The sequence below is a fragment of the Sphingomonas sp. AP28 genome, assembly GCF_056680455.1.
This window is the reverse complement of sequence record NZ_CM155283.1, coordinates 345,401-403,071: the sequence shown is the minus strand read 5'-3', so window position 1 is coordinate 403,071 and position 57,671 is coordinate 345,401. Positions and strand designations below refer to the sequence as shown.

At 65.5% G+C, this 57,671-nt stretch carries 42 protein-coding genes (2 of these 42 running past the window's edge); 30 read left to right on the top strand and 12 right to left on the bottom strand.

Going from position 1 to position 57,671, the window contains the following annotated elements; translation table 11 throughout:
- The 6 genes from AC1MH0_RS01700 to AC1MH0_RS01675 all read left to right on the top strand — a co-directional run.
- Window positions 1–2,520, top strand: the 3' portion of a protein-coding gene (locus tag AC1MH0_RS01700; RefSeq protein WP_480964427.1) for an autotransporter family protein. It extends 798 nt beyond the left edge of the window; 2,520 of the gene's 3,318 nt are visible here — the last part of the coding sequence; the start codon falls outside the window, past its left edge; the stop codon is at window positions 2,518–2,520.
- 723 nt (window positions 2,521–3,243) lie between these two features.
- Window positions 3,244–6,036, top strand: coding sequence for a TonB-dependent receptor (locus tag AC1MH0_RS01695; RefSeq protein WP_480964426.1), 2,793 nt, complete (start codon window positions 3,244–3,246; stop codon window positions 6,034–6,036).
- A gap of 1,035 nt (window positions 6,037–7,071) precedes the next feature.
- On the top strand, window positions 7,072–10,260 hold the full coding sequence (locus AC1MH0_RS01690; RefSeq protein WP_480964425.1) for a TonB-dependent receptor: 3,189 nt from the start codon (window positions 7,072–7,074) through the stop codon (window positions 10,258–10,260).
- Between the two features lie 131 nt (window positions 10,261–10,391).
- Window positions 10,392–11,111, top strand: a complete 720-nt coding sequence (locus tag AC1MH0_RS01685) for a SapC family protein (RefSeq protein WP_480964424.1) — start codon at window positions 10,392–10,394, stop codon at window positions 11,109–11,111.
- Window positions 11,112–11,116: 5 nt separating this feature from the next.
- Complete coding sequence (locus AC1MH0_RS01680; protein WP_480964423.1) at window positions 11,117–12,148, top strand: cupin-like domain-containing protein; 1,032 nt, start codon at window positions 11,117–11,119, stop codon at window positions 12,146–12,148.
- Between the two features lie 9 nt (window positions 12,149–12,157).
- Window positions 12,158–13,663 (top strand): tryptophan halogenase family protein, encoded by a 1,506-nt coding sequence (locus tag AC1MH0_RS01675; RefSeq protein ID WP_480964422.1) that lies wholly within the window; start codon window positions 12,158–12,160, stop codon window positions 13,661–13,663.
- A 174-nt stretch (window positions 13,664–13,837) separates the two neighbouring features.
- Here AC1MH0_RS01675 and AC1MH0_RS01670 read toward each other — a convergent pair whose 3' ends face one another.
- On the bottom strand, window positions 13,838–16,732 hold the full coding sequence (locus AC1MH0_RS01670) for a TonB-dependent receptor plug domain-containing protein (protein ID WP_480964421.1): 2,895 nt from the start codon (window positions 16,730–16,732) through the stop codon (window positions 13,838–13,840).
- Window positions 16,733–16,877: 145 nt separating this feature from the next.
- Here AC1MH0_RS01670 and AC1MH0_RS01665 point away from each other — a divergent pair, with 145 nt between their 5' ends.
- The 3 genes from AC1MH0_RS01665 to AC1MH0_RS01655 are packed head-to-tail and all read left to right on the top strand — an operon-like array spanning window position 16,878 to window position 19,890.
- The gene (locus AC1MH0_RS01665; RefSeq protein ID WP_480964420.1) at window positions 16,878–18,173 is read left to right on the top strand and encodes an extracellular solute-binding protein; all 1,296 of its coding nucleotides are present in this window, start codon (window positions 16,878–16,880) and stop codon (window positions 18,171–18,173) included.
- The gene (locus AC1MH0_RS01660; protein ID WP_480964419.1) at window positions 18,170–19,051 is read left to right on the top strand and encodes a carbohydrate ABC transporter permease; all 882 of its coding nucleotides are present in this window, start codon (window positions 18,170–18,172) and stop codon (window positions 19,049–19,051) included. Before AC1MH0_RS01665 ends, AC1MH0_RS01660 begins: the two co-directional genes overlap by 4 nt.
- The gene (locus tag AC1MH0_RS01655; RefSeq protein ID WP_480964418.1) at window positions 19,042–19,890 is read left to right on the top strand and encodes a carbohydrate ABC transporter permease; all 849 of its coding nucleotides are present in this window, start codon (window positions 19,042–19,044) and stop codon (window positions 19,888–19,890) included. Before AC1MH0_RS01660 ends, AC1MH0_RS01655 begins: the two co-directional genes overlap by 10 nt.
- On the opposite strand, the gene AC1MH0_RS01650 is transcribed toward AC1MH0_RS01655, so the two are convergent.
- Window positions 19,851–20,960, bottom strand: a complete 1,110-nt coding sequence (locus tag AC1MH0_RS01650) for an ABC transporter ATP-binding protein (RefSeq protein ID WP_480964417.1) — start codon at window positions 20,958–20,960, stop codon at window positions 19,851–19,853. The two genes, AC1MH0_RS01655 and AC1MH0_RS01650, sit on opposite strands and share 40 nt — an antisense overlap.
- Window positions 20,961–21,124: 164 nt before the next feature.
- Here AC1MH0_RS01650 and AC1MH0_RS01645 point away from each other — a divergent pair, with 164 nt between their 5' ends.
- The 4 genes from AC1MH0_RS01645 to AC1MH0_RS01630 all read left to right on the top strand — a co-directional run bounded on the left by AC1MH0_RS01645 (window position 21,125) and on the right by AC1MH0_RS01630 (window position 28,044).
- Window positions 21,125–22,108 (top strand): LacI family DNA-binding transcriptional regulator, encoded by a 984-nt coding sequence (locus AC1MH0_RS01645; protein ID WP_480964416.1) that lies wholly within the window; start codon window positions 21,125–21,127, stop codon window positions 22,106–22,108.
- A gap of 98 nt (window positions 22,109–22,206) precedes the next feature.
- Complete coding sequence (locus AC1MH0_RS01640) at window positions 22,207–24,717, top strand: TonB-dependent receptor domain-containing protein (RefSeq protein ID WP_480964415.1); 2,511 nt, start codon at window positions 22,207–22,209, stop codon at window positions 24,715–24,717.
- Between the two features lie 14 nt (window positions 24,718–24,731).
- Window positions 24,732–26,534 carry an alpha-amylase family glycosyl hydrolase gene (locus AC1MH0_RS01635; protein ID WP_480964414.1) on the top strand — a complete coding sequence of 601 codons (1,803 nt, stop codon included), beginning with the start codon at window positions 24,732–24,734 and terminating at the stop codon, window positions 26,532–26,534.
- 178 nt (window positions 26,535–26,712) lie between these two features.
- Window positions 26,713–28,044: an MFS transporter gene (locus tag AC1MH0_RS01630; RefSeq protein WP_480964413.1), complete on the top strand. Its 1,332-nt coding sequence runs from the start codon at window positions 26,713–26,715 to the stop codon at window positions 28,042–28,044.
- Window positions 28,045–28,155: 111 nt separating this feature from the next.
- On the opposite strand, the gene AC1MH0_RS01625 is transcribed toward AC1MH0_RS01630, so the two are convergent.
- From AC1MH0_RS01625 to AC1MH0_RS01580, 10 genes are all read right to left on the bottom strand, one after another.
- Window positions 28,156–29,094 carry a serine hydrolase gene (locus tag AC1MH0_RS01625; protein WP_480964412.1) on the bottom strand — a complete coding sequence of 313 codons (939 nt, stop codon included), beginning with the start codon at window positions 29,092–29,094 and terminating at the stop codon, window positions 28,156–28,158.
- Between the two features lie 107 nt (window positions 29,095–29,201).
- On the bottom strand, window positions 29,202–29,912 hold the full coding sequence (locus tag AC1MH0_RS01620; RefSeq protein WP_480964411.1) for a FadR/GntR family transcriptional regulator: 711 nt from the start codon (window positions 29,910–29,912) through the stop codon (window positions 29,202–29,204).
- Window positions 29,909–30,661, bottom strand: coding sequence for a helix-turn-helix transcriptional regulator (locus tag AC1MH0_RS01615; protein WP_480964410.1), 753 nt, complete (start codon window positions 30,659–30,661; stop codon window positions 29,909–29,911). The genes AC1MH0_RS01620 and AC1MH0_RS01615 overlap by 4 nt, the downstream gene beginning before the upstream one ends.
- A 96-nt stretch (window positions 30,662–30,757) precedes the next feature.
- On the bottom strand, window positions 30,758–32,062 hold the full coding sequence (locus AC1MH0_RS01610) for an MFS transporter (protein WP_480964409.1): 1,305 nt from the start codon (window positions 32,060–32,062) through the stop codon (window positions 30,758–30,760).
- Window positions 32,063–32,071: 9 nt separating this feature from the next.
- Window positions 32,072–33,007 (bottom strand): alpha/beta hydrolase, encoded by a 936-nt coding sequence (locus tag AC1MH0_RS01605; RefSeq protein WP_480964408.1) that lies wholly within the window; start codon window positions 33,005–33,007, stop codon window positions 32,072–32,074.
- 125 nt (window positions 33,008–33,132) lie between these two features.
- Complete coding sequence (locus tag AC1MH0_RS01600) at window positions 33,133–34,536, bottom strand: FAD-binding oxidoreductase (protein ID WP_480964407.1); 1,404 nt, start codon at window positions 34,534–34,536, stop codon at window positions 33,133–33,135.
- A 1-nt stretch (window position 34,537) separates the two neighbouring features.
- A complete protein-coding gene (locus AC1MH0_RS01595) occupies window positions 34,538–36,697 on the bottom strand; it encodes a TonB-dependent receptor (protein WP_480964406.1) in 2,160 nt (719 codons plus the stop codon).
- Between the two features lie 129 nt (window positions 36,698–36,826).
- On the bottom strand, window positions 36,827–37,588 hold the full coding sequence (locus tag AC1MH0_RS01590; protein ID WP_480964405.1) for an SDR family NAD(P)-dependent oxidoreductase: 762 nt from the start codon (window positions 37,586–37,588) through the stop codon (window positions 36,827–36,829).
- 9 nt (window positions 37,589–37,597) lie between these two features.
- A complete protein-coding gene (locus AC1MH0_RS01585) occupies window positions 37,598–39,082 on the bottom strand; it encodes a carboxylesterase/lipase family protein (RefSeq protein WP_480964404.1) in 1,485 nt (494 codons plus the stop codon).
- Window positions 39,083–39,214: 132 nt separating this feature from the next.
- Window positions 39,215–39,682, bottom strand: coding sequence for an NUDIX domain-containing protein (locus AC1MH0_RS01580; RefSeq protein ID WP_480964403.1), 468 nt, complete (start codon window positions 39,680–39,682; stop codon window positions 39,215–39,217).
- A gap of 400 nt (window positions 39,683–40,082) precedes the next feature.
- Between AC1MH0_RS01580 and AC1MH0_RS01575 the strand changes: the two genes are divergently transcribed.
- The 17 genes from AC1MH0_RS01575 to AC1MH0_RS01495 all read left to right on the top strand — a co-directional run.
- Window positions 40,083–41,372 carry a M10 family metallopeptidase C-terminal domain-containing protein gene (locus AC1MH0_RS01575; RefSeq protein ID WP_480964402.1) on the top strand — a complete coding sequence of 430 codons (1,290 nt, stop codon included), beginning with the start codon at window positions 40,083–40,085 and terminating at the stop codon, window positions 41,370–41,372.
- A 30-nt stretch (window positions 41,373–41,402) separates the two neighbouring features.
- Window positions 41,403–42,560, top strand: a complete 1,158-nt coding sequence (locus tag AC1MH0_RS01570; protein ID WP_480964401.1) for an alpha-hydroxy acid oxidase — start codon at window positions 41,403–41,405, stop codon at window positions 42,558–42,560.
- A gap of 180 nt (window positions 42,561–42,740) precedes the next feature.
- Window positions 42,741–43,469: an NUDIX hydrolase gene (locus tag AC1MH0_RS01565; RefSeq protein ID WP_480964400.1), complete on the top strand. Its 729-nt coding sequence runs from the start codon at window positions 42,741–42,743 to the stop codon at window positions 43,467–43,469.
- Between the two features lie 5 nt (window positions 43,470–43,474).
- Entirely contained in the window at window positions 43,475–44,464 is a 990-nt protein-coding gene (locus AC1MH0_RS01560) for an SPFH domain-containing protein (protein WP_480964399.1), read from the top strand.
- Complete coding sequence (locus tag AC1MH0_RS01555; protein ID WP_480964398.1) at window positions 44,464–45,357, top strand: NAD(+)/NADH kinase; 894 nt, start codon at window positions 44,464–44,466, stop codon at window positions 45,355–45,357. The genes AC1MH0_RS01560 and AC1MH0_RS01555 overlap by 1 nt, the downstream gene beginning before the upstream one ends.
- Window positions 45,358–45,799: 442 nt before the next feature.
- Window positions 45,800–46,978, top strand: a complete 1,179-nt coding sequence (locus tag AC1MH0_RS01550) for an inositol-3-phosphate synthase (RefSeq protein ID WP_480964397.1) — start codon at window positions 45,800–45,802, stop codon at window positions 46,976–46,978.
- The gene (locus AC1MH0_RS01545; RefSeq protein WP_480964396.1) at window positions 46,975–47,868 is read left to right on the top strand and encodes an HD domain-containing protein; all 894 of its coding nucleotides are present in this window, start codon (window positions 46,975–46,977) and stop codon (window positions 47,866–47,868) included. The genes AC1MH0_RS01550 and AC1MH0_RS01545 overlap by 4 nt, the downstream gene beginning before the upstream one ends.
- A complete protein-coding gene (locus tag AC1MH0_RS01540; RefSeq protein ID WP_480964395.1) occupies window positions 47,865–48,956 on the top strand; it encodes a class I SAM-dependent methyltransferase in 1,092 nt (363 codons plus the stop codon). Before AC1MH0_RS01545 ends, AC1MH0_RS01540 begins: the two co-directional genes overlap by 4 nt.
- 2 nt (window positions 48,957–48,958) lie before the next feature.
- On the top strand, window positions 48,959–49,951 hold the full coding sequence (locus AC1MH0_RS01535) for a Gfo/Idh/MocA family protein (protein WP_480965803.1): 993 nt from the start codon (window positions 48,959–48,961) through the stop codon (window positions 49,949–49,951).
- On the top strand, window positions 49,942–50,757 hold the full coding sequence (locus tag AC1MH0_RS01530) for an MBL fold metallo-hydrolase (protein ID WP_480964394.1): 816 nt from the start codon (window positions 49,942–49,944) through the stop codon (window positions 50,755–50,757). Before AC1MH0_RS01535 ends, AC1MH0_RS01530 begins: the two co-directional genes overlap by 10 nt.
- A complete protein-coding gene (locus AC1MH0_RS01525; RefSeq protein ID WP_480964393.1) occupies window positions 50,754–52,274 on the top strand; it encodes a YcaO-like family protein in 1,521 nt (506 codons plus the stop codon). The genes AC1MH0_RS01530 and AC1MH0_RS01525 overlap by 4 nt, the downstream gene beginning before the upstream one ends.
- A complete protein-coding gene (locus AC1MH0_RS01520; RefSeq protein ID WP_480964392.1) occupies window positions 52,271–53,101 on the top strand; it encodes a sugar phosphate isomerase/epimerase family protein in 831 nt (276 codons plus the stop codon). Before AC1MH0_RS01525 ends, AC1MH0_RS01520 begins: the two co-directional genes overlap by 4 nt.
- On the top strand, window positions 53,101–54,309 hold the full coding sequence (locus AC1MH0_RS01515) for a glycosyltransferase family 4 protein (RefSeq protein WP_480964391.1): 1,209 nt from the start codon (window positions 53,101–53,103) through the stop codon (window positions 54,307–54,309). The genes AC1MH0_RS01520 and AC1MH0_RS01515 overlap by 1 nt, the downstream gene beginning before the upstream one ends.
- Window positions 54,310–54,316: 7 nt before the next feature.
- Window positions 54,317–55,012 (top strand): PIG-L deacetylase family protein, encoded by a 696-nt coding sequence (locus tag AC1MH0_RS01510; protein ID WP_480964390.1) that lies wholly within the window; start codon window positions 54,317–54,319, stop codon window positions 55,010–55,012.
- A gap of 56 nt (window positions 55,013–55,068) precedes the next feature.
- A complete protein-coding gene (locus tag AC1MH0_RS01505) occupies window positions 55,069–55,998 on the top strand; it encodes a galactosyltransferase-related protein (protein ID WP_480964389.1) in 930 nt (309 codons plus the stop codon).
- Complete coding sequence (locus AC1MH0_RS01500; protein ID WP_480964388.1) at window positions 55,995–57,068, top strand: glycosyltransferase; 1,074 nt, start codon at window positions 55,995–55,997, stop codon at window positions 57,066–57,068. The genes AC1MH0_RS01505 and AC1MH0_RS01500 overlap by 4 nt, the downstream gene beginning before the upstream one ends.
- Window positions 57,065–57,671, top strand: partial view of a polysaccharide pyruvyl transferase family protein gene (locus tag AC1MH0_RS01495; protein WP_480964387.1) — the 5' portion only. Its footprint extends 326 nt past the window's final position; only the first 607 of its 933 coding nucleotides appear in the window; its start codon is at window positions 57,065–57,067; its stop codon lies beyond the right edge, outside the window. Before AC1MH0_RS01500 ends, AC1MH0_RS01495 begins: the two co-directional genes overlap by 4 nt.

The following is a 57,671-nucleotide window of genomic DNA, read 5'->3' as shown; positions in this document are numbered from 1 at the left end:
GATTCCGCGGGCAAGTTCACCGCGGCGACGTTCAAGGTCGGCGAATATGTCCCCGGCATCGGTGCCTCGCCGCGACCGTACCGCGTGACGACCGACGTCAACGTACCGACGCCGATGCTGCAGATCATCAACTCGTCCAACCCCTATGCCGACGGCGCCTATCCGAGCGGGCATACCAATTCGGGCATGCTGCAAGCGCTGGGCACGGCGTTCCTGATCCCGCAGCAAGGCCAGGAATTGCTCGCGCGCGCGGCGGACCTCGGCACCAACCGCATCCTCGCCGGGATGCATTCGCCGCTCGACATCATGGGTGCCCGGATCGAGGCGACGGCGCTGTCGGCGACCAACATCTATGCGGCCTTGTATGACGCGAAGGGCAATCGCCTCGACTGGACCAACCCCGCCAACGCCAGCGCGTATGCGGTCTACCAGGCCTATACCCAGACCCAGTCCTATCTGGCGTCCGCCTGCGGCACCGCGACCGTCACGGCATGCATCGCCGCCGCCAACGCGTCTGGCGCAACCGCAGCCGATCCGTATGCCAACGTCGCGCAGAACAAGGCGACGTACCTTGCCGAGATGACCTACGGCTTCGCGCCGGTCGGTCCGGTCAAGGCGATGACCGCCGCGGACGTGCCGGTGCAGGCGCAAGTGCTGCTGCTGACGCGGTTCGGGTATCTGACCGATGCGCAGCGGACCGAGATCCTCGCGACCACCGCCCTCCCCTCGGGCTATCCCGTGCTCACCGGCAACACGCTGGACGGATGGGGCCAGCTGAACCTCTATGCCGCGAACGATGGCTATGGCGCGTTCAAGGGCCAGGTCGCAGTGACGATGGACGCCGCGCAAGGGGGCTATGCAGCCGCCGACAGCTGGGGCAACGATATCGGCGGAACCGGCGGGCTGACCAAGAACGGCACCGGCAGCCTGACCCTGACCGGAAAGAACGGCTATGCCGGCCCGACGATCGTCAATGGCGGCACGCTAGCCGTTACCGGCTCGATCGTCTCGGCGACGACCGTCAACACCGGCGCAGTCTTTGGTGGCACGGGCAGCACCGGCGCCGTCACGGTCAATAGCGGCGGCACGCTGGCGCCGGGCACGGGAACCACGCCGGGCACGCTGACGATCAACGGTCCGCTCACACTCGCCAGCGGCGCGACGCTGGTGCAGACGGTATCGCCTACGCTTGCCAGCCGCACGGTCGTATCCGGCGCGGCGAAGCTCGACGGCACGGTGCGCGTCCAGGGCTCGGTCGGCACGCTACCGGTTACCCGCATCACCTTGGTCACGGCAGCCGGTGGGATCTCGGGCAGCTTCGCCAACGTCACAGGTGTTCCCACCACCCTGCGCGCTGTGCTCGACTATTCGACGACGGCGGCAAGCCTGAACCTCAACCGGACCGATATCGACTATCGCGCACTCGGGGTCACCGCGAACCAGCAACGCGTCGCGGCGGCGCTGACGAGCGCGGTGCCGTTGGCGAGCGGTGCCGGTGCGGCCACGTTGCTCAACACGATCTACGCCACGGGCCAGGGCTCGGCGGCGGCGGGTACTGCAGCGCTTGACACCCTCTCGGGTGAAGGCCTTGCCGACGCGAACAGCGCAGCGTTGTTTGCCGGGCGGGTATTCGGCGATGCCGTGACCGATCAGCAGCGTGCGGTCCTGACCGACAGCCAGATGCATCTCTGGGGCGGGCCGTTGGGTGGTCGTGAATGGACTGATGGCCGGGACGCCGATGGTACGGTCGATCGCCGCAGCAATAGCTGGGGCGGCGTGATCGGGCTCGACGGCGAGGTCTCGACCGGGTGGCGTGCCGGTTTCGTCGCGGGCGGGCTCGACACCCGCTTCAACACCGCGGCACGCGCGACCAAGGGCAAGGCGTCGAGCTATCACGTCTCGGCCTACACCTCGTACGCGCTGCCGACGGGCACGTATGTACGCGGGTCGCTGGGCTATGGCCATTACGCGATCCGTACGACGCGGACTGCGGGCGGGATCGGCAGCGTCGCCAGCGAAACCGAGATCGCAAGGTACGACGCCGCGGAGTTGCGCCTGCGCGGAGAAATTGGTCAGCGCATCGCAGTCCAGTCGTTCGACCTGACGCCGTTCGTCGCGGTGGAATATGCGCGTCTCTACACCGATGCGTTCGCGGAGCGCGGCAGCGTGCTGGCGTTGCAAGCGGGCAAGCAGACCACGACGTCGCTACCGGTGAATGTCGGGTTGCGGATGGATGGCAGCGTGCCGTTCGGGAACGGCCTCGCGCTGCGCCCGATGATCGAAGCGAGCTACCTGCACGAGTTCCGCCGCGACCGCGATATCGGAGTCGATTTTGTCGCGCTGGCCGATCCCTCGTTCACGATCGCAGGCGCTCGACCGTCGCAAAGCGCGTTCGTCGGCAAGGCCGGACTCCAACTGCCGCTGGCCACCGCGCTGGTCCTCTACGCCACCGGAACCGGCGTGTTGTCCTCGCAACAGCGATCCTATGCCGGCAATGTCGGCGTGAGTATCAACTTCTAAGGCGTTAGAACGAACGATCGGTGGCCGGTCGAATACGCGTGGATGATCGCCAACTGACGAGGTGTTTCGATGGAATACCTCGCCAGTTTGCTGCTGGCCCTCCACATGATCGGCGAGCCTGCGAATGAGTTGGAGACGATGGGCGGGTGCCATCGTTCGGCATAGATTGCTCATCAGCGGCGCTGTATCTCGCCCGCCTTCCAACCCGAACTCGGATTTTCGGCATCAGATCGCGCGCGATCCGCAGCGCATCGTCATACGCAGATCACGGATGGTCGCATTTCGGACCAATCGATCTGGCCGAACAGGCGCAATTCCATAAGCTGCCTATACGTGCCGGATGACTAGCCCGGCGGTTTTCGAGTTCGACGGTCGGTCGTGACTATGCGGACGATGGGTGACGCTTGCACTATGCTATAGATTGGTAGCATTCTAGATCACTGGGATCTTGAGATCGTAGCGTCGTCTCGGCCAGCTTCGCATTTTGTCGACGGACCGCCTCCAAAACGATCATGAGATTTTTGCGGGCTTTGCAAACGCATCGGCCGACACGAAACTGTAATTTTCCGATAGCGTCAGGAATTAGATTGGTTATGTATTACCAATACCACGCTGCGATGACAGTACCCTTTAGAGGTCCGGCCAGTGAGGTGTGTCGAACGATACGGGCAGGACCGTGTCGAAGGGTGACGCCGCGGCGTCGATGGGAAGGGGCTTTTGACGATGGTTTTTCGTAAGCAGGTTTTGCTCGCATCCGGTGCGGCGATACTCGGTCTGGTATCAGTTTTCGCGCAACCCGTTCTCGCGCAGTCGGCGCCCGCGCCATCGTCCGCCCCCGTCGCCCCCGCGCCCCAGGGTGATCCCGCCCCGGACGGCGCTGATACGGACATCGTCGTCACCGGTATCCGCGGCAGCCTGCGCAGCGCGATCGCAGTGAAGCGCAACGCCAACGCGATCGTCGACGTCATCAGCGCCGAGGCGATCGGCAAGTTCCCCGACCGCAACGTCGCCGAATCCCTCTCGCACGTTCCCGGTGTCAGCATCGATCGTCGCTTCGGCGAAGGCGAGAAGGTCGCGATCCACGGCACCGACCCCGCGCTCAACCGCATGCTGCTCGACGGCCACGCGGTCGCTTCGGCGGACTGGGGCGGCAACGACAATGACCCGACCAGCCGTACCTTCAACTATTCGCTGCTCGCGCCCGAACTCGTCGAGCGCCTCGAAGTCTACAAGTCGCCCGAGCCTCGCATCGAGGAAGGCAGCATCGGCGGCACGGTCATCGTCCGCACGCGCCGTCCGCTCGACACCCCAGCGAATTCGATCTTCGCATCGGGCGGCTATTCATACAACGACCGTGCCGACAAGGGTAACGTCCGCGCGTCGGGCCTGTACAGCTGGCACAACGAAGGCGGCACGTTCGGCGTGCTCGGCGCCGTCACCTACGACAAGCAGAGCCTGACGCGCTCGGGTGTCGAATTCTTCGGGTTCGAGAACGCCGGCGACCGCTTCTTCCAGAAGGATGCGAACAACGCGCTGATCCGCGACGCAAGCGGCCAGCCGGTGCTGAAGAACCCCGGCGCGACCGTGACCGGTGGCACGCGCCAGGATCTCGCCAACGCGGTATCGCCGTTTGGCATCAACTACGCGTATTTCACGCAGGAGCGTAAACGCATCAGCTATGTCGGCACGGTCCAAGCCAAGCCGACCGATGACATCACGCTCACGCTCAACGGCCTGCACATCGACGGCAACTACAACAACAGCAGCCAGTCGATGTACGTGATCCCCGGCGCGTGGAGCGGCGACGTTCTCCAGTCGGCAACGGTCGCCAACGGCGTCGTCACCAATGCGAGCTTCGGTGCGGCCTCGGCGAACAGCCAGAGCGCGCAGCTCGACCTGCTGATCCGCAAGACCAAGCTGACCACCGACAGCCTCAACTTCGTTGCCGAATGGGAAGGTCCCGACGGCGCAACCGTTTCGGCGACCGGCGGCTGGAGCAAGGCGATCGGCGGGCGCAATCCCGAATATCTGCTCGATGTGCGGACCGACCTGCCGTACAGCTACGGCTTCACCTCGGACAGCGCGAACGTCGATTACGTCGGCGACCTGACCAACCCGGCCAATTATCGCCGCAGCAACAGCCCGCAACTTCAGACGATCGACGGCGCGCCCGTCATCGTCAACGGCACGCAACTGAATGCGGCGCGCGCGGGCGGCATCGATTTCTCCAAGACGATCGATCGCGATTACTACGCGGGCTATGACGCGGTCATTCCGTTCGAGGCGGGGCCGTTCAAGGAAATCCGCATCGGCGGCAAGTTCACCGATCACCGCAACCGCCTGAACGCGAGCGGCTTCAACAACTACTCGACGTCGAACTACACGCTGGCGAGCCTGGGCGTCGATACGATGACGACGCCGAACGGCACGTTCGACGGCACCGGCGGCACCGGCAACGCGACTAAGTACATCAACCTGTCGCAGCAAACAGTGATCGACATCCTCGCGAACTCGATCAACATCCCCGTCGCCAAGCCGACCGCGTCGTATATCGTCGACGAGACGGTCGCGGCGAACTACGTCCAGCTGAACTTCGACCAGAGCGGCTTCCGCGGCAACATCGGTGGTCGTCTGGTCTATACCAAGAACGTGTCGAACTATGCCGATCAGGTCTCCGGCACCGACGGCAGCCTGCCGACGATCGTGCCGCAGCGGGTCGAGAACGACTATCTGAAGTTCCTGCCAAGCCTGAACGTCGCGTACGAAGCGGGCACGCACCTGATCTTCCGCGGCAGCGTTGCCAAGGTGATCGCCCGGCCGCGCTACGAGCAGCTTGGTGGATCGGTCGGTCGCAACGACATCACGCTCGATGCGAGCGGCGGCAACCCGAACCTGAAGCCGTACCAGTCGACCAACTACGAACTGTCGGCGGAATATTATCCGCGCGAGGGGACGCTGTTGTCGCTCGAGCTGTTCCGCCGCGAAGTGAAGGACTACATCCTCAACGGCCTCAGCCGCCAGACGTTCTTCAACGAGCTGACGCAGAGGAATGCGTCCTATCTCGTGTCGCAGCCGCTCAACGGCGGCAAGGCGAACGTCAACGGTGCGCTGGTATCGGCGCAGGGCGAGATCTGGCACGGCTTCGGCCTGCAGGCGAACTACTCCTATGCCGAGAGTTCTACCGACGAGGGGCTGAACCTGCCCTATCTGTCGAAGCACACCGTCAATGTCATCCCGTATTACGAGAACGGACCGTTCCAGGCGCGCCTGAGCTATAACTACCGCTCGTCGTATTTCCGCGCGATCGGCCGCCTGAACTCGATCGACATGGTCGCACCGTACAGCCAGCTCGACTTCTCGGCCGGGTTCAACCTGACCAAGGCGGTCACGCTGACGGTCAACGCGCAGAACCTGCTCGACTCGACCTATACGCAGTATAGTGGCTCGCGCGATCGGCCGACGGCGTTCTACAAGAACGGCCGCACGTACGTCGCATCGGTATCGTTCCGGATGTGAACCACGAGAGGGCGCGTCGGGACGGCGCGCCCCTCTTCGGACCGAGCGGTAATCGCGACCCACAACGCCGAACTCTAGCCAGACCGTGGTAGCTACTGAACTTAACCTCTGGGATTTACGAGTACCGGGCGTTATCCCACCGGATTGCCATCCTCAGCATCGCGAGCGATTTGGTTGGCCGCCGCCGTTGGCATCCCGTCAAGAAACTAGCGTATCCGCTCGACCCGTAGTCGCTGATGACACCCCCCGCTCCTGTCCCGGCAGTGCTGAGAGCCATCCTGCAAAACTGCCCACGGTTGGCGATCTTAACGTGATCGAGATCGCGGTCGACGGCGGCCGACATTAAAGCCTTCGAGGCAAGCGCCGGCTGCCGCCTCAACGAGAAGCGTTGAACGCCGCCCGCCCGCACGAGCTGATGTGTGACGATCCTGCCAGTCGGCCTGATAAGCAAGCTAGCCATCCCCTTACCCTTCCGGATTTGGTCTAACCGCACGCTGGCGGTCTCTCTGCATCGCAGTTGACGCCTGATGTGGATCAACACGAGTCTAGACCTTCAGGTTGTCATGCGGTTCCGCTACTGCAATTCCAGGGGGCCGGACGGAGATCGACGTCTCGGCAATGCCTCAGCGAGAGAAGTGCCTAATTCGAAAAAAAATGTGCGGTAGCAACTACTGTCTCAATTATCTTGGGAATCCGGGACGGTCGGATCGCATAGAGCAGCTCGACGAACAGCAAGTGGTCCCTATCCGTATAGTGCTCAATTTACCACACTCACGACAGATTGTTACAGGTTCAAAACCGACGAAGTTTGTAAATCGTACACCACTTTTGTCGCCGTTCCGCGTAAATGCTTCTAACTAATAACATTCTCTCAGAATCAGCTAGCGTCCTAGACGATCTAGCGCTTACGAACATCCCGCCTCTACTTTCCCGCGGTTGACACAGGATCTCCGGATGGTAGCCCTATCATACACGGCAACGACCGTGTGCACTCCGGCCTGATCAGGGCGGCCGGGAATCGGGGGAGGATTGATGATGAAATTTTCGCGCACGCTCGCGCATTCGGTATCGACTATTGCGGTCGTAACCGGGCTTGCAGCTTCCGGTACTGCGATCGCGCAGACGAATACCGCAGCGACGGGCCCAGGCACTCAGACCACGACCGTCCAGCAGACGGTGCCCGACGCAGTTCCTGCGGCCAGCACGCTTGACGAAGGCGCTGCAGGGGCGACCGATGAGATCGTCGTCACCGGCATCCGCGCCAGCCTCAATCGCGCGATCGATATCAAGCGCAATTCGGCGGGCGTCGTCGACGCCATCTCGGCCGAAGATATCGGCAAGTTTCCGGACACCAACCTCGCAGAATCGCTTCAGCGGATTACCGGCGTGTCGATCACCCGCGCCAACGGCGAAGGCTCTCAGGTCGCGGTCCGCGGCTTCAGCGGCGGCTTTAACCTCGTAACGCTGAACGGCCGTCAGTTGGCGTCGACCAGCATCGATACCAGCACCGGTAACGCCTTCGCAGTGGGCACTGGCCGTTCGTTCGACTTCCAAAATCTCGCGTCGGAAGGCGTCGCGACACTCGAGGTCTACAAGACTGGCCGTGCGAACATTCCTTCGGGCGGCATCGGCGCGGCGATCAACGTCGTTACCCGCCGTCCGCTGGACGCCCGCGAGGATGGCTTCTCCGGTTCGATCGGCGCCAAGGCGCTGTATGACAGCTCGGTCGAGAAGGCAGAGGCGAATCTTAAAAAGGTCACGCCCGAGTTGTCCGGTCTAATCAACTGGAAGAATCCCGACGAAACCTTCGGCGTCAACCTTTTCGGCAGCTATCAGCTGCGCGAATCGGCGTCGGTTCAGTCCAACCCGAACTATTGGAACATCGTTCCGCTCAATAGCTTCCTGAATACGTCGACTTACATCAGCCCGACGACCAACATCACGAACCGACCAACGACGCCGTACGTCCAGATTCCGAACGACAGTCGCTATCAGTTCTCGGAAAATCGTCGCGAGCGCCTCAACGGCCAGGCGAACATTCAGTTCAAGCCGACGGACCGGTTGGAGATCACCGTCGACGGCCTGTACGCCCGCAACAAGCTCAGCGACGAGCGCAGCGAGCAGACCAACTGGTTCCAGCGGCCGTTCAGCGACATTACGTTCGACGACAACAAGCAGATGCAGTCCGCCATCATCCTGGCGGAGGCGAAACAGGCGGACAAGGGCTACGAGCAGCAGCGGTTCGCAACGAAAACCGAACTCTATTCGGTCGGTGGCAACCTGAAGTGGAACTTCACCGACGTGCTCTCGCTGAAGCTCGACGCCAACCACTCCAAATCGACCACAGATCCAGACAATGCGAACGGTACGTCGGCGACGACGATCTCGATCGGCGCACCCGTGCGCGCAACCCATAGGGTCGACTTCTCGAACGGTTTCCCGCAGCAGTCGGAAACGCTCAATGATTGCAACGCGACCAACGGTGGCCGGGGCGGTAATTGCAACAACCTCCTCGATAGCGGCGATCTCGGCACGCAGATCGCGCGGGAGATCTTCTCGAAGCAGGAGTCGAGGATCAATCAGTTCAACGGCGAATTGGGCTGGGATCTGGGCAACCAAAGCCGTTTCGTGCTCGGCGGCAACTATGTCGATGCTAAGATCCACTCGACGAGTTCCAACACGCAACAACTTCTTGGCGACTGGGGCATCACGGACACCGGTATCGTCGACAGGCTCGCGGGCGACCTGGTCAGCACCTATTGCCTGACGTGCAAGTTCGACAAATACAATCCAAACTCGACCGGGTCGGCACTCGTCGCCTTCAGAGGCGATGCGGTCGATCTGCTCAACGTCTTTTCGCCTTATTACCAGAACGTCCCAGGGCGTGAACGGGTGCAGATTGGTTCCTCGGACAACACGGTTGGGGAGAAGACCTGGGCAGTCTATGGTCAGATGGCCTGGCATGGCGAAATCGGCGGACGCACCGCCAATGCGCTGATCGGCGCTCGTTACGAGCAAACCCGGGTTAATTCGCTTGCGCTCCAGACGATCCCGTCAGCGCTGGAATGGCAGTCGGATAATGACTTTGCCGTCCTGGGCGGCGCCGCCGGTGGCGCAGTCAACGTCAAATCCAAATATGATAACCTACTGCCGTCGCTCGACTTCAACATCGAGGTGGTCGACAACGTCGTCGCACGTACGTCGTTCAGCCGGACGCTGGCACGCGCCGATTACGGCAGCCTCTTCGCGTCCGTGACGGCCAACGCACCGACCCGTCCAACTGCGCTGGGCTCTGGATCGGCGCCGGCGAACAGACAAAACCCGGCGCTGCTGCCACTGGTTTCCGACAATTTCGACGTGTCGGTCGAGTGGTACTATAAGCCCACCAGTTTCGTCTCGGTCGGGTTCTTCAACAAGAACGTACGCAACTTCGTCGGTAATACGGTGAGCAACGGGAACCTGTTCGGGTTGCGCGATCCGGGCTCGGGTGCGCCGGGTTCGCGGTCCGGCACGGCGCTGGATTATCTGCGGTCGAACAACATCGCCACGACCGACGAGAACCTTTTCGCCTACACCGCGCTGTTGCAGCAGAGCGGCGGCAACCGGGCGGCGGCGACGGCCGCCTTCCAGAACGGCTTTGACGCCGCTACGGGTAAATTCCGCGGTACGTTCTACACCGACCTTGCCCTCGCGGTTAATCTCGTCGGCGATGCCGCGGATCCGCTCGTCAACTTCGCGATCAGCGAGCCGATCAATAATAAAGAGGCCAATATCCACGGGTTCGAAGTCGCCTGGACAAACTTCTTCGGTCAATCCGGTTTCGGTTTCGCCGTCTCGTACACCAAGGTCAGCGGTGACGTGAATGTGGACCCTTACGGTGATCCGAACGTCAACATCTTCGCGCTCACCGGGCTAGGCGACAGCGCCAACTTGACAGCGATTTACGACAAGGGCGGCATATCGGCCCGCGTCTCGTACAATTGGCGCGACAAGTATCTTGCGGCAACGAACCAGGGCGACAATCGCAACCCGCTGTTTACGGCTGCGTTCGGTACGCTCGATGGCAGCATAAGCTACGACGTCTCGAAGACGTTCTCAGTGTCGCTCGAGGCCGTCAATCTGACTAGCGAACCGTTCCGCCAATATGCCCGCACGGAGACGAACCTGGTGTATGTGCAGGAACTCAAGCCACGCTTCTATCTCGGCGCGCGCTATCGTTTCTGATGAAGGCGGGAGTGGATCGCGATCGGCTCCCGGTTACAGTAAAGAGGCCGCCGCCATACCGTGCGGCGGCCTTTTCCTTTGTCGGTCGCCATCGCGCTGATAAACGTGAGGCAACAGCAGGACCGGAGCGGATGAACCCCGTACAGATCAACAATATCGACCACGCCGATTTGCGCGTCAGCCCGCGGGCCGGTGCCACATTCGGCGACGCTGCCAATCAGACGCCGATATTCCCCGCCGAGTTCGAGGAGGTGCAGCGCGAATTCGCCATCATATTCCGCCGCCGCGACGAGGGATTGCAGGCCTATGCCCTATTGGGGCTAGACCGCGACGAGAACCTGTTCCTGTCCGGGGACTATTGGACAAGTCGCTACGTGCCCGCCAACCACCAGCGCGGCCCCTTCTCGATCGGGATCATCCGCGCCGCCGGGGATAACGTCGGCCAGCCCATGCTTCATGTCGATCTCGACGATGCGCGAGTAGGCGACACTGCTGGCCTGCCGCTGTTCCTCGAACATGGCGGCAGCACTCCGTATCTCGACCATATCACCGGCGTACTGCGCCTCCTGTACGAGGGGATTGAAACCGCCCCTGCTGCCTACGCCGCGCTCGACGAGGCTGGCCTTCTCACGCCTGTGACGCTCACCGTCGATGTCACTGAAGAGCGCCGCTATACTATCCCCGACGTACTGGTCATTGACCTCGAGCATCTAGCCGCCCTGACAGGGGAACCGCTCGAGCGGCTACATCGATCGGGCGTGCTGCGTCTTGCCATCCTCGCCGCAGTGTCGCTCGGCAACGTCCAGCAATTGATCGCACGGAAGCAACCTCTGCTGAGCCAGATCACTTGAGCGCGGTGGCTGGTGTCACGCGCCGCACGCGCGTCATCGAAGGTGCGAGCGCGATCAGCGTGTCCGTTGCCGACCTGATTGCCGACGGCCTTCCGGTGATCCTGCGCGGGATCGCCAGCCAACTGCCGCTGGTTACCGTCGGGCTGGAAGGTCCGGAGCCGGCCACGACTTGGCTCAAGCAGTTCGACGGTGCCCGTCCCGTCACGGCGTATATCGGCGATCCGGCGATCGGCGGCCGCTTCGGCTATTCGGACGATTGCTCGACGCTCAATTTCAAACGAGAGAGTGGATCGCTTTCCGGCTATCTCGACCGGATTCTTGAGGGGCTCGGCGATCCGAACGCGCCCGCCATCTACATCGGCTCGACCGATATCGATCTGTACTTGCCTGGTCTGCGTGCGCAGGCGGCGCTGCCGTTCGGCGATCCGCAGCTCGTCGAGAACCCACCCCTGGTCAGCATCTGGATCGGCAATCGTACCGTCGCTTCGACCCACTACGACATGTCCAACAATCTGGCATGCTGCGTCGTCGGTCGACGCCGCTTCACGCTGTTCCCGCCGGAACAGGTCGCCAATCTCTATCCCGGACCGTTGGAGCCAACGCCGGCCGGACAGGTGGTCAGCATGGTCGACCTCCGCGCACCCGATCTCGACCGGTACCCACGATTTGTCGACGCTCTGGCGCACGCCGAGGTCGCTGAACTCGAGCCGGGCGATGTGCTGCTCTACCCGGCCTTGTGGTGGCACAATGTCGAGGCGCTGGACCCGTTCAACGTGATGATCAACTATTGGTGGAACGCTGTGCCGCGGTTCGTGGATACGCCGATGAACACCCTGCTCCACGGCCTGTTGTCGCTACGCGACCGGCCCGATCACGAAAAGCAGGCGTGGCGCGCGATGTTCGACCATTATATCTTCGGTCCGTCGGATACGGCCAGGGCGCACTTGCCCGAACACGCGCGCGGCGAGCTCGCGCCCCTGGACGCTATGTCGGCACGGCGGCTGCGCGCCAAAGTCCTCCAGCGCATCAACCGATAGGAGCCGAACATGGTCGAGCAGCGCATCAGCAAAGTGGTCATCGCCGGGGGTGGCACCGCGGGTTGGCTCGCAGCCGCCGCCCTGTCGCGGCAATTGGGGCAACTGCTCGACATCACGCTGGTCGAGTCCGAGGATATCGGTACGATCGGCGTCGGCGAAGCGACGATCCCGACGATGCGAGCCTTCCATACGATACTGGGGCTGGACGAGCGCGAGTTCATGCGCGCGACACAAGCGACGTTCAAGCTCGGTATTTCGTTCGAGAACTGGGCGCGCGACGGCGATCGCTACATCCATTCGTTCGGCGATATCGGCAAGTCGACGTGGATGGGCGACTTCCACCATTTCTGGCTCGCCGCCAAAGCCGCCGGGGATACGAGTGAGATCGGCGCGTATTGCCTGGAACTCCAGGCGGCAAAGGCGGAGCGGTTCGCGCTCCCCTCCGAGGGACAGATCAACTACGCCTATCACCTCGACGCCGGCCTCTACGCGCGCTTCCTGCGCGCGCGTAGCGAGGCGAACGGGCTGAAACGGATCGAGGGACGGATCGCGAGCGTCGATCGCGACGGCGAGACCGGGTTCATTCGCGCTCTCGTCCTCGACTCTGGCGAGCGCGTCGAGGGTGACCTGTTCATTGACTGCACCGGTTTTCGCGGGTTGCTGATCGAGGGCACCTACGCCGCCGGTTACGAGGACTGGTCACAGTGGCTGCCCACCAACAGCGCACTGGCCGTGCAGACGGCAGCGACGGGCCCGGCACACCCGTACACGCGCGCGATCGCCCATGACGCGGGCTGGCGCTGGCGCATTCCTCTGCAGCACCGCGTCGGCAACGGGCTGGTTTATGCGAGCGATCATCTGTCAGACGACGAGGCCCATGGCCGACTGCTGTCCACGATCGGCGGCGCGCCGCTGACCGAGCCGCGGCTGATCCGTTTCCGCACCGGTCGGCGGCGGCAAGTGTGGATGGGGAATTGCGTCGCACTTAGCCTTGCCGGCGGATTCGTCGAACCGCTCGAGTCGACCAGCATTCATCTTATCATGACCGGCCTGACGCGGCTGATGCAGACCTTCCCGTTCGGCGGGATCGCACCCTCGATGGTGAAGCGCTACAACGACCAGGCGCAGGCCGAGCTCGAGCGCGTGCGCGATTTCATCATCCTCCATTATCACCTGAACGAACGCCCCGAACCCTTCTGGGCGGCGCGTCGCGACATGCCCATCCCCGACACACTGGTCGAACGTATCGCGCTCTTCACCGAAAGCGCACAGGCGTATCAGGGCGGCGAAGACCTGTTCCGCGTCGCCAGTTGGGTGCAGGTGATGCTCGGCCAGCGTTTGATGCCACGCGACCATCATCGCCTAGGCAGTATCATGGGCGGACCGCAACTCACCGGTGTCTTGACCAACATCCGCAACACGATCGCGGACGCCGTCGCCGGTATGCCGACGCACCAGCAGTTCCTGGATCGCTACCTTTCGCCGCCCGTCGCCACCCCAACCAAGATGCGATAGTCCGTACAAAATGCTGCCATCAGGAGTCTGGCAAGCAGACAGGCGATACGGTGGCGGTATACGCGCTCGATCGACTGCCTGTTTGGAGGCTAACGCCGTAGATCACGTTGGACACATCGCCCCGGGGATCGGCCGAGACGTGCCGGGTGCAATGGTCGGGACCGTTTGGTCGCCTCAGTACCGAACCTTCGCTCCCGCGTACACATACCGACCGACCGGTGAAATCGGGATGTTGGTCTCGAAACCGATGTCGGGCTTCTGGTCGCCCAGGTTGTTGACGCCGCCGTAGAACGAGAACCGCTCGTCGACCTCGACCTGCGCCTGCACGTCGTGCTGCCAGAGTTCCTTGTACCGAAGGTAGCGCGGATCGACGAGATTGGGGTTCGCGTCGGTATCGACCTTGGCGAAGCGTCGGACGCCGTCCTGCCAGCGTAGATTGTAACTTACCGTGAGTGCACCTGCGGTCCAGCTTGGCGAGAACGTGACGTTGTATCTGGGGCGGAAGGGTTGGTCGACATTGTCCTCGACGACGGCGCCCGGCGTGGCGACCTGTTCGAGCTTGTCGAGATAGCCGCCGACGAGACGGATATCGAAGACCCCCGCGCGGGCGGTGCGGACGCGATAGGCGATGTTGAGTTCGGCACCGGCGGTGCGGAACGCGGCGACGTTCTGCGGCTGGACGACATAGCCGTTGATGAACCCGGTGCCGCGTGCGCGTGTGATCGCGTTGCAATAGGCATTGTCGAGGGTCGGCTGGTCGACGCACAGCGACGCGATCGTGTTCGCGTCGGGGGTGTTGATCGCATCGCGCAGCCGGATGTCGTACCAGTCCAGCCCGATCGACAGGCCGGAGACTGGTCGCACGACGACGCCCGCCGTCCAGGTGCGGGCGACTTCGGCGCGCAGGTTCGGATTGCCCTGCTGCGTTCCCGGGATGAAGATCGTCGCGTCCGGATTGTTCTGCGCGGTGAAGGTGGCGGGATTGCCCCCTGCCCCGGTAATAAGCGTCTGGCAGTTCGCGGTGCGATACTGCGTCCCCAGCCCCCTGTTCCCGAGGTAGCAGGGATCGGAGAAGAAGTTGCTGCTGCCGGTCTGCGGGCGGAAGATCTCGCCGATGTTGGGCGCGCGGACCGAGCGGCCGTACGAGCCGCGGAAGCTGATCTCGCGGATCGGCGCGTAGATGCCGTTGAATTGGTAGGCGCGGGTCGAACCGACCGTTGAGTAATCCGAATAGCGCCCCGCCGCGCCGACGGACAACAGGCTGGCGAACGGGACGTCCTTCAGAATCGGCGCGTTGAGTTCGCCGAAGGCTTCCCGGACGTCGAAATGGCCGTCCGACGGGGTCGGGATGATGTACTCGTCATACTGGTAGAACGCGTTGTCGGTGATCGCCTGCGCGGGCCGGAAGCTGCTCGACTCGCGCCGGTATTCGCCGCCTACCGCGAACGCGATCGGGCCGCCGGGCAGCGTGAAGAATTGCCCGAAGTCACCGGTCAGCGAGGCGTTGGCGACATGCTGCGTCAGCCGCGAATCGCTCGCCGGATTGCTCAGGAAATAGCCGAACGCGGCAGGGTTCACGGTGTTGCCGCCGAACGTGTTCACGGGGACGCAACCGGCGGCGCGCGCATCGGCGGAACGGCAGACGATCGCTCCCCCCGGCCCGCGCACCGCGTCGAGCGCGTTCAGGAAGCGGTCGTTCAGGCGGTCATTGAGCTTGGTCGCACGAACATCGGTCCGGCCGTAGGTGTAGGAGACGTCGTAGCTGGCGTGTTCGGACAGGCGGCCGGTGACGTCGACGACGCCGCGGTACGTGCGGCGACGGTCTTCTTCACCGCGCCGCGGGATGTCGAAATTGTTGCGGTTGACGTCGACCGAGCCGAGCCCCGCGGCGGTAGCGGCGGCCAGGATGCTCGCCGGGATATACGGGTTGTCGAGCGCGATCGTCGCCGGATAATTTCCGCCATAGCCGCCGTAACTGGTCACGGTCGACTGGACGAACTTGCCCTCCAAGCTAATCTTGAACGCGTCCGAGGCATCATAGTGCGTCAGCGCGTTGACTGCATGGCGGCGGGTGCGCGGAAAGATGTCGCCGATATAGCCGGCGACCGGCGTATCGTCGCCGCCGACCGTGTACCCGTCGTTCTGCAGGAAGCGGCCCGGCGTGTAGAGCGCGCCATCGCCTCGGAATGTCTGGTCGCCGATATACACGATGCCCTGGTTCGAGCTGTACGGATAGCGCAGGTCGCGGACCGGCCCGATCTTGTAGCTGCCCGCGCGGGTCGGATCATAGCCGTCGAGGTTGACGAAATACTGGCGATCGCCCTGTGCCAGGTACCGACGATCGTCGTTCGCGAGCGGCTGGTCGGCGTTATACTCGTAGGCGAGCGTCAGGTTGCCGCGACCGTCGGCGAAGTTGCGACCGGCGATCAGCGAGGCGAAGCGGTTGGCGGCGTCCCCGCGCTCCGAGATGCCGAACTGGCTGCGGCCTGCAACGCCGTCGAAATCGCGCTTCAAGACGAAGTTGACGACGCCCGAGACACCATCCGCGCCATATACGGCGGAGGCTGCGCCGGTGAGCACGTCGACCCGCTCGATCAGGTCGGTCGGGATCGCGTTGATGTCGACCGCCGCGGTGTCGGGCTGACCGGCGACATGGCGGCGGCCGTTTACGAGGACCAACGTACGGTTGGGTCCCAGCCCACGCAGGTCGAGCAGGTTGAGCCCGACCTGACCAAAGCTGCCATCCGACTGGCTGCGCCCGGCGGTGCGCGTGCTGTCGAGCGAGTTAGTGAGCGCCGGCACGCGTTGGAGAAAGGTCGTGACGTTGGTGTTGCCGGACTGTTGCAGATCGGCCGCGCTGAACGACACGATCGGGTTGGGCGCTTCGTAATCGGGGCGCGCGATGCGCGAACCCGTCACGACGATCTCGGTGGCTGGATCGGCGGCCGGGTCTGCTGCAGCGACGGGGGCAGGCGTATCGGTCGCCGGCGGGGCAATCTGCGCCTGTACCGAAGTCGCGGCGAGCAACGCGACGCCGGACAGCAGGTGACGGCGGCGAAGGATACGCATGACTTCTCTCCCCGATCGCCGGCATTGTCCCCGCCGGCATTTATGCGTTCCAACTTATGCGCATCGACCACCGCGGAGCAAGCATTTCGCCCCGCAAGGCCCTAAGTTAGCGCAATATTTGACGGGGCGTAGGTTCGCCCAGGGGGTGGCGCGGACCGCCGTGATGCGCCACGATCCGACAATGGGGGAGCAGGCACAGGACTGGACGCGGAGGGCCGCACTGGGGCTGTTCCCGACGCTGGGTCTGGCGGCCTGTGCCGGCACACCCGGTTCGGAACCCCTGAAGTTCTGGGCCATGAGTTACGAGGGCGATTATTCGCCGATGCTGATGCCCGCCTTCACCGCCGCGACGGGCATTCCGGTCGACGTGCAATCGCTCCCGGCGACCGCAAGCCACGAGAAACTGCTGACTGCGCAGGCCGGCGGGGCGATGCCCGACGTGCTGATGCTGTACAATGGCTGGGTGCAGGAGTTCGCGACGATCGGCGCGATCGCCCCCGTCCCCTCGCCCGCCTTGGTGGCGGACATGTTTCCCGGTGTGCTGGACGCCACGAGGATCGCCGGTCGCGATTTCGCCGTCCCGTGGTCGGTCGGGCCTCAGGTCCAGTTCTTCCGGCGGGATATCCTCGCAAAAGCCGGCTATGCTGAACCCGCACAGGACTGGGCCGGCTGGCTCCGGATGGGGCGCGCGATCAAGCGACAGCGGCCCGACGACTTCGTGTTCATGCTGCTGCTCAACTGGCCGGACATGCTCGTCACGATGCTCGGCCAGACGGGGGCGACGATGCTGCGCGACGACGATACGCGCGGCAATTTCCGGACACCGGAGGCGCGCGCTGCGTTTGCCTATTACGCGCGGATCTTTGTCGAGGGGTTGGCGCCGAAAGCACTCTCGACCGAGATCCAGGATCCGGTCGCCGCCTTTGCGCAGGGTTATTTCGCGATCTGGCCGACCGGTCCGACGACGTTGCTCGACCTGCATAGTCGTGCTGCGGAGATTCCCGCCAAGCGGTGGGGCACGGCGAGGCTGGCGGGGCCCCGCGGTCCCGACGCGGTCTCCGGGCTGAGTACCAGCCTCTGCGTCTCCGCATCCACGCGACGGCCCGCCGAGGCTTGGGCGCTGGTGCGTCACCTGACCTCGCCGGCCAACGAGTTGCGGTATCAGCGGCTGATCGGCAACCTGCCGGCACGCTTGAGCGCGTGGTCTTCGCCGCAGCTCCGTGCCCCCGTCCTGGCGCCTTTCAAAGAACAGATGCGCTTCCCCGCCGCCGCGCCGAAAGTCATCGAATGGGAGCGGATCAAGCTCGAGATCCAGTTCGCTGCCGAGCGCGTAGTGCGGGGCGTCCAGACCATTCCCGAAGCGCTCGCCGGACTCGACACGCGCGTCGACCAGTTACTCGCCAAGCGCCGCGCGCTGGTCGACGCGGGTAGGCTCTCATGACCCGTCAGGAACGCGCCGCGTGGCTCTTCTCCGCCCCCGTCCTCGCGATCATCGCGCTGGTGTTCGTGCTACCGACCGCGCTGGCAATGGCATTGTCGGTCACCGACTATTCGATCTACGCGCTCGCCGACTGGGGGAACCTGCGCTTCGTAGGGCTCGGAAATTTCGCCGACCTGTTCTCGACACCGCTGTTCTGGCGGGCGATGGCCAACACCGCGATCTTCGCACTGCTCGGCGTACCGATGGCGATCGGCGCTTCGCTTGCGGTCGCGCTGCTGCTCAACGACGCGACGGTGCGGTGGAAGCCGTTGTGGCGCGTGCTGCTGTTCGCACCCTACGTCACGAGCATCGTCGCGACAGCGGTGGTCTGGCGGTTCCTGTTCAACGAACGCTCGGGCCTCATCAACCGAGCGCTGGCGCTGGTGGGGGCAGCGCCGGTCGATTGGCTTGGCAACCCCCACACGTCGATCCCGGCGATCCTGATCTTCGTCACGTGGAAGATCTTCGGCTACAACATGATCGTCTTCACCGCCGCGTTGTCCGCGGTGCCGCAGGACCTGATGGAGGCCGCGCGGCTCGACGGCGCGAGCCGCTGGGGCCGATTCCGCCACGTCACATTGCCCGCGATCGGTCCGACATTGTTGCTTGCCGCGGTAATGAGCGTCGCGGGCTTCCTGCAGATCTTCGCCGAGCCCTACGTGATGACCCTCGGCGGACCCGCGCAGAGCACGACGACGATCCTGTATTTCATGTTCGACGAAGGCTTCAAATGGTGGAACCTCGGCCAGGCAAGCGCGGTCGCGTTCGTGCTGTTCCTGATGATCCTCGCGCTGACGCTGGTCCAGACGCGGATCGGGAGACGATACGAATGGCTCTGAAACCCCGCGCGATCCTCGCCAATACCGCGGTCGTGCTGCTGACCGCGCTGACGATCGCGCCGCTTCTCTACATGGTGATCGTGTCGTTCATGCCGCGCGGCGAGTCGAGCATTCTGCCGACCCCGCTATGGCCGTCGCACTGGTCGCTGGAGAATTACCACGAACTGCTCGTCCGACGATTGATCGACGGTGCGTGGTTCGACTACCGGATCGTCCCCGCCCTGTTCAACAGCGTCGCGATTGCGGCGATCTCGACCCTGCTTGGCCTGCTGCTGACTGTGCCCGCGGGCTACGCGTTCGCCAAGCTTCGGTTCCGCGGGCGCGAGCGTCTGCTGAAGATCCTGATCGCGTCGCTGGTGGTGCCGGGACAGGTCGCGATGCTGCCGCTGTTCCTGATCTTCAAGCAGTTGGGGCTGGTGAACAGCTACGCCGGCGTGATCCTGCCGAGCCTAGCAGGCGTCTTCGCGATCCTGTTCGTGCGGCAGGCGACGCTGGCGATCCCCGACGAAATGATCGACGCGGCGCGGATCGATGGCGCCAGCGAGGCGCGCATTTTCGTAACGATCGTCCTCCCCCTGCTCACGCCGATCGTCGTGACGCTGGCGCTGTTCATGTTTCTCGGTTCGTGGAACGATTTCCTCTGGCCGCTGATCGTGCTGGCCGACCAGCATCTCTACACGCTGCCGGTCGCGGTCGCGGCGATCGCGCGCGAGCATTCGGCGGACGGCGGGCTGATGATGGCGGCGGCCGTGGTGACGACCATGCCGGTGCTGCTGCTCTTCCTCGCGATGCAGCGCTATTATCTGACCGGACTGCTCGGCGGCAGCGTGAAGGGATAGGCGCGGCCGTCCGCACCGAACACGTGCGCGTCCTCGGGCGCGACACCGACCCGCAGCGTTTCGCCGAGGGTCGCCGATCGGTCGCCCGGCAACTGCGCCACGATCGTATCGACTGCGCCGCGCGCGCCGAGATGCGCGAACGACAACGGCCCGAGCCGCTCGAACAGCTCGACCGCACCGACGAACGGTCCTGCGTCATCGACGTGCAGATGTTCGGGCCGAACACCGAGCGTTACCGTCGCGCCGATCGCACCCCGAGGAACGATCGCGCCGGTCCGGACCATCTCGCCGCCAGCCAGCGCGACGATCGTACCGTCTTCCTCGACCGAGGCGACCGTCGCCGCGAGCAGGTTCATCCCCGGCGAGCCGATCGCCGCGGCAACGGCAAGGCTGGCGGGACGTCGGTACACCTCGATCGGCGGGCCGACCTGTTCGACACGTCCCTCGCTCATCACGACGATGCGGTTGGCGAGCGTCATCGCCTCGAGCTGGTCGTGCGTGACGTAGATCATCGTCGCCCCGAGCTGTTGATGCAGCCGCGCGAACTCGTGCCGCATCCGCGCACGCAGATTGGCGTCGAGGTTCGACAACGGCTCGTCGAGCAGCAGCACCTTGGGTCGACGCACGACCGCGCGGGCGATCGAGACACGCTGGCGCTGGCCGCCGGACAGTGCGCGCGGGCGTCGGTCGAGCAGGTCGGACAAGTCCAGCATCGCCGCGACCTCGGCGACACGATCGGCAATCTCGCGTCTGGCGACCTTCGCGACCTTCAACGGAAAGGCGATATTCTCCGCGACCGTCAGATGCGGGTAGAGCGCGTAGGACTGGAACACCATCGCCAGCCCGCGGTCCGACGGCGCCGCATCGGTCACGTCGCGGCCGCCGATCATTACTCGCCCGGCGCTCGGCAGATCGAGCCCGGCGATCATCCGCAGCAGCGTCGACTTGCCACAACCCGACGGCCCGACGAGCACGACGAACTCGCCGTCGGCAATCGTCAGGTCGGTCGGCTCGAGCACCGTCGTGTCCCCGAACCGCTTGGAAAGTCCGCTGATTTCGACGCTCGCCACCGCATGTCCTCTTGCCTGCCGTACCGAGGGGGTAGCCGCACAAACAGCATTGCGCAAAACCATCGTGCTCGCGGTCGCTGCGTTTCGTCCGTAGCAATTTGCGCCAGCGCGGGGCTGATTGTACGACAGGTGGACTGCCCCGACCGACGAGGATCTCAAGACCAATGAAACTCGCCGACCTGGCCGCACTCGCAGGCGTTTCGACCGCAACCGTCTCGCGTGCGCTGGCGGGCCACTCGTCCGTCAATACGCAGACCCGGGATCGGATACGCGCGTTGGCGCGTGAACACGACGTGCGGCCGAACCAGCTGGCGCGCAACCTGCGGATGAAGAGCACCGGCGCGATCGGGCTCGTTCTGCCGCTGGGCCACGCGAAGACGCAGCACCTGACCGACCCGTTCTTCCTGTCGTTGCTAGGGTTCCTTGCCGACCTGCTGGTCGAGCGCGGTTACGACATCTTGTTGTCGCGGGTCATTCCGGATGCCGACGACTGGCTCGAGCGGTTGGTCGACAGCGGCCGTATCGATGGCTTGCTCCTGGTAGGCCAATCGGACCAGTTCGAAGCGATCGAGCGCGTTTCGCAACGCTATCGCCCGCTGATCGTGTGGGGCGCGAACCGTCCCGGCCAGCATCACCTGACGATTGGATCGGACAATGTCGCGGGCGGTCGGCTGGCAGCAGAGCATCTGATCGCGCAAGGGCGGCAGCGGCTGCTGTTCGTCGGCGACCCCGCGCCGCCCGAGTTTGCGGACCGCCTTGCCGGGTTCGCCGCAGCGGCCGACGCGGCCGCTATCGCGTACTCGGTGCTGGCAACCGCGATGAGCCCCGAAGCCGTTCACGCTACGGTGGCGGAGCATCTCGCGGGTGGCACAATTCCGGACGCGATCTTCGCCGCATCGGACGTCGCGGCGATGAGCGTGCTGCGCGCACTGGCCGAGGCGGGGATCGACGTGCCCGGCACGACGGCGGTTGTCGGGTATGACGACGTCTCTCTGGCGGCACATACCTCCCCATCGTTGACGACGATCCGCCAAGATCTTGCGATCGGGGCGGAATTGATGGTCGATCGCTTGCTGAAGCGCGTCGCCGGCGCGCCAGCCGAGTCCGCGATCGTGCCCCCTGCGCTGATAACGAGACAGTCCGCCTGATTTCTGCAATCGATTGTGAAATTACGTTGCAATCGATTGTAGTGACGGTAGGAAGCGGCCTTGGGCTTCTCAGAAAGCCGTCGCGCAGGGAGAGTCGCATGAAAGTACGTCACGCATTGCTGGCCGGCATCGCCGCCGCATCGTTCGCCACCGCAGGGGCCGCACAGACCGCACCGCAGGCCGATCCGGCCACCGCGCCGGCCAATACCGCCGCCACTCCTGCCGCCGACGTTCCGCAGGACGACATCGTCGTGACCGCGGTCGCGCGCGGCACGAACAAGCTCAACACGTCGATCACCACCAGCTCGATCACGTCGGATGCGCTGGTCCAGCTCGCACCGCGCACCTCGGGTGAACTCCTCCGCAACCTCCCCGGCATCCGGGTCGAGGCATCGGGCGGCGACGGCAACGCGAACATCTCGGTCCGCGGCCTGCCGGTCGCATCGGGCGGCTCGAAGTTCCTCCAGCTGCAGGAAGACGGCCTGCCGATCCTGGAATTCGGCGATATCACGTTCGGCAATGCCGACATCTTCCTCCGCGCCGATTTCAACGCCCGGACGGTCGAGTCGGTCCGCGGCGGTTCGGCCTCGACCTTCGCGTCGAACTCGCCCGGCGGCGTCATCAACTTCCTCTCGAAGACCGGCGAGCAGGAAGGCGGCGCGTTCCAGCTCAGCAGCGGCCTCGACTACCGCGAATTCCGCGCCGATTTCGACCAGGGCGGCAAGCTGTCCGACACGCTGACCTATCATTTCGGCGGCTTCTACCGGATCGGTGACGGCCAGCGCGAAGTCGGCTTCGACGGCGTCAAGGGCGGCCAGTTCAAGGCAAACATCACCAAGTCGTTCGGCAATGGCGGCTATGTCCGCCTGTACGGCAAGTATCTCGACGACCGCGCGATCGGCTATCTGCCCAACCCGGTGCAGGTGACCGGCACGAACAGCGACCCGACCTACAGCAACATCACCAACTTCTCGATCAACAACGGCACGCTGCACAGCGCCGACATCCGAACCGTGCAGACGCTCGACGGCAACAACCAGCTCGTCACGCGCTCGATCCGCGACGGCCAGCATCCGGTCGTATACTCGGCCGGGCTCGAGACGCAGATCCCGGTCGCTGATGGCTGGAACGTGGTCGAGCGGTTCCGCTATTCGGATATCTCGGGCAGCTTTACCTCGCCGTTCCCGTCGGCCGTGGGCTCGGCGCAGACGATCGCCAACGGTATCGGCGGCGCGAACTCCCAGCTGTTCTACGCGAGCGGACCGCAGAACGGCCAGCGGATCGCCAACCCCGCGTCGCTCAACGGCAATGGCCTGCTGGCGAACGTCGTGCTGTTCGACGTCGACCTGAAAAGCCTCAACAACATCACCAACGACATCCGCCTCAACGGCTCGGTGCCACTCGGCTCGGGTACGCTGGCGATCACCGGCGGCTTCTACGCCTCGCGCCAGGACATCAAGAGCGACTGGCTGTGGAATTCGTTCGTCCAGACCGTCGCCGATGACGGCCGCTCGCAGCTGGTCGACGTCCGCACCGCGGCGGGCGTTCCGGTCACGCAGAACGGCACGCCGGGCTATTCGGCATTCGGCTTCGGCAATTGCTGCCGCCGGTCGTACGATCTCGACTACACGACCTACGCACCATTTGCTCAGCTCGGTCTGGAGATCGGCCGCTTCAACATCGACGGCTCGCTGCGCTACGATTTCGGTCGGGCACGCGGTAGCGTCGCGGGTTCGGATCTGGGCGCAGGCTTCGGCAGCGGCATCACGACGTTCGACATCAACGGTAATGGCGTGATCTCGGCGCCCGAGCGTCAGGTCGCGATCATCCCGACGCGCCGCTCGCCGCTCAACTACAATTATGATTACCTGTCCTACTCGGGCGGCGCGAACTATCGCCTGACCGACAGCACCGCGGTGTTCGCCCGCTACAGCCGCGGCGGTCGCGCCAACGCCGATCGCCTGTTGTTCGGCCCGTCGATCAACACGACCACGGGCGGCCTGACCGACGAAGGCGCGGCAGTCGATTTCGTTCGCCAGCTCGAAGGCGGGTTCAAGTTCCGCCAGAACGGCCTCTCGCTCTACGCCACCGGCTTCTGGGCGCGCACTGAAGAGCAGAATTTCGAGGCCACGACGCAGCGTTTCTTCAACCGCGAATATGAGGCGAAGGGCGTCGAGCTCGAGGGCCGGATCGCACGCGGGCCGTTCTCGCTGTCGGCAGGCGGCACCTACACCGATGCCGAGATCACCAAGGACGTGCTCAACCCCGCAGTCGAGGGCAACCGCCCGCGTCGCCAGGCCAAGTTCATCTTCCAGGCGACCCCGCAGGTCGATGTCGGCCGTCTGACCGTCGGCGCGAACGTGATCGGCACCACGGACAGCTTCGCGCAGGACAATAACGGGCTGAAGATGCCCGGCTACACGCAGGTCAACGCGTTCGTGTCGGTGCACCCGACCGAGAACGTCACGCTGTCGGTCAACGGCAACAACCTGTTCGACGTGAAGGGCATCACCGAGGCCGAGGAAGGCGCGATCCCGACCAACGGTATCGTCCGCGCGCGATCGATCACCGGCCGGACGATCTCCGCCGCGGTCCGCGTCGGCTTCTGATCGGGCGGGTGAGCGTGACAGTGACCTCCACCGAGCGCCGTCTCGACGCGCTCGCCCCCCTGCTTAAACGCCAGCTCGAACGGCTGTACGGCACCGATCGGCTGGCGACGCTCTGGCCGCGGATGGAGACGATCCTCCGCGACCGGGCGGCCGAACGGCCACCGGCGATGGTCGCGCTCGACGATGCGCGGCTGGCCGATCCCGACTGGTTCGTCGCGCCCGACATGCTGGGCTATTCGACCTATGTCGACCGGTTCGCGGGCACGGTCGAGGGATTGATCGACCGTGTCGACCACCTCGAATCGCTCGGCGTCCGCTACCTCCATCTGCTCGCGCTGTTGAAGGCACGCGAGGGCGACAGCGATGGCGGCTTCGCGGTCGCGGACTATCTCGCGATCGAACCCCGGCTGGGGACGATGGCCGATGTCGAACGCCTCGCCGCACGGCTGCGCGACGGGCGGATCAGCTTGTGCGTGGATCTCGCACTCAACCATACCGCGGACGATCATGCCTGGGCGAAGGCGGCACTGGCCGGCGATCCGCATTACCGCGCCTTTTATCATGTTCTGGGCGAGGACGAGGCTCAGGCGTATGAGGCGGCACTGCCCGAAGTGTTCCCGACGACCGCACCGGGTAACTTCACCGATGTGCCGGCGATGGGCGGGCAGGTCTGGACGACCTTCTATCCATTCCAGTGGGACCTGAACTGGTCCAATCCCGAAGTCATGCTTGCGATCGTCGACACGATGCTGCGGCTGGCGAACCACGGCTTCGAGGCGTTCCGGCTCGACTCGATCGCATTCCTCTGGAAGCAGATCGGCACCGATTGCCGCAACCGGCCCGAAGCACATTTCATCGTCCGCGCGCTCCGCGCCGCGCTCGATATCGTTGCGCCAGCAACACTGCTGAAGGCCGAGGCGATCGTCCCGACCGCGCTCGTGCCGCCATATTTCGGCGCGGACGAAGGCGCGGACTGGGATGGCGGGTTCGAGCCGGAATGCCATCTGGTCTACAATAATTCGCTGATGGTAGCCGGCTGGGTCGCGCTGGCCGAACAGTCCGCCACCCTGCCCCACGCGATCGTCGAGGCGAGCGGCGGCCTGCCGCGCGGCGCGAACTGGCTGAGCTACGCGCGGTGTCACGACGATATCGGCTGGGGCGCAGTGATCGGCGATCTCGCCGGGATCGATCCGGACCCGGTCGCGCGGCTTAAGACGGCGGCGCGCTTCCTCGAAGGCGGCGATCGCAGCTGGGCACGCGGCGCGCCGTTCCAGTCGGACGGATCGGTGTTGCATGGCTCGAACGGGACGATGGCGTCGCTGGCCGGGCTCGAGGCAGCGGCGAACGAAGACGCGCGCGAAATGGCGTTTCGGCGGATCGCACTGCTCAATACGCTGTCGATCGCGAGCGGCGGTCTGGCGACGACCTATATGGGCGACGAGGCTGGGCTGCTCAACGACACCAGCTATCTTAGCGATCCCGAGCGCGCACATGAAGGCCGCTGGCTGCATAGGCCAGAAATGGACTGGGCGGCGCTAGACGGTCCCACCGCGCGGCGGATCAGCGGCGATCTGGAAGCACTCCGTGCAGCACGGATTGCAAGCGGCGGGGCTGGTTCGCCGGCGGCGCTCGCGACAGGTGAAGCTGCCCTGCTCGGCATCGGTTGTGGCAGCGACCGGGTGTTCCTGAACTTCTCCGACGCCGCGGTCTCGGTCGACGGCCTCGCGGGCTGGCAGGATCGTTTATCCGAACAGTCGTGCGGTGCCACCCTCACCGTCGAACCCTGGGGCGTCATATGGGCGGGCCCGGCGGCATGAACATCCGGCGGATTTACAATCCTCCCCCGCAAGGGGGAGGTGGCTGGCTCTTGCAAGACGGAGGGGAAGGCATGCGAAACGCAGGGTCCGTTTCCTCCCCCTCCGTCACCTTCGGCGCCACCTCCCCCTGGCGGGGGAGGATCGATAGATCCTCGCCTGGCCAGCTCGCACAAGAGGCATGACAATGAACCTCGGCCTCATGACCAAACCCCGCCTCTCGCTGATACGTCTCATCGAGATGAACCTCGGCTTTCTCGGGCTGCAATTCTCGTTCGGTCTGCAACAGGCCAACATGGCGCCGATCTACGGCTATCTCGGCGCGGACGAGGCGAGCCTGCCGCTGCTATGGCTCGCCGGGCCGATGACCGGCCTCCTGATCCAGCCGTTGATCGGCGCGATGAGCGACCGGACCTCGACCCGGATCGGCCGCCGCACCCCCTATTTCCTCGTCGGCGCGATACTGTGCAGCCTGTGCCTGCTGGCGATGCCATACAGCCCGACGCTTTGGGTCGCCGCCAGCCTGTTGTGGGTGCTCGATGCCGCCAACAACGTGACGATGGAGCCGTACCGCGCCTATGTCGGTGACCGCCTGCCCGACGACCAGCGCGCCGCCGGCTTCCTGACGCAATCCGCGTTCACCGGCCTCGCGCAGACGCTGTCGTATCTGGCGCCGTCGCTGCTGGTGTGGATCGGTTTCAACAAGGACGCGATCGATGGCAACGGCATCCCCGACATCACGCGCATCGCGTTCCTGATCGGCGCGGTGCTGTCGCTGGCGACGATCGTCTGGTCGGTCATCCGCGTCCCCGAACTGCCCTTGCCCAAGGAGGAGAAGGCGCGGCTGGCTAAGGAGCCGCTGACGCTCAGCGACACGCTGCGCGACCTCAAGACCGCGCTGGTCGAGATGCCGAAGCCGATGCGACAGCTGGCGCTGGCGATGCTTTGCCAATGGTATGCGATGTTCGCATACTGGCAGTTCATCACCTTCGCGGTCGCACGGTCGCTGCACGGCACGTCGGACGCCAAGAGCGAAGCGTTCCGCGATACCGTGCTGACCGTCGGCCAGCTCGGCGCCTTCTACAACGCCGTCGCGTTCGTCGCGGCGATTGCGCTGGTCCCGCTCGCCCGCCGCTGGAGCGCGAAGAGCGCGCACGCCGCCTGCCTGCTCGCGTCGGGCGTGGCGATGCTGGCGATCCCGGGCCTGCGCACCGAGCCTGCGCTGTTCGTGGCGATGCTCGGCATCGGCATCGGCTGGGCGAGCATGATGGGCAATCCGTACATCATGCTGATCGACATGATCCCGCCCGAGCGCAACGGCGTCTACATGGGCATCTTCAACATGTTCATCGTCATCCCGATGATCATCGAGAGCCTCACCGTGCCGCTGTTCTACCACTCGCTGATGGGTGGCGAACCGCGCAACATCCTGTATCTCGGCGGCGCGCTGATGGTGCTGGGCGCGATCGCAACGACCCGCGTGTCCGTCGCACCCGCTGCGGCTAGCGCCTAAGACGGAGAACGATGCAGTTGATTTCCAACCTGTCCTTCGCGCCGCGTTTTATGAAATCGGAACCGGCAGTTGGACAACCCACCCCGGATCACGTGGCAACCCTAACCCAAATCACCGCATCTGCAGGAATAGCGCGAGCGCGTTACGGGCACTGTCCGCGAAATGGTCGTAGATCGCGCGGGAGACCTCCGCGATGACAGGCTGGCGATCTCGGCCGCCTCGAGCGAACACCACGACCGCGACGCGGCGGCCATCAGGCATGGTGATGAACCCGACGTCATTGGTGATACCGTCGAGCGTACCGGTCTTGTCCTCCACCCGGGTTCCCGCGGGTAGCAGGGCACGGATACGGCGCGTACCCGTTTGACAGCGGCTCATCAGGTTAAGCAGGAAACTACGACTCTGCGCTGCCAGAACGGTGCCGTTGTCGAGCTTGTTCAACAGCGTGACCATGGCGATCGGCGTGGCGACATCCTTGCTGTCGGCAAGGTGGCCACGCTCCCTCAGCAACTGGGCGATGGTCCGGTCCATCCGGATACCGGTAATGCTGTGCGACGACAGCCATCGCTGGATTGCGACCGGGCCCCCCAGCGCGGCAAGCAACTGGTCGGTCGCCTGGTTGTCGCTATGGACGATCATCAATTCGATGACCTTCGCGGCGGGACGGCCGACGATCAAATCGCCGAGCGTCCGGCGGCCCTGATCGACATCGGCAAGGTAGGCGGCGGCAATCGCGATCTTGACCGTGCTCGCCATCGGAAACGGCGTGTCCCCCCTGACGGACGCGGTCGAGCCATCACGAAGATCCAAGGCTGCGATGCCGTAGTCACCGGAGCGTTCCGCGACCAGCAAACTCAACACGCGCTCGAGCCCGGTAGGCGCGACCGAGGTTGCCGACGCCGGCGCGGCAACGAGAATGCTAGCCGCGATGCTCGAGAGAAACAGGGAAGAAAGCCGAGGTGCGCGCATCAGTCGTCCTTGAGTGTCGTCCGTCGGTGAGATGGCCATCATAAACAGAAAACCTGAACACTTCATGTTGAATGCCGGCAAGGTACGAACAACGGCTGATCGCCCACGCCTGTCACGGAGCCAGCTATGTCCCCGCATCCAGCATGCCCGTCCATTACTTAACAGCTAAGGCCGGCTCGGCGACACTGTCAAAGACGTGCGAACAGGTCGCCGATCGACGCGACGAAGTGCGTGCTCATCGCTGCGATCGCCGCTTCCGGGTCACGGTCGGCGATCGCCTGCGCCAGTACGTGGTGGTGCGCGAACACGGCGCTACGCTGGCGCGCGGTGGTTCGTGTAGCCCAGGCGGCGGGGACGGCATGGACCATCATCGGTGCGAACGAGCGGACGATCTGCAGGAACAGCATGTTGCGTCCCGCCTGCGCGATCGCCTGGTGGAACGCGATATCGTGGCGGGTCAGCGCGTCGACATCGGTACCGGCCGCTTCCATCGCCTCGGCCAGACCGACGATGATCCGCGCCTCTTCGTCGGTACGTTCGATCGCGGCGAGTTCGGCGGTGCGGAGTTCCAGCGTGCGGCGCACGTCCCAGATCTGCACCATCGATATCTGTGCCGTCGCCACCGCGTGATCGAGCGACGTCGCCATCACCGAACCGTCGATCGCCGCGACGCGCGCGCGACGGCCGTTGCCCACGTCGATCAGCCGCAGCGCCGCCAAGGCCCCGAACGCCTCGCGCAGCACCGGCCGGCTGACACCCAGTTCGGTCGCGAAATGCCCCTCCGACGGCAGCGTGTCCCCGACCTTCATATCGTTCGTGCGGATGTGCGTGCGGACCGCATGGACTGCCTGATCGACGAGCGAGCCGCCCTCGACTAGTCGCAGGCTCGCCGCGCTCATGCCGCGAGCCGTGGTGCGCGCAGCGACGACGGGGTCGTGCCGAACTGCCGCGAGAAGGCGCGCGTGAAACTGGCGTTGTTGAGATAGCCACACTGGTACCCGATCGACGATACCGGCAGGTCGGTCGCGATCAGCAGCTGACGGGCCGCCCCGAGCCGCCGGTCGAGCAGCGCGTCGGCGACGGTGCAAGCGAACATGTCGCGGAAGCCGCGCGTGAGCTTGGCCCGGTTCAGGCCGCAGGCGCGCGCGATCGAGTCGAGCGTCATCTTCTCGCCCCAGCGCTCGTCGATCATCCGCTTTGCCGCGACGATCCGCTGGCTGTCCCGCGCGGACAATTGCCCCGCGCCTGCGAGTGGGACGAGGTCGTCCTCGACGATCCGCTGGAAGGTGATCGACAGGAGCTCGATGCATTTCGCCGACCGGTGCGTGTTCCGCCAGGGCTCGGGCAGCGCGCACTCGCGGATCGCGGCGACGATCATCCGCATCTCGCTCGGTAGGTGGCAGGCCACGTCCACGTCGGGCGCATAATCGAAGACCCGCAGGCAGGCACCACGTTCGACCGCCAGGACGAGGACCGCCTGCCCCTCGATAGGCACAGCGCCGGTGGTGACGGTCACGCACGCCGGTGCGTCCTCGCCCAGCGTGAAGCACAGGACGACCGCGTCCGTAGAAACAGCCGTCGGATCGACCACGCCCTCGCCGATGAAGGCCGCCATCTCGGGCGACACCGTGACCCGTTCCTTCTGCATGCTTTCCTCGCCCAACACCGATCTCCAATTCCCGATTGCCGGGATTGGGTCGATCATGCAGCTATCGGATAGCTCGTGCAAGAGCTATCTTACAGGTCAGGCCGTTGCCGATACAGGGGCGTGACGCATCGCCATCGTGAAGGCGATGACGGAGATCGCGCTGGTCACCACGCCGACGATCGCGAGACCTTGCGCGAGATGCGCCTCGCCGCCCAGCATGCCGCTTGCCGCCGCGACCAGCGTCGGTGCGAGACCGTAGCCGATCAGCCCGGCGATCGCGATGAACGCGCCGATGCACAACCCGCGGAGTTCGTTGGGAATGAGCACGGTCAACGCCACCGAGGTCACGACACCCGTCACCGCGCCGCACGTCACGAGAAGACCGACGGCGACCCCGAACAGCGGAACCGAGGGCATGATCGGGAACAGCGCGGCGGGCACGCCGACCGCGGCGGCAACGATCGCACCGATCAGCAAGCCACCGCGTCGCCCGCTCTTCTGTCCCCGGTCGGCGGACAGGCCACCGACGATCGCACCCACGACGCCCGAGCCAAACAGCAGCGTGCCCATCCATCCGGCGAACTGGTCGGGCTGCAGGTGGAAATTGCGCGACAGGACCGGCGAGACCCAGATCCCCGCGGCGGCATCGGCCATCACCACGCTGATCTGGCCGATGAACAAGGGGATCAGGAACACGCGACGCGCCCAGAGTTCGCCAGCGACGACCTTGAACGGCGCATGCGTGCCCGCCGCAACCTCCTGTCGCGCCGGCTCGCGCAACAGGAACAGCGGCAGAATGGCAATCACGCTGATGACCGAGAGGCCCAGATGGACGCTGCGCCACGGCATCATGCCTGCGAACCACGTCGGCGCGCCGCCATGGGCGAACAGGCCGAACAGCGCGCCTGACAAGCCCAAAGCGAGCGCGACGCCGAGCGACTTGCCGAGGTTGACGATCAGCATCGCCCTGCCCCGCTGCGTCGGGACGCAGAAGTCTGCGCACAGCGACAGCGCCGCGGTCAAGGCGCCGGTCGTGCCGATCCCGGTCAGCATGCGCGCGACGAACAGCAGCGGCACGCCGTGCGCGAACGCGGTGAGCACCGTGCCCAGCGTCCAGACTAACGCGAGCGCGATCATCATCCGCACGCGGTTGTAGCGATCGACCAGGATACCGATCGGGATCGAGAACACCGCGAGCGGCAGTGCCGCCGATAGTCCCTGGATCAGGCTCAGCGTATAGTCGCTAAGATGGAGTTCGGCCTTCGCGCCCTCCTGCACCGTCCCGAACGAGCCCATCATCGTGAAGCCGACCGCCATCGTCAGCGCGAGCGCGAGCAATGGCAACAGCGTCCTTGCGAACGGCGGAGAGGCCGCGTCGATCGGTCGGGCGAAATCGGTCATGTGAGGTCCTTATGCAAGCGCACGGCGCAGTGCCTCGTGGCTGTCGCGGCGCGCCTGTTGCGAGACCGGACCGTCGGCGAAGACATCGAAGGCGTGGTAGCCGCCGGGATAGACGTGAAGCTCGACCGGCACGCCCGCGCGGATCAGCCGTGTCGCGTAGTCGATGTCCTCGTCGACGAAGAGATCGAGCGCACCGGTCGCGATATAAGTACGCGGCAGGTTGCCCAGATCGGTAGCACGCGCAGGCGCGGCGTAGGGCGACACGTCATCGCCACCGGGCGCGTGGCCGAGCAACGAACTCCAGCCGAAGCGATTGCTCTGCGCGGTCCAGATAAACTCACCGGCGTACGGATGCGGCGGTGCGGTGCACGTACGATCGTCGAGCATCGGGTAGATGAGATGCTGGAACGCGAGCGCATACTCACCACGGTCGCGCACCATCAGCGCCAGCGCCGCGGCATACCCGCCGCCTGCACTCTGCCCCATCACGCCGAGCCGCGTCGGATCGATCCCGAGCCTGACGGAATTCGCGATCGTCCAGGCGAGCCCGGCATAGCAATCCTCGATCGGACCTGGAAAGTTCGTCTCGGGCGCGAGGCGATACTCGACCGACACCATGATGCATTGCAGGTCGGCGATCAGCGGACGGACCAACGGATCATAGTCGCTGACCTTGCCCATCACATAGCCGCCGCCGTGGATGTGATAGATACAGGGCAGGACGCCAGCGACGCCCACCGGGCGGAAGACGTGCAAATCGATATCGGGCGCTCCGGCAGGCCCTGGAACCGTATGGATCTCCAGCGTCGCCAGCAACTCGTCTGCCGGCGGCAACATCGAGGGCCGGTCACGCATCGCCGGCAGGATGTCGTCCGTGAGCGATATCCGCGGCAACATATCCAGCAGTGGGCGGAGCGTAGGGTCGACGAGGTGCAGGCTGTCCATATCAAGTCCTTCTTCCCCCTCCCTGGAAGGGAGGGGTCGGGGGTGGGTCGACGCGGGGCGCACTCTAGCGCCTGCCAATAAGACGACCCACCCCCAGCCCCTCCCTTCCAGGGAGGGGAGCAGTTTCAGAACGCAAAGATCTTGCCGGGATTGAACAGGTTGTCGGGGTCCAGCGCATGCTTCAGCGTCCGCATTAGATCGACCGCATCACCCAGTTCCGCGACCAGCCAGTCCTGCTTGCCGATGCCGATGCCGTGCTCGCCGGTGCAGGTGCCGTCCATCGCCAGCGCGCGCTCGACCATCCTTGCGTTGATCGCCGACACCTCGGCGAGCTCCGCCTCGGACTCCGGATCGATCGAGAAGACGACGTGGAAATTGCCGTCGCCGACATGCCCCAGGATCGTTGCGGGGACCGACGATGCCTGCAGATCGGCCTTGGTCTGGCCGATGCACTCCGCCAGGCGGCTGATCGGCACGCACACGTCGGTCGCCCAGCCGACTGCGCCGGGGCGAAGGTTGACCGCCGCGTAATACGCCTCGTGCCGCGCCTTCCACAGCTTCGAGCGTTCCTCGGGCAGGTTCGACCAGCGGAAGTCGCCGCCGCCGTTCGCCGCCGCGAGTTCGCGCACCGTCTCGGCCTGTTCGTCGACATAGCTGGGCGAGCCGTGGAATTCGAAGAACAGCGTCGTCAGTTCGGGGTAATCGAGCTTCGACCAGGCATTGACCGCCTTCATCTGCATGTCGTCGAGGATCTCGACGCGAGCTAGCGGCACGCCGATCTGGATCGCCTGCACCACGGTATCGACCGCGCCGTTCAGCGTGTCGAAGCTGCATACTGCGGACGAGATCGCCTCGGGAATGCCATGTAGCCGCAACGTCACTTCGGTGATGATGCCGAGCGTCCCCTCGGAGCCGACGAACAGCCGGGTGAGGTCATACCCCGCCGCCGACTTGCGCGCGCGGCGGCTCGTGCGGATCTCGCGCCCGTCGGGCGTCACCACGCGCAGGCTCAGCACCGCCTCGCGCATCGTGCCGTACCGCACCGCGTTGGTCCCGCTCGCCCGCGTCGCCGCCATCCCGCCGATCGTCGCATTGGCGCCGGGATCGATCGGGAAGAACAGCCCCAGGTCGCGGATATGCTCGTTCAGCTGCTCGCGGCGGACGCCGGCCTGCACGGTGCAGTCGAAGTCCTCGGCGTTGATCGACACGATCTGCGTCATCTCCGACAGGTCGACCGACACGCCACCCTGCACCGCCAGCGTGTTGCCCTCGATCGAGGTGCCAGCGCCGAATGCAACGATCGGCACCTTGGCGGCGGTGCACAGCTTGACGAGATCGACCACCTCCTCGGTCGATCGCGCGAAGACGACCGCGTCGGGCAGCATCGGTGCGAAATGCGCCTCGCTGCTGCCGTGGTGGAGCCGCATCGCGTCGCTCATCTGGAGCGCATCGCCGAACCGCTGCTTGAGCGCCGCGACGAACGCCGGGTCGAGCGGCGCGCGCTCTATGGGGTCGAAGTGCATGGTCATCCTAGAACCGGAAGCTCGCGCGCACGCCGTAGCGCCGGCGGTCGCCCTGGATGGCGAGGTTCGACGCCAGCGGCGCGAGCCCGGCGCGAACCAGCGCCGACTTGTCGATATAGCTTTCGATGAACTTGGTATTGAACAGGTTGGTGCCGAACGCCGTGACGGTCAGGCCACTTGAGAAACGAAAGCCGAGCGAGGCGTTGGTGATTGCATACGCCGACAGCCGTGGCGCGACATTGGGATCGAGCGAGGAGCCGATCCGGCTGCCCTTGCCGAAGATACCGGCGTCGAGCAGCACCGCATTCTCGCCGACCGGCACGGTGTAGGTCGTGTTGAAGTTAAAATTGTAATCGGGCGTGAAGATGATCCGGTCGCTCGATACGTGGACGCCGGTGGTCGCGAAATACTGGCTGTCGTCGGTGATGCGGGCATGGAGATAGGACGCGCCGGCATCGATCCGCCACTGGTTCGTCACGCGCAGGTGCGCCTCCACTTCGGCGCCGTAGCTTTCGACGGTGCCGGTGTTGAGGTTGATCGCGACGAAGCCCCCGCTGGTGTTGGGCGCGAGCGAGTTCTGGCCGATGAAGTCCTTATAGTCGTTATAGAATACGTCGGCGTTGATCGTCAGGCGACGGTCGAACGCGTCAAACTTGGTGCCGAGTTCGTAGGTCCAGACGTTATCGCCCTTGTAGGTCGCATCCTCCGGCCGCGTACCCGGACCGTTCTGGCCACCGCCGCGGATACCCTTGGCGACCGAGGCGTAGCTCATCACCGCCGGCGTCCAGTGCTGCGTCAGCGTGACGCGCGGCTGGAACTGGTCCTTCTTGTACTCGGGCGCCGTGTACGGCGTCGTGCCGTTGACCTGGCTCGCGACCAGCTTCTGGTGATCGTACCGGCCGCCGACGGCGAGATCGAGCGTACCGACTTTCAGGAACGCGGTGGCGAAGATCGCGCGCGTGTCGTTGCGGACATAGGTCGACGACGGCGTGGTCGAGGGCGGCACCGGGAAGGTCGGCCCCAGCAGCGCGCGGAAATCGATCGTCGTCAGCTGATCGCTCGTCTGCGTGTAGCGGTTGCCGTACAGCCCGATCAGCGTCGAGAACGCATCGCTCCACTGCGTATCGAAGCGCAGTTCGGCGGTCTTGGTCTTCAAGGTCGAACCGCCGCGGGTGCGAAGCAGGTCGACCGCGCTGAAATCACCGTCGTTGATCCCGGCGACATTCTTCTGGTTGTAGGCGCCGATCGCGGTGATCTTGGTCTTGAGCGAGGCGGCGTCGAACTCGCCCTTCACGCTCGCACCGTAATAGTCGATCACCGCGCGGTTCAGGACGTTGGTCGCGCCGTCGAGGCGGTAATCGGTCGGCCCGGCGACATGGATATACGACGTGCTGCCGCCCGCGGTCCGGTCGTAGTTGCCGTTGACGGTGAACACCGCCCAATCGGCGGGTGTGAAGCGCAGCGTGCCGCCGACGCTCTGCTGTTTCAGCGGGTTCATGTCGCCGATCGTCAGCGTGTTGCGCATGAAGCCGTCCTGCTCGTGGTAGGACGCGCCGATCCGGAACTGCAGCAGGTCGCGCACGATCGGCCCGCTGACCGAGCCCGAGACCGACGCGTAATTGTCGGTGCCGGCGACCGCGGCGTCGAACCGCCCTTCCCATTCGTTGCCCGGCTGGCGTGTGATGACGTTGATCGCGCCACCCAGCGTGTTGTTGCCGAACAGCGTCCCCTGCGGCCCGCGCAGCACTTCGATCCGCGCGACGTCGACGATCGGCGAGTTGAGGTAGGACGTGTTCGGCTGATAGACGCCGTCGATGAAGATGCCGACGCCTGGCTGGACCGTATCGATCAGCGTCGTACCGATGCCGCGGATCGAGACGAACGCGCGACCGACGCTGTCCGAGTTGATGTTGAGCCCCGGCGTGTAGGACGCGATGTCCTTCACCGTGTTGACCTGCAACTCCTTCAGCCGGTCGCCGGTGATCGCGGTCACCGCGATCGGCACGTCCTTCAGCGACTCCTGGCGCTGGCGGGCGGTGACGACGATGTCATCGGAGCTGACGGGCGTTGCGGTCTTGGCCGTATCGGCGGCGTCCTGCGCGAAGGCCGGTACCGTGGCGAAGGCGGCGGCGGCGCATCCTGCGGCGAGCAATGTCTTAAAGCGCATTGGATCCTCATCCCTGTAGAGCGCCGATCCATTGCCGGCTACTTCTACAGTCAGAGCTATCCGATAGCTTACCTGTATGAAAGGTCTCGCGCTATGCCGTCCGGCTCGCGGACTTCGCCGATCGGTGCGTTACCAGCAGCTATAGCCGCCGTCGGCGAATACGATGCTGCCGGTCATCAGGCTCGCCGCATCCGAAGCGAGGAACGCGACGATCGACGCGACTTCTTCGGGTTCGCCAAGACGGCCCTGCGGCGTGCCGTCGATCCAGCGCTTGTACATTTCGCCCTCGCGATCCGCGAAGCCGTTAAGAACGGTGTTGATGTAGGTCGGCGCGACCGCGTTGACGCGGACGCCGCGTGGCGCCCATTCGGCGGCGAGGCTCTTGGTAAGCTGGTGCACCGCGGCTTTCGACGCGTTGTAATAGCTTTGCGGCTGTGGCCGGTTGACGATAAATCCGCTCATCGACCCGACATTGACGATCGCGCCCCTCCCCGCCGCCAGCATGTGACGGCCAAAGGCGCGCGCACACCAGAAGGTGCCGTTTAGATTGACGTCGAGTACGTTCAGCCAATGCTCGTCGGCGACGTCTTCCGCTGGGGTTTCACTGCGCGCGATGCCGGCATTGTTGACGAGAATGTCGATCGCCCCGAGCTGATCGGCGACCGTGGTGACGCGTGCCGGGTCGGTCACGTCCATCGCGATACCGTCGACCGCATAGCCCTTGTCCGCGAGCACCGCCTGACCGGCCGCGATCGCAACCTCGTCGCGGTCGGCGATCGTCACGTGCGCGCCCATCTCCGCCAGCGCTTCGGCACAAGCCAGGCCGATCCCCGCCGCGCCACCCGTCACGAGGGCACGGCGGCCGGTCAGTTTCAGTCTTTCGAAATACATCGTCGGTCCTCAGGGCAGGAAGGGTGCGGCCGGCATGACGGGCTCATGTCGCGCCCCCTGCCGGACAAGCGAATAGACCTGCCGTGTCTCGGCATCGAATTCGACCCAGGGCAGGCGGCCGTCGGTGGCGAACCGGATCCACAGCGCGTGCATCCGCTCGGCGAGATCTTGCGGCGGATTGGGTCCGCACAGACCCTGCTCGCCGGTCGCGCACGCCAACGTGTCGAACACGAACGGCAGCTCCATGCCGTGCGACGCGCCTAGCTCGCCGCCGAACATCGGCGAGCGCCAGTCGAACTCGTACATGTGCGTGCGCCCCTTGTGCGCCTCGGCAAACCGCCGCGCGGGCCAGCGAAAGACCAGATCGTTCATCGCATCGGTCAGCGCCTGCCCTGGCTTCCTGCCCTTCGTGCCGATCCCGTACGCCTTCAGCACCTTGCGCGCATGCGGTTGCGACTTGTGGAGGACATAGGTCGCCAGCAACCGGCCGATCTTGTCACGCACGCCGGTGGGGACGAGGTACAGGTTCATCTCCTCGGCATTGGTACCGATCAGCAGGTCCACCTCCGCGCCCGCGCCGTTCGCCAGCGCATCGAGCGGACGCTGGGGCAGCACGTCGTCGCCGTGGACAGGGACGAAGCGGCTTATTCCGAACACCGGTTCGTGGCCCGCCTCATCTCGCAGATCGATCCGCGCAGTCGGTGCCGATACCGCCTCGACCGCGTCGATCAGGCGGTCATACGCTACGCTGCCAAAACCTGCCGCGTCGGGCGTGATTTTCAGGATCTTCGCGAGCTTCTTCACCAGCCGCTGCATCACCGGGACCGACCGCGTCATTCCGCCGTGGCCGCTCTGGACGATCGCGCGCCGGAACAATCCCTTGGCGAGCGGCGAGGCGATCAGGTCGGCGATCGCCATCGCACCCGCGGACTCACCGAACACCGTGACGTTGCCCGGATCGCCGCCGAACGCGGTGATGCCGTCCCGTACCCATGTCAGCGCCGCGATCATGTCGCGCAGCCCAAGGTTGGTCGGCACGCCCGGGATCGGCAGGAAGCCGTCGACCCCCATCCGATAATTGATCGCGACGCAGATCACGCCGTCTCGCGCGAACGTGCTGCCGTCCTGCACCGGCGCATCCTTGCTGCCGATCACGAAGCCGCCGCCGTGGATGAACACCATCACCGGCAGGCCGGTCCGGTCGTCGTCGGGCCGCCAGATATTCGCCGTCAGATAGTCGTCACCCGGCGCCCAGCCCTCGCCGATCAGCGGCACGGTATCGAGGCCGGGAAACGCCTTGGTCCGCTGCGGCGCATTGGGTCCGGCCACCGTCGCGTCGTGCACGCCTTGCCACGGCACAACCGGTTGTGGCGGCGCGAACCGGTTCGCACCCACCGGCGCCGCGGCGTAGGGCACGCCGAGGAACCGCCGCACGTCGCCCGCGGCACTCCCCTGCACGATACCGTCGGCGGTCGAGACGATGGGTTCGCTCACGATGTTCTCTCCTCCCGATCCGCAGCCGCGGTCGAGGGATAAAGGTAGCAGCCCGGTACCGCACGTCGCGAACTCACGTTATGCGCATCGTTGCTTTTATCGTGCAGTCCGGTGGGCCGACGAGCGCCCGCGTCACCAGGCCCCGGTCCCCGTCGCGCCCTGCTGGTATTCGGCGATGCGCCGTCGGGTCGCCGGCGATGTCGTCTCCGGCAGGTCGCCCAGCGGGAACCAGCCCGCCTGTTCGATCTCCCGCAGGTCGGCGCGGGCGAGAACACCGCTCGCTCCGGTTCGTACGACGAAGATCACGATGTGGTCGTCCTTACCCTCCCCGCGGCTGTGATAGACGCCGAGCACCCGCTCGATCACCGGGTCGGCGATCGCCACTTCCTCGGCAAGCTCGCGCAACAGCGCGGCCGCGATACTCTCACCCTTCTTCACGCCGCCGCCCGGAAGATACCAGTGATCGGCATAGGTGTGCCGTACCAGCGCGACCCGCCCGTCGCGGTCCAGCAGCAGCGCGCGAACGCCGATCGTGCGCTGCTTGGCGATCCGCCAGACCAGCCGCGCCGCCTTGCCGATCAGTCGATGACGTACACCCACGCACTTGTTCCCCAACCGTTGATCGCCACTTCGCAAGCGTACGCGCAAACCTGCTTTGCCGCGCCGTATGCTTCTCGGTGGGCACAGCCATGCAGCGGACGGGCACAGCAAATGGTTTCGTCGCTTGCGCCGAACGCGCGCAGATTGCGACCGCTCCCCCGAGATCCGAATCACCGGGGGAGACGCGTCGGGACGACGTCATCCTGCCGCGTTTGCCATCCCGAACATCGGCGAGGCGGTATGGCGTGGGAGAGCGATGGTGAAAAAGCGTCTGCTACCAGTAGCGATCGTGGCAGGCGCCGGATTGGCGATGGCCGGGACCCTTAGCCTGTCAGCACGATCGGGACTTGAGCCGGGGTCAGCGCCAATTCGCATCGTCAGCGGAGCCATCGATACATCTGTGGTCACGCCGTCATCCGCCACCTCAACGGTCGCAGACCCGGACGCCTGCACCGCGCCGACCAACTCCGCCGGTTCGACCGAACCTACACCCGGGACGATCAAGTGCGGTCTACCCAGCCATGTGACCTTGCAGGATCGCGTGTGGTTCGGCGCCTATTGGCAGCTGCTCACCACGCCGATCGTCCTCGGCGGTAGCTACGTCAACGCGCGCGTCGAACGGACCAGTGACGGCGACTTCTTCGACGGCATCGTCGATAAGGTTGACGCCGACGGCCGGGTTACGGACGTCATCCTGGCTTTCGCCGGCGCGCAGGGGCTCGACGCCGTCCAAGGTGAATCGGTCCTCGCGGGCATTCCCCTCGACGAGGCGGCGCGCGCGACGCAGGTCTACGACCGGCTGCTGAACGATCCGCGCTATGCCAATGCGCGCATTCACGTCACCGGGCATTCGCTTGGCACCGGCTATACCCAATATATCCTGGCCTATGCGCTCAAGACGCACGGCGTGGCCGCAACCGACGCGCGGTCCGACTTCCTCGCATTCGGCGCGCCCAACTGGCTTGCGTCTTCGGCCGCACACTTCAACATCGATCCGGAGATTGCGGCGACGCGCATGGTCGACTTCACCGCCGCGAACGATCCGGTACTGCTGAACGGCGTGGTGCGGATCGGCATCAACAACTATCTGCCCGCGTTCACCGGGCTACCCGGGCTCGGCGCCGCGATCGACGTCATCGGCGCGCACTGGCCGACCACCTACGCCGCCGCGCTCGGCCTGCCCGACTGGCTGTCGGCGGCCGACCAGAAGGCGGCAACCAACGCACTCAGCGCACAGTTCAAGACGGGCGACTCGATCTCCCCCACCTACGGACCGGCGGGCGGCATGCCGCTGACGGTCGACGGCAGCGGCAAGGCCGAATGGGTCGCGGGACTGGCGGGGGCAGACCGGCTGATCGGCCACGGCGGCGGCGACGTGCTGACCGGCGGGGCCGGCGCCGATCGCTTCGTCTATCTCGATCGCAGCGATAGCGGCACCTCGCCAGATGGCGAAGATCGGATCACCGACTTCTCGCAGTCCGAAGGCGATCGCATCGATCTGTCGGCGCTCGCCATGCTACCACTCAAGTTCATGGGCACAGCGCCGTTCACCGGACCAGGCCAAGTCCGCACAGCGTTCGAAGGCGGTACAACGCTGGTAATGGTCAACCTGGACGGCGACCCGTCACCCGAGTCCATCATCCGACTGAGCGGCACCATCGCGTTAACGTCGCGGGACTTCATCTTGTAATGGGCGAGGCACGCAAATGAGCGCAAAACCATGATGCGACTTCGACGGGCGAACAATGTTGCCGACCTGCGCCTGATGGCGCGCAAGCAGCTGCCGCGGCCGATCTTCGACTATATCGACGGTGGTGCCGACGACGAGGTGTCGCTGCACCGAAACGTCGGCGCTTTCTCGAACTACGAGCTGGTGCCGGACGTGCTGAACGACGTCTCGACTATCCGGACCGGCACGACGCTGTTCGGACAGCCATCGCACTGGCCGCTGATGCTGGCGCCAACCGGTCTCACCCGTATGTTCCACGGCCATGCCGAACTCGCGGTCGCGCGCGCTGCCGCACGGCACGGCATCCTCTACAGCCTGTCGACGATGGGAACGACGCGCTTGGAAGACCTTGCCCAGGCATTCTCCGGCCCCAAGGTCTTCCAGATCTACATCTTCAAGGACCGCGGCCTGACCGCGGAGTTCGTCGCGCGCTGCCGCGACGCTGGCTTCCACGGACTGGCGCTGACCGTCGACACGCCCGTCGCCGGCAACCGCGAGCGAGACCGGCGCAGCGGGCTGTCCCTGCCGCCCAAGCTCACGCTCAAGTCGCTTCTAAGCTTTGCGCGCCACCCCTCCTGGTCGCTGCCCGCGCTGACCGGCTCCAAATTCGATCTCGCGAACGTCAGCCATAAGATCGACGCGCTGGCATCGGGGCCGATGAGCCTGTTCGACTATATCGGCGGCCAGTTCGATCGCTCGATCGGCTGGCGCGAGGTCGAATGGCTCGCCCGCGAATGGAACGGGCCGCTCGCAATCAAGGGCGTGATGACACCCGAGGACGCGCGCCGGTCGATCGCGTCGGGCGCGACCGGCGTGATGGTGTCCAACCACGGCGGCCGCCAACTCGACGGAGCGCCCGCGCCGATCGACCAGATCGCGGCCGTCCGCGACGCCGTCGGCGATGCGCCCGACGTCATCTGCGACGGCGGCATCAGGCGCGGGTCGGACATTGTGAAGGCATTGGCGCTGGGCGCCACCGCCTGTTCGATCGGACGTCCCTATCTGTACGGCCTGGCGGCAGGCGGAGAGGCCGGCGTCGACCGCGCGCTAACGCTGCTGACCGAGGAGTTCGAGCGAACGATGACGCTGACCGGCGTCAACGATGTCGCCACCCTGTCCCGCCGCCACGTCCGGCTGAACCGCGCTTAGCCGAAAAATCCCGCTTCCCTGTCAGCCAGCCTAGTCAGGTCGCACGTGTCGGTGACATCAGTGATCGTGCTAAGCTGAAGTCTACGGCCTATCCGACGATGGCCACCCCACGGCCTCGCCGGTGCTTGACATATATCCGTTACGCATATTACTTATGCGCTCGAAGGATATATGAACGGTATGAACGAGACCGATTTTCTGGAAGGCTATGATCCGCATCGGTACGAGCGCCCGTCGGTCGCGGTCGATCTGATTCTGGCGAGCGTCGTCAACGGCAGGCCTGCAGCATTGCTGATGCAGCGTTCCGAGCATCCTTGCCTGGGTGCATGGTCCCTGCCCGGCGGGTTCGTTCGTATCGACGAGAGCCTCGATGCGGCGGCACACCGCGTGCTCGCAACGAAAGTGCGGATGGCGGACGCGTATGTCGAGCAGCTCTACACGTTCGGCACGGTCGACCGCGACCCGCGCGCCCGGGTCATCAGCGTCGCGTACTTCGCGCTGTTGCCCCCTGCCCGCTTCGCAGCCGCGCTGAAGGCCGCGCCCGACCTGTTGCTGGCCGAGATCATCGTCCCCTGGTCCGGCGAGACCGGTGGTCCGGTCGAGGCACGATCGCAGGAGGGCGACGCGCTGCCGCTGGCCTTCGACCATGCCGACATGCTCGGACTGGCTATGCTGCGGCTGCGCGGCAAGCTCGATTATTCGGACGTTGCCTTCGCACTGCTGCCCGAGCGCTTCACGCTGCGGGCGCTGCAGGACGTCCACGAGACGATCCTCGGGCGATCGCTCAACAAGCCGGCCTTTCGCCGCCGCATGCTCGCCACGAACACGCTGGTCGCGACCGGCGAGCGCGAGACCGGTGCCTCGTTCCGCCCCGCCGAACTCTTTCGCCACCATTCGACACAGGAGTAACCGTCATGGCCTCGATCAAGAACCTCGGTTTCCTCGCGCAACTTCGCAGCGATGCGAGCAACCACGTCATCCGCTACCGCAGCGGCAAAGCGAAGCAGAGCGGCCGCGGACTGGTATTCTGGTTCCGCCCGGAAACCGCGAGCATCGCCGAGCTGCCGATGGACGACCGCGAGATGGCGGTGTTCGTGAAGGGCCGGAGCCAGGATTTCCAGAGCGTGGCGATCCAGGGTACGCTGACCTGGCACGTCGCCGATCCCGAACTGCTCGCCTCGCGCGTCGATTTCAGCCTCGGCCTGCTTACCGGTGCCTATAAGAGCGAACCGATCCAGCGGATCGAGACCCGGCTCGCGGGGCTCGTCAACCAGGCGGCGCTGCAATATCTCGCGCAAGGATCGGTGCGGACGCTGCTCGATGCCGGTCCCGAGCCGCTGCGCCACCAGCTCGAAGCTGCGCTCGCTAACGATCCGGCGCTGAACGAAATCGGCATCGCGGTCACCGCGGTTCGCCTGACCAACCTCGCGCCTTCGAGCGAACTCGAACGCGCGCTGCAGACTCCGACGTTCGAGGCATTGCAGCAAAAGGCCGACCAGGCGACGTTCGAACGCCGCGCGCTCGCGGTCGAGAAGGAACGTGCGATCGCCGAGAACGAACTCGCCAACCGGACCGAACTCGCACGCCGCGAGATGCTGCTCATCACGCAGGAGGCGGAGAACGCACGCAACCGCGCGACCGGCTTGGCCGAGGCGCAGCAGGTCGAGGCCGGGGCGGAAGCCGAGCGCATCCGCACGGTGGAAAGCGCCAAGGCGGAAGCGGAGCAGGCGCGGATGACGATCTACCGCGACCTGCCACCAGGCGTGATGCTCGGGCTCGCCGCGCGCGAACTGGCGGGCAAGCTCGATACGATCGAGCATTTGAACATCACGCCCGACCTGCTCGCGACCGTGCTGGACGGGTTTCGCAATGCCCCGCCAGCCCAGCCTGCGCTGTCCCGCTGATGGCGACCAACGCACCGCGCGCGGTCTTCGTCACGCGCGAGACCGACTATGACCTCCTGCTCGCGCGGCACGCGACGCGCGGGCAGGCGAAGTTCTTTCTCGAGACGCGGGGCCAGGACATCGACGCGATCGAGGATCGACACCGCCGGTTCCACGCCACGCTGCACGAAGCCCGTTCGCTCGTCCCCGACGACTGGCGCCAGGCGAGTGTCGCGCGTGCCGACCTCGATCGGTTCCTGTTCGGCCCCGAGGACGTGATCGTCGCCGTCGGGCAGGACGGGCTGGTCGCCAACGTCGCAAAGTATCTCGACGGGCAGCCCGTGCTCGGGCTCAACCCTGCCCCCGACCTGTACGACGGGGTGTTGGTCCGCGTGCCGCTCGCAAGCCTGTCCGCGTTGCTGCCTGCGAGCGTCGCAGGTGCGGCGCCCGCCGAGCAGCGGACGATGGTCGAGGCGCGACTGGACACCGGCGAGCGGCTGCTAGCGCTGAACGAGGTGTTCGTCGGTCATCGCAGCCACCAGTCCGCGCGCTACCGGATCACGTGCGGCGACCAGGCCGAGGATCACTCGTCGAGTGGATTGATCGTCGCGTCGGGCACCGGGGCGACGGGCTGGGCACGCTCGATCATGGAGGCGACGCATGCCGTCCTCCCGCTCGACCCTCAGGAGCGCGCGGTGGGCTTCTTCGTCCGCGAACCCTTTCCCAGCGTGGCGACAGCGACCTCGCTTCGTGCCGGCAAGCTTTCAGGGATGCCGCTCGCGGTCACGTCGCGGATGAACGAAGGCGGAGTGATCTTCGCGGATGGCGTCGAACAGGACTTCTTCGCCTTCGACTGGGGCCGCGGCGTCACCATCGCCCCTGCTTCCCGCACCCTCCACCTCGTCACCGGCTGAGGACGCATATGGTCTGTTCAAACAGAGTCGATTTTGATGGTGTGATCGCAGTTCGTGCCGAACGGGAAATCCGAGGTTCGATTACGATCCGGATACGACCGGCTTCCCCCGGATCGCCAAGAAAATAGCCAGAGAGCTGTCGGTCGTCCGCCCCACGTCCGGCCTTCAACCGGTCCGCAATCGATCGCGTCCACCAGACGCAATTTTTCGACGAATTTTCCTTGAATTAGCATTCTCAGGCCAAGTCTAATTACGAAAAATATGATCCAGGTTACAAGGCTCAGTTTGGTGCTCAACTGCTGTGGACCGGCATCATTGCTGCCCCTCCGAGAATAGCAACATATGTAATTCCCGGAGCACTTTAGCGGCAATTTTCGCAGACATCGGTGGACTTTACTTAGCGGATAGTTAGCCACGCGCTCTGTTTTGAGAGGACGTAGTTATGGGCGAACGGGTCGGGATCGCGGTGATCGGACTGAATGGCGCGGTGGCCACCACCGCGGCGGCGGGGATCGCGATGATCCGCGCGGGATCGAACGACCTGTCGGGCCTGCCGCTCGCCAGCCGCGACGTCGAGGGGATGGCGGCTTATCGCGACCTCTACTTCGGCGGGTGGGATCTCAGCCATGACGATCTGGCGACCGCCGCGCTGAAGCATGGCGTGCTGACCGAGAGCGAACTCGCCAACGGTGCGTCGAGCCTGTCCGAGATGCGGCCCTGGCCGGCGGTCGGCTCGACCGATTTCTGTGCGAACATCGATGGCGCGCACAAGATCGCGGCGCCCGGCCACCGTGCCGCAGTCCAGCACATCCAGGACGATCTCGCGCGGTTCAAGAGCGAGCAGAATCTCGACCGAGTGGTGATGATCAATCTCGCCTCGACCGAGCGCAAGGCCGATCTGGGTGCGGATGCGCTGACCAGCGTCGAGGGGTTCGAGCGTGGTCTGGATGCCGACGACGCGGCGATCAGCCCGGCTATGCTCTATGCCTATGCCGCGATCGCCAGCGACACGCCCTACGCCAATTTCACGCCGTCGGTCGCCGCCGACGTCGCACCGCTCGCCGAACTGGCGCGCCAGCGCGGCGTGCCGATCGCGGGCAAGGACGGCAAGACCGGCCAGACGTTGCTGAAGACGGTGATCGCGCCGGCGCTGCGTGATCGCGCGCTGCATGTCGACGGCTGGTTCTCGACCAATATCCTCGGCAATTCGGACGGCCTCGCGCTCGACGATCCCAAGAGCCTCGCGTCGAAGGTCGATACCAAGAAGTCGGTGCTTGACCAGATCCTCGGCTATCCGGTCGAGGATCACATCATCATGATCCATTATTACAAGCCGCGCGGCGACAACAAGGAAGCGTGGGACAACATCGACCTTACTGGCTTCCTCGGCCAGAAGATGCAGCTGAAGCTGAACTTCCTGTGCAAGGATTCGGTGCTCGCTGCACCGCTCGCGATCGAGATCGCGCGGTGCCTGGCGCTGTCGCAATCGCGTGGCGAGGGCGGCGTGCAGGACCAGATGGGGATCTTCTTCAAGATGCCGCAGACCGCCGATGGCGGCGAGCCGATCCACGCGTTCGGCGAGCAGCAGTTGATCCTCGACACCTGGCTCGACCGCCGGTGACATTCGATGCTGCGTCCCTGCCGCTATTGCGCGAACTGGGCGACCTGAAGCGGATCCGTTCGGCGGAGCGTGACGGGTCGATCGCCGAGCGGTTGTTCGCGCGCGGCTGGGCGGCGTTGGCGACGGGTGATGCGGTGGCGGCGGTGATGCGGCGGACTGTTGCAGCTGCGCTGGCGGCGGCGCGGCTGGGTGATCTCGATCGTGCCACGCTGGCCGAGCTTGGCCTGTCGGACGCGGAAGCGACCGCGGTGCTTGAGCGCGGTTTCGACGAAGTAGCGGTGTCGCTCGAGCCGGCACTCGCGGCTGACCTGCGTGGGGCTCTCGAGGAGGGCGCGCCCTCGGCGGGGCCGGTGCCGCGGTTCGTGGCGCAGCTTGCAACCCAGCCGCGCGCGGGCGTCACCTGTCCGGGTCGGCCTCGTTTGTTGCTCCAGCCGCCGGAGAACCATGCCGAGCATTGCATGATCGTCGCGGTGTACGGCGTGCTTGCGGCGCCCGGTTATGGCGCGGATCCGGCGGAGGTATTCCTCGCGTCGATGGCGCATCATTTCCACAATGCGGCGATGCCCGACGCGGGGTTCACCGGCGAAGTGCTGCTCGGCGACCTGCTCGACCGCGTGATTGACGCTGCGCGCGAACAGGCGATGGCGATGCTCGATCCGGCGGTGGCGGCGCAGGTTCGCGCGGCGATCGCGCCGATTGCGGGTGACGCGACGCCGGCGGCGCGCGCGTTTCATGCTGCCGACGTGCTCGACCGCGTGCTGGAGATCGAACAGCACCTGCGTGCGTCCTCGGCAACGATGGACTCCGTCCTTCACACCTACGAACTCGTGCATGCGGGTCCCGTGAAGGGCTTTCACGATCGCGTTCTCGCGGACGTCGGCCTGCTGTGAATTACCGCTCGCCGGTCACCGGACGGCCGCTCGTTGCGGATACGCCGTATTCGCTGGCCGCACCCGGTGAGCGATGGCCGGTGGTCGACGGCATTCCGTATCTACGGACCGATAGCGAAGGTCTGGTGGCGGTCGCGCTTGACCATCTCGATGCGGCCTGCCCGGACGATGCTCTTGTCGCATTGCTCACGGACCAGGATGCGTGGTGGACTGGCCCCGCGACCGATCTGGGTGAGCTGAAACAGCTGGTTCGCGAGCGTGACACGTTGTCGTTGCGCGCGGCGATGGGGCTGCTCCGGATGGGGCCGGTAGCTGATTATTTTGCGCATCGCTGGAGCGATCCGACGTACCTTGCCGGGCTCGCGCTGGTCGAGGCACATTGGGGGGAGCCGGGTACCGGGTTCGAACTGGCGTGCGGGATCGGTCATCATCTCCGCGAATTGTCCGCGCGCGGCGTCGCGTGCGTCGGCGCGGACGTCGTGTTTTCGAAATGCTGGTTGGCGAAGAACTGGGTCGCGCCGGCCGCCGACTATGTCGTGTTCGACGCGGCAGCACGCTGGCCGGTCGAGGCTCAGCGCTTCGATCTCGTCGCATGTCACGACGCCTTCTATTTTCTGCCCGATCAGCCGCGAATAGCCGGGCTGTTGCGCGATGCCGTCGCACCCGGTGGCGTGCTCGCGGTAAGCCATCTTCACAACGCCGCCGTCTCTGGCGGGGCAATGGGACCGGCACGCGCTTCGTCCGAATGGGCAGCGCTGTTCCCCGATGCGGTCATTTATGACGAGCGCGAGTTGCGGCGGGCTCTGCTCGCGAGCGATGCGCCCGTGGCGACTGCGTGGTCCGACGATCCGACAATCGAGGCGTGGTCGATCGTCAAGGGGAGTGGCGCGGCGCGTCCGCTGACCGGTGGGCTAGCGATGCCGGTTGCCGACGCGGTCCTACAGCCGAACCCATTGCTCGACGGCGAAACGCCGCGCTGGCCTTCCGAGCGCTATCGCGCGGAATATGGTGAAGCGGCCACATGGCTGTCGGATAGCGGTGACGCGGCGCGGAACCGTCGGGTCCTCGACCTGCCGGCGCGGTGGTGAGCATGCGGTGGGGCATCGTCGGCTTCGGCTGGGTCGCGCGTGACTATAAGGCGCCGGGCATTGCCGCGGCTGGCGGGACGGTGGTCGCGATCGCCGACCCCTCGCCAATGGCGCAGGCCAGCGCGATGTCGGGCGGCATCCTCGCCTACGATACCGCCGAAGCGATGCTGGCCGACGCAGCGCTCGACTGCATTTACGTCGCCACGCCCAACAATCGCCACGCCGACCCGGTCCGCGCGGCCGTTGCGGCGGGCGTGCCGGTGCTTTGCGAAAAACCGATCGCCGCGACGCTGGACGATGCCGAAACGATCGGCGCGGCGGTTACGGGACATCTCTACGGTACGGCGTTCGACCAGCGTCACCACCCCGCGCACCGGGCGATGGCAGAAGCGATCCGCGACGGCACAATCGGCCGACCGATCGCGGTACGGATCGTGTATGCGTGCTGGGTCGACCCGAGCTGGTCGCCAGACGATGCCGGCGGTTGCAACTGGCGCGCCGACCCGGCCGCGGCGGGCGGCGGTGCGGTCATCGACCTCGCGCTCCACGGCCTCGATCTCACCACGATGCTAGTCGACGAACCGCTCGATCGCCTGCATATCGACCTGCAACGGCGCATCCACGACTATCCGGTCGACGATGGCGGCATCCTATCGGGCCGCACCGCAGGCGGCATCCTGGTCCAGAGCCACGTCGCGTATAACTGCCCCGAAGTCCTGCCCCGCCGTCGCCTCGAGATCCTCGGCAAGGACGGTTTGCTCGTCGCGACCGACACGATGGGCCAGACTGCGGGTGGCACCGTGATCCGCCGTTGCGCCCGCACCGGGGAGGAGACCGCCCTCCCCTTCGACGCAGCGCTGTCGCCCTTCACCGCGCAGGCCGCTGCATTCGCTGCCGCCGTTCGCGGCGACGCGCATGATTTCTCCATTGACCGGGACCTGTCGCTGATGCGCCTTTTCGACGCCGCCTATACCGGGGCGCGAGCATGCCTCTAAGCTGGTATGCCTGCGCGCATTGCGGTTTCTGGCAGCGGCATTTCGCGCCCGCCGATTGCCCGGTGTGCAACGATACGCGCAACGATCTGCCCGAGGACGGTTGGCGTTTCCTCCCCGAACAGGACGTCGCCGCAACCCACGACGGCAGCTGGCGACAGGTTTCCGACGATCTCTGGGCATTCACCACGACACCGCATCTCGGGCTCGGCGGTACGGGCTGGCTGATCGTCCGAGAGGGCGGCAACATCGCTTTCGAGGCCGCGCCCTATTATTCCCCCGCGATGCTCGAACAGGTCGCGCGGCTCGGCGGGATCCGCTATCTCGCGGCCAGTCACGCGCATGGCTATGGCGCGCTGTTCCAGCTTCAGCGCGACTGCGCGCCGGAGATGCTAGCCATCCACAAGGACGACCTCGGCATGACCAAGGCGTTCCGCGTCACGACGCCCTATGACGATGTGCTGGAGATCGCGCCGGGCTATACGCTGCACCACGTCGGCGGCCATTACGAAGGCCAGGCGGCGCTCCACGACGCGGTCGGCAAGCGCCTGTTCTGCGGCGACATGTTCAAGATCGACCAGGACGCGGCAGGCGTCAGCCACGCGATCTCGAGTCACAAGGCGTTCCACAAGGACATCCCGCTGACCCACGGCGAGCTCCGCCAGTATCGAGACGTGATCGCACCGCTCGCGTTCGATGCCGTCCTAACCCCGTTCGAATATGCACCCGAAGTCGGTCGCGATGTCGCCGTCGCCGTGCTCGACGAGGCGCTGGCCCGTGCGCCGGGCGTGAAGAGGATCCCGCTATGACCCGCACTATCACCGGCCTTCCCGAACAGCTGGGCACAGCCTGCCACCTCTATCTCGACGCCTTCCCCGCCGGCGACATCGTCGCGTTTCCGATCGACGGGATCGACCGCGTGGGTATCCCGGTCTGGGTAGTCGCGCTGTTCCCGGAGACAGCGGACCTGGACGGCATCATGCCGTACGGCGTCGGCTATGGCGCGACCGACGAGGCCGCAATCCTGGGTGCGCTGGGCGAGATCGCCGAGATGGTCTGGCCGACGCTGACCTTGTCGGCGCGCGGCAAGACGCACGGCAGCTACGCCGACCTCGTCCGCGAACGCGGCAATCGGGGTATCGCCGATCCGCTGACGCTCTGCCTTCCCGCAGGATCGCCGGTCGACCGCAATGCGCCGCTAGACTGGGTCGAGGCCAGGCGGTGGGCGGACGGCTCCAGCGTCCTCGTACCGATCGACCTTGCCGCGTATTCCGCCAAAGAACTAGCGCCCGGCTACGTGCCGTTCACGACGATCATCTCGAACGGGATGGGCGCGGGGCCGGACCTCGACTGGGCGATCGGGCATGGATTGTGCGAGATCCTCCAGCGCGACGGCAACGGGTTGCTGTTCCGCGCGCTCGACCGCGGCGTCGCGATCGACTTGCCCGAAAGCGTGCCAGCCGAAATCGGCGACCTGATCAACCGGTTCGCCGCCGCCGACGTCCGCGTGATCCCCAAGTTCGCGACCGACGAATTCGGCCTCGCCAACGTCTATTGCGTCGGTGTCGATGCGCGCGAACCCGCGATGCCGATCATGGCGACGGCGTGCGGCGAGGCGGCACATCCCGACGCGGTGCAGGCCTTGGCCAAGGCGATCGCCGAATACGCCGCCAGCCGCGCCCGCAAGGCGTTCGCGCACGGCCCGATGGCGCTTGCCGAGACGATCGCCCCGCGCGGCTATATCGACCGGTTCATGGCGCAGGCCGGCGGTGCAGCGAAATCGACCGACGGCCGCGCGTTTTCGGAAATGCAGCGCTGGACCGATGTCGACGCAGCGACGCTCAGGGACTGGCTCGCCAGCACGATGCTCGCCGAACGCAGCCGCCGCGATTTTGAGGACTTGCCGCGCGCGGATGTTCCCGATGCTCGGGCTCGCGGACACCTCGCGAGAGAGGCCGTCGAGGCGGCGGGCTTCGACATTCTTTACGTCGACATGTCCCCGGCGGATGCCAGCGTCGCGGTCGTCAAGGTGATCGTGCCGGGCATGGAAGTGGAGACGATGAGCTATTACCGGATCGGCGAACGCAACGTCGCCAAGCTGGTCGCGCTGGACAGCCCGCTGGTCAGCTTCGGCGGCGAGGAAAGCGCGACCCGCCGGCCCGTCCGCCTCACCGAGGAAGCAGTCGCGCGGCTCGGCGGCCAGCCGTTCTTCGATACGGCATTGGCGGACGAGATCGTCGGCCCGCTCTATCCGCTCTATCGCGAGCCGGAAGCGCATCACGTCGCCTGGTCGGAACAGGGCCTCGAGACGGAGGTGGCACGATGACGCTGCGCTTCGCCTACAACACCAACGGTGCAGCCAACCACCGGCTCGACGATGCGCTGCACCTGATCGCGGACGCAGGCTATGACGGCGTCGCGCTGACGCTGGATCATCACCACCTCGATCCGTTTGCCGACGGCTGGGCGCGAGAGGCGGAGCGGGTCGGCGGGCTGCTGCGGTCGCTCGGGCTGGGGTCGGTGATCGAGACCGGTGCGCGCTACCTGCTCGACCCGCGCGACAAGCATGAGCCGACTTTGGTCACCGCCGATCCCGCCGGCCGGGACCGGCGCGTCGCGTTCCTCGCACGCGCACTGGAGATCGCCGCGATCCTGAATGCCGAGACGGTATCGTTCTGGGCGGGTGTGTCGAAGCCCGACGTTAGCCGCGCGGACGCTCTCGACTGGCTCGACGCCGGGCTCGGCAAGGTCGTCGAGCACGCCGTCCGTGTCGGCGTTCCCGTCAGCCTCGAACCCGAACCAGGCATGCTGATCGAGACCGTGGCCGATTACGACCGTCTCGCGATCCGCCACCCGCATCTCTGGCTAGCGCTCGACACCGGCCATTGCCTCGTCACGCAAGATATCACGCCCGACGCGGCGATCCACGCCTATGCCGATCGTCTCGGCACCGTAGCGGTCGAGGACATGCGCCGCGGTGATCACACGCATCTTCCCTTCGGTCAGGGCGACATGGACATCCCCGCCATCCTCACCGCGCTGCAGTCGATCGGCTTCGACAAGCTGGTCTGCGTCGAGCTGTCGCGCGAGAGCCCGCGTGCGCATCAGGCGATCCCGGAATCGATCGCCTACCTGCGGGCGGCCCTGTCCTGATGCGGATCTGCTTCGTCTCGCGTCGCTTTTTTCCCGCGATCTCGGGGATGTCGATCTACGCGATCAACCTGCTGCGCCAGCTCGTCTCGGCGGGCCACGACGTGACGATGATCAGCCAATATTACGGCGATCCAGCGCGCGCGCGCGTCTACGGCGGCGGCCCCCCGCCGCCTGTGCCGGGCGTGCGCGTCGTTGGGCTCGAAGCGCTGGGCGAACAGGAGGGCGGTGACTTCGAGCGCGATATCGACGCGATCGTCGAGGCCATCGCGCGCGACCATGCCGTGCATCCGTTCGACATGCTCCACGCGCAATATGGCTATCCGACCGGTTGGGCGACGATAATCGCGGCCCACCGCCTCGGCCTGCCCTGCGTCGTGTCGATCCAGGGCGGCGACGGGCATTGGGTCGGCTCGTGCTGCGAGACGCACCGTCTCGCGATGGTCCGCGTGCTCGATAACGCCGGCGCGCTGCTGATCGGCGGCATCAGCTTCGCGGGCGAAGTCCACGACCGGCTCGGCACTCCGCTCGACCGGTTCACGATCGTTCCGGGCGCCGTCGATACCGACCATTTCACGCCGGCATCGAAAGCAGCGGCCGAAGGTCCGGTCCGCCTGCTCTATCACGGCCGCGTCGACCGCCGCAAAGGCGTGCTCGACTTCCTCCAGGCGCTGCCGGACGTCGGCGGCGACTGGCACGCGACCATCTCCGGCATCGGTCCCGACGTTGACCCCGCTCAGGCGCTCGCGGTTGAGCTTGGGCTCACCGACCGCGTGACGTTCAGCGGCTATGCGGATTATGACGCGGTCCCCGAACTCTACCGTGCACACGACGTGTTCGTGTCGCCGACCTATGCCGAGGGGTTTTCGAACACGATCCTCGAAGCGATGGCTTGCGGCCTTGCCGTCGTCTCGTGCCACGCCGTCGGCGTCGTCGACTGCGTCCGCGACGACGAGAATGGCCTGTTGACCGATCCCGGCGACGTGCCCGCGCTGGTCGCCTCGCTGACCCGCGTCATCACCGATACGAGCCTCCGTCTGCGCCTCGCGACGGCCGCGCTGGAAGAATGCCGCCGGGTGTATAGTTGGGACGCGGTCGGGCAACAGATCGTCGGCATCTACCGCGACCTGCGTAACCAGCCGCAAGCCGCCTTCGACACCGACCTGCCGATTACGCCCTGCCGTTTCCGCAGCGAGCCGCATCTGCTGTGACCGACCAATGAAGCTGCTCGCGATATCACCGCATCTGGACGATGCTGCCTTCTCCGCCGGCGGGCTGCTGGCGTCGCGCGTCGATCAGGGCTGGGACGTCACGGTGGCGACCTGCCTCACCGGCAACGTAACGCAACCGACCGGGTTCGCGCTCGCGTGCCAGTTCGACAAGGGTCTGAGCGCGGACGTGGATTACATGGCGTTGCGCCGTGGCGAGGATCTGGCCGCATGTCGGGCACTCGGTGCGCGCGCGGTCCATCTGCCGTTCCTGGAAGCGCCGCATCGTGGCTACACATCGGCAAGGATGTTGTTCGAAGCGCGCTTGCCCGGTGACCGGATCGCAGACGACGTAGCCGCCGCGCTAACCTTGCTTATCGCATCGGAACGACCCGACCTCGTCCTCGGTCCGCTATGCCTTGGCAACCATGTCGACCACCACGTCGTTCTGGATGCGATGCGGCAATCGTGCGCCGCGCATACCGTGTTGCTATGGGAAGACTGGCCTTATGCCGATCGCGAAGACCGGGTTGCCGCCATGCCGGCGGTGACCGAAGACCTGACGCCTGAAACGCGGGCGCGTCGCGTCGCGGCCTGCGCTGCCTATACGTCGCAACTGGGCTTCCAGTTCGGCGGCGTCGAGGCGATGACCGAGCGCACCGCGCGGATCAGCGAAGAACGCTTTTACGCGCTTCACGCGCGTTGATCGGCCAGCCGCCACCACCGCCGCCGTGTCCACCTACTTCAAGCAGAGCTGTTTCCATGACCGAAGTTTCCGTCGTCACCCTCGGGAAGGGACGTCCCGACCATCTCGTCAATGTCGTCCGCGGGCTGATGCGCCAGACGCTGATGCCGACCGAGTTGATCGTCGCGGTGATGCAGGACGATTTGTACGAGCTGCCCGAGGCACCGTTCCCGATCCGCCAGATGCAAGTCGTTGCCGATGCCCTACCGCTCGCCTCGGCACGCAACGTCGCGGCGCGCGCGGCAATGGGCGATATCATCGTCTTCCTCGACATGGACTGCATCCCGACGCCCACGCTGGTGGCCGATTATGCCGGTTTCCTCGACACGTTCGACGGGCTGCTGATGGGAGAAGTTCTGTACCTGCCAGGCGGCGCGACCGACGGCGACTGGCAGTATGACCGGTTCGCGGAGATCGCGGTGAAGCATTCGGACCGCCGCGGTCCCCCGCCGCAGGGGATCGAGATCTGCACCGACTATCGCTGTTTCTGGTCGCTCAACTTCGCGATGCGGCGGACGACGTTCCTCGGCCTCGGCGGGTTCGACGAGCGCTATGTTGGCTATGGCGGCGAGGACACCGATTTCGGCAAGGCGCTCGACGAGGCGGGCATACCCATCGCGTGGATCAAGGGCGGCCTGGCCTATCATCAATACCACCCTCACCACATGCCGCCTGTCCACCACCTCGACAGCGTGGTCCGCAATGCCGAGTTGTTCGAGACCAAATGGGGCTATCGGACGATGGGCCACTGGCTCCAGGCCTTCCGCCTGATGGGCCTGATCGATCCCACCCCGGGTCGGCCGATCCGAATCCTGCGCCGTCCCGACGCCGCCGACCTCGCGCTGACCGGGCAGCAGAGCCACCAGCCCTATGCCAATACCGCGACCGTCATTCGCCTACTGGAAGACCGGCTGGCGGCAAGCGAGAGAGCCGCGGCGGCCGAATGAGGATCGCGGTCCTCTGTCATGTCCGCCAGCCTATCGCGCAGCCGTTCGCCGGCGGGATGGAATCGCAATGCTGGCATCTGGCAGCCGGTCTCCAGGCGCGTGGCCACGACGTGGTGCTGTTCGCTTCTGGAGACAGCGACCCTCGGTTTACGATCAATGCCGTGATCCCCGAGCATTACGAACGAACCTTCCCCGGCGCCGAGCATCGCGGCTTCACACCATTGATCGCGTATCTGGACGATGCCTACGAAGCGGCCTGCGACCGGATCGCCGCGGGTGGCTTCGACGTCGTGCACAACAACAGCCTGCACCGCTTCCCGCTGGAGCCGGCCCGGACTGCCAGGATCCCGACCGTCACGTCGCTGCACGTCCCGCCCTATGACGCGCTCCGATGGTTCGTGCATGCCAGCGTCGCGCCGACCCACCGCCTGACCGCGACCTCGGCACACCAGCTCGCTGCCTGGTGGCCCGATGGTGCACCGAACGAAGCCACCGTCCTGCACAACGGCATCGACCCCGCCGCGTGGCCGTTCGTCGCGCACGGCGATGGCAGCGCGGTCTGGTGCGGAAGGATGACGCCGGACAAGGCTCCGCATCTGGCAGCGCAGGCAGCGCGGATGGCGGGCATCCCCCTCACGCTGTTCGGACCGATCGAGGACCGCGACTATTGGGACGCGCATGTCGCATCGCTGCTGGACGGCAGCATCCGATACGGCGGGCATCTTGGCGCCACCGCGCTCGCGACGGAGATGGGTCGCGCCTCGGTGTTCGTGTTCACGCCGTGCTGGGACGAGCCGTTCGGCCTGGTCGCCATCGAAGCGATGGCATGCGGCCTGCCGGTCGCGGCGTTCGACCGCGGCGCCCTGCGCGAAATAATCGGGGACGCGGGATGTTTCGCGCCGCCCGGCGATATTGCGGCACTAGCCCGTACCGTCACCGAAGCGGCCCAACGCCCCCGCCAACCGCAGCGCGACCGGGTCGAGTCGGCCTTCACGCGTGATCGGTGGCTCGATCGATGCGAAGCCCTTTACCGTGAAGTGATCAGCAACGCGCCAAGGCAGTCTGCATGACGGCCGAAGACCATCTGAAAGAGCAGCGCGCCCTGCTCGCCACATTCTATCGCACCCATGTTTCGCTCGGTTCACGGTACGCGCTGGTCGACTTTCCGGACCATGCGAACGTCGGCGACAGCGCGATCTGGCTCGGCGAGCTCTCGCTGCTACGCCAGATAACGGGGCACGACCCCTGCTACGTCTCGACTTGGCACGACTTCGATCTCGATGCCTTCCGCGCCGCCTGCCCCGACGGCATCCTGTTTCTGCATGGCGGCGGCAACCTCGGCGACATCTGGCCGCATCACCAACGGTTTCGCGAGGATATCCTGGCAAATGTCCGCGACCGAGCGGTCGTGCAACTCCCGCAGTCGATCCATTTTCGCTTGCTTGCCGAGGTGGATCGGTTCGCCGCGCTCGTCGCAGACCATCCCGACTTCGTCCTGTACGTCCGCGATACCCGCAGCCTGGACTTCGCCCGCAAGCATCTGGCCTGCCCGTCGCACCTCGCCCCGGACTCGGCGTATGCGCTGCGCGAGCAATTGCGCGGGGAAGCGCAATGCGACGTGCTGATGCTGATGCGTACCGACGACGAGCGGCAGGGCTATGCGATATCACGGG

Bases quoted from the DNA above. Each gene is read 5' to 3' on its own strand.
- AC1MH0_RS01690 (WP_480964425.1), top strand. From the start codon at position 7,072: ATGAAATTTTCGCGCACGCTCGCGCATTCGGTATCGACTATTGCGGTC.
- AC1MH0_RS01695 (WP_480964426.1), top strand. From the start codon at position 3,244: ATGGTTTTTCGTAAGCAGGTTTTGCTCGCATCCGGTGCGGCGATACTC.
- AC1MH0_RS01520 (WP_480964392.1), top strand. From the start codon at position 52,271: ATGACGCTGCGCTTCGCCTACAACACCAACGGTGCAGCCAACCACCGG.
- AC1MH0_RS01510 (WP_480964390.1), top strand. From the start codon at position 54,317: ATGAAGCTGCTCGCGATATCACCGCATCTGGACGATGCTGCCTTCTCC.
- AC1MH0_RS01560 (WP_480964399.1), top strand. From the start codon at position 43,475: ATGGCCTCGATCAAGAACCTCGGTTTCCTCGCGCAACTTCGCAGCGAT.
- AC1MH0_RS01655 (WP_480964418.1), top strand. From the start codon at position 19,042: ATGGCTCTGAAACCCCGCGCGATCCTCGCCAATACCGCGGTCGTGCTG.
- AC1MH0_RS01670 (WP_480964421.1), bottom strand. From the start codon at position 16,732: ATGCGTATCCTTCGCCGCCGTCACCTGCTGTCCGGCGTCGCGTTGCTC.
- AC1MH0_RS01595 (WP_480964406.1), bottom strand. From the start codon at position 36,697: ATGCGCTTTAAGACATTGCTCGCCGCAGGATGCGCCGCCGCCGCCTTC.
- AC1MH0_RS01620 (WP_480964411.1), bottom strand. From the start codon at position 29,912: ATGAGCGCGGCGAGCCTGCGACTAGTCGAGGGCGGCTCGCTCGTCGAT.
- AC1MH0_RS01565 (WP_480964400.1), top strand. From the start codon at position 42,741: ATGAACGAGACCGATTTTCTGGAAGGCTATGATCCGCATCGGTACGAG.
- AC1MH0_RS01515 (WP_480964391.1), top strand. From the start codon at position 53,101: ATGCGGATCTGCTTCGTCTCGCGTCGCTTTTTTCCCGCGATCTCGGGG.
- AC1MH0_RS01675 (WP_480964422.1), top strand. From the start codon at position 12,158: ATGGTCGAGCAGCGCATCAGCAAAGTGGTCATCGCCGGGGGTGGCACC.
- AC1MH0_RS01555 (WP_480964398.1), top strand. From the start codon at position 44,464: ATGGCGACCAACGCACCGCGCGCGGTCTTCGTCACGCGCGAGACCGAC.
- AC1MH0_RS01640 (WP_480964415.1), top strand. From the start codon at position 22,207: ATGAAAGTACGTCACGCATTGCTGGCCGGCATCGCCGCCGCATCGTTC.
- AC1MH0_RS01600 (WP_480964407.1), bottom strand. From the start codon at position 34,536: ATGACCATGCACTTCGACCCCATAGAGCGCGCGCCGCTCGACCCGGCG.
- AC1MH0_RS01535 (WP_480965803.1), top strand. From the start codon at position 48,959: ATGCGGTGGGGCATCGTCGGCTTCGGCTGGGTCGCGCGTGACTATAAG.
- AC1MH0_RS01550 (WP_480964397.1), top strand. From the start codon at position 45,800: ATGGGCGAACGGGTCGGGATCGCGGTGATCGGACTGAATGGCGCGGTG.
- AC1MH0_RS01660 (WP_480964419.1), top strand. From the start codon at position 18,170: ATGACCCGTCAGGAACGCGCCGCGTGGCTCTTCTCCGCCCCCGTCCTC.
- AC1MH0_RS01630 (WP_480964413.1), top strand. From the start codon at position 26,713: ATGACAATGAACCTCGGCCTCATGACCAAACCCCGCCTCTCGCTGATA.
- AC1MH0_RS01615 (WP_480964410.1), bottom strand. From the start codon at position 30,661: ATGCAGAAGGAACGGGTCACGGTGTCGCCCGAGATGGCGGCCTTCATC.
- AC1MH0_RS01530 (WP_480964394.1), top strand. From the start codon at position 49,942: ATGCCTCTAAGCTGGTATGCCTGCGCGCATTGCGGTTTCTGGCAGCGG.
- AC1MH0_RS01605 (WP_480964408.1), bottom strand. From the start codon at position 33,007: ATGGACAGCCTGCACCTCGTCGACCCTACGCTCCGCCCACTGCTGGAT.
- AC1MH0_RS01500 (WP_480964388.1), top strand. From the start codon at position 55,995: ATGAGGATCGCGGTCCTCTGTCATGTCCGCCAGCCTATCGCGCAGCCG.
- AC1MH0_RS01645 (WP_480964416.1), top strand. From the start codon at position 21,125: ATGAAACTCGCCGACCTGGCCGCACTCGCAGGCGTTTCGACCGCAACC.
- AC1MH0_RS01685 (WP_480964424.1), top strand. From the start codon at position 10,392: ATGAACCCCGTACAGATCAACAATATCGACCACGCCGATTTGCGCGTC.
- AC1MH0_RS01570 (WP_480964401.1), top strand. From the start codon at position 41,403: ATGATGCGACTTCGACGGGCGAACAATGTTGCCGACCTGCGCCTGATG.
- AC1MH0_RS01505 (WP_480964389.1), top strand. From the start codon at position 55,069: ATGACCGAAGTTTCCGTCGTCACCCTCGGGAAGGGACGTCCCGACCAT.
- AC1MH0_RS01610 (WP_480964409.1), bottom strand. From the start codon at position 32,062: ATGACCGATTTCGCCCGACCGATCGACGCGGCCTCTCCGCCGTTCGCA.
- AC1MH0_RS01525 (WP_480964393.1), top strand. From the start codon at position 50,754: ATGACCCGCACTATCACCGGCCTTCCCGAACAGCTGGGCACAGCCTGC.
- AC1MH0_RS01590 (WP_480964405.1), bottom strand. From the start codon at position 37,588: ATGTATTTCGAAAGACTGAAACTGACCGGCCGCCGTGCCCTCGTGACG.